Genomic DNA, 57,671 nt, shown 5'->3' on the forward strand with positions numbered 1-57,671 from the left:
GGATGATTATGTCGGTGCGTATCATCGGCTCTTCATTTGCTTCTTCACCGCTCGAGGTGGTGGTACTGAAAACGCTGCATATGTTTGAAATACCTTTCCTGATTGTGGGCTGTTTCAAATACATCACGTCGGTGTTTGAGGTGCGTTTCTCGGCAACGATTTATCTGGTCACCTTCTGCTTCTTCAAGCAGCTGGCAATCATGTTTATGTCCGTCTTTGCCGGGAACATGTATGACCGTATCGGTTTCCACGGAACGTATCTGATCCTTGGGTTGATCGCACTGACCTTCACGATAATCTCAGCCTTCACGCTGAGTGGTCGCGGGCCACTGCAGGCCTTTAAATCTCCTGAACCGCTGAAAAACAACCATGCAAATTCCTAATTTTACTGAAGTCTTTCCCGCAGGGTTGGCACTTCAACGCATTGTTAGTTACCCTTAAAAGCTTGAGGAGTCCATCCGCTGGTTTTTTCAGCGTGGTTTTTCTGGTTACCCGCGTGGGTACTTTTAGGGGTGTTTCGAATGGAAGATTTGAACGTTGTAGGCAGCATTAACAATGCTGGAAATTGGCTAGTGCGCAATCAGGAATTATTGCTGCACTATGCCGTGAATATTGTCGCCGCGATCTTTATCCTGATTGTCGGTTTAATTATCGCTCGCGTGCTGTCAGGTGCAGTGAGCCGTGTGATGAAACTGCGTGGCATTGATCTGACGGTGTCAGACTTCCTTGCTGCGCTGGTGCGTTACGCCATCATCGCCTTCACGCTGATTGCCGTGCTGGGCCGTATTGGCGTGCAAACCACCTCCGTCATCGCGGTTATCGGTGCCGCCGGTTTAGCCGTAGGTTTGGCGCTGCAAGGCTCGCTGTCGAACTTCGCTGCGGGCGTGCTGCTGGTTATCTTCCGTCCCTTCCGCGCCGGTGAGTATGTCGATTTAGGCGGCGTTGCGGGTACCGTGACGCAGGTGCAGATCTTCTCCACCACGCTGCGTACCGTTGACGACAAAGTGATTGTGGTGCCGAACGGCAAAATTATCGCGGGTAACATCATCAACACCTCTCGCGAGCCAAACCGCCGTACCGAGATCATCGTTGGCGTCGGTTATGACTCCGATATCGACACGGTGAAGAAGGTGCTGGGCGACATTATTGCGGCCGACAAGCGCATTCAACACGACAAAGGCGTAACCGTTCGTCTGAACGAAATGGCGGCTTCCACGCTGAATTTCGTAGTGCGCGTATGGACCACTAACGGCGATGCGCAGGAAGTGAACTGGGATCTGCTGGAAGCTTTCAAGCGCGCGCTGGACAAAAACAACATCAATATTGCTTACCCGCAGATGGATGTTCATCTCTATCACGTGGCCGATGCCGCGGCGAGCCAGCAGGAAGAACAGCGTTCAATCGAGCAAAAAGGCGTGGCGGAATAAGCCTCCTTCAGCTCGAATCCAACAGGCGCCTGCGGGCGCCTTTTTTATGCCTGTGACTCAGGCAACTAGGTAATTAGCGGAGCTTATGAAGGATTAGAATTATCAATTTCCGCTAATGACCAAGCTCGCATAAACTGCGCGTCATTCCACTTTGGATTTTTAAGGATTTCGACGTGCTGGCAATATTCTTTCAAGGGTTAGCGATGAGCGCGGCCATGATCTTACCCATCGGGCCGCAAAACGCTTTTGTAATGAATCAGGGGATCCGTAAGCAATATCACCTGATGATCGCCTCGCTCTGCGCCATCAGCGACGCCCTGCTGATTTGCGCCGGCATCTTCGGCGGCAGCGCGCTGCTCAGCCAGTCACCGACTATTCTGGCGCTGGTGAGCTGGGGCGGGGTGGCCTTCCTGCTGTGGTACGGCTGGGGCGCGTTTCGCACCGCCTTTGCCAAAAATCCTGAACTCGCACAGGCGGAAGTGGCGAAGCAGAGCCGCTGGAAAATCGTGGTCAGCATGCTGGCCGTCACCTGGCTCAATCCGCACGTCTATCTCGATACCTTCGTGGTGCTGGGCAGCCTCGGCGGCAGCCTGAGCAGCGACGAGCGCTCGTGGTTTGCGCTGGGTGCCGTGATGGCGTCGGGTATCTGGTTCTTCGGCTTGGCCATACTGGCCGCGATGCTCTCCCCTTGGCTCAACAGTGGCAAAGTGCAGCGAGTGATTAACTTCGTGGTCGGCGCGATCATGTGGGGAATTGCCGTTCAACTGGCTCGTCAAACGCTGCACATGTAAACTTTCCCGCCGGGCATTTTTAAGATTTTGTCCCTAATCTTCCCCTGTTAATTGCTCTACTATGCTAGGGTTTTGAGGTTAGTGAACGAGTTTAATGCCAAATCTGGAATGATTAATGGAGGCACTGTGAAATTAAAAGCATTGGCGATGGCTGCAATGTTGGGATTAGGGACGTTACCTGCTGCACTTCAGGCTGCTGAGGTACCTGCGGGTCCCCACGTAGTAACGTCAGGGACTGCCAGCGTGGACGCAACGCCGGATATTGCGACACTGGCGATTGAAGTCAATGTATCGGCCAAGGACGCCGCGTCAGCGAAGAAACAGGCTGACCAGCGCGTGGCAGAGTATTTTGCATTCCTACAGAAGAACGGTATTGAGAAGAAAGATATCAACGCCGCTAACCTGAGCACACAACCCGAATATAACTACCTGAAAGATGGCGGCACAGAGCTGAAAGGCTATCGCGCCGTGCGTCAGGTTCAGGTGACTTTGCGTCAATTGGATAAGCTGAATGACCTGCTGGACGGTGCGCTAAGCTCCGGCCTAAATGAGATTCGCTCGGTAGAGCTTGGGGTGGCGAACCCAGCAAGCTTCCGCGATCAGGCTCGTCAGAAAGCGATTGATAACGCAACAGAGCAGGCTAAATCATTGGCCGAAGGCTTCCACGCCAAGCTCGGCCCGGTTTACAGCATTCGCTACCACGTCGCCAACTACCAGCCAATGCCGGTAGCGCGTATGTATAAAGCGGCTGAAGCCTCTGCCCAGAGCGACGCGGCGCAAACGTACGAGCAGCAAAGCATCCACTTTGACGATCAGGTCGACGTGGTATTTGAGCTGCAACGCTAAGTCGTTGATTGCTTGAGCTGATTGTTTAAGTTTAATGCTTAAAAAGAAAAACCCGCCTCGGCGGGTTTTTTATTGGCTAGAATGCCAATCAATCCTGACGCAGCACCTGACGGCCGTGGGCCAGCAGGGCGTCAGTGACTTTACGCATCATGCGGCTTTCTGGCGCGAAACGGTGCCAGAACAGCATCCGGCGCTGGAACAGGCCCGGCGTCAGGTCGATCAGTTCGCCGCTTTCCAGCTCTTTCTCGATTTGCAGATGTGGGATCATACAGCAGGTGGTTCCCTGACGAGCCAACTGCACAAAGGCTTCTGACGAGTTAACGATGTGGCACGGCACGCTGCCCGGCGATAAATCGAAGTTCTGCTGCAAGAAGGCTTGATGCATATCGTCGAGATGGTCAAAGGCCACGGCCGGAGCTTTGAGCAGCGCCGAGCGGGTCACGCCGTTGGGGAAATAGCGATCGGCAAAGGGCTTGGAGGCGACAAACAGATAGTCCAGCGCGCCCAGTTGGTCTACCAGACAGCTCGGTAAAGGCTGCGGTTGAATACTCACTGCGCCCACCACTTCGCCGCGACGCAGGCGCTCTTGGGTGCGGGTTTCGTCTTCCACCTGCAAGTTCAGGCGAATGGGCGAGTCGACCAGCACGGATTTCAGCGCGGGCAGCAGCCAGGTCGCCAGACTGTCGGCGTTGACCGCCAGCGACAGCAGCAGCGGCGTGTCATTGCTGTCGGTGCCGCTGTCATTGCCCAGCCACTCCTCCTCCAGCAGTTCCACCTGATGTAACAGCGCCAGCAATTTTTGCCCTTGCTCAGTTGGGCGCGGCGGTACGGTTCTCACCAGCAGAGGCTGGCCGAACAAATTCTCGAGCTGCTTGATACGTTGAGATACCGCCGATTGAGTGATGCAAAGCTTCTGCGCGGCGCGCTCAAAACCGCGCTCGCGGATCACAGCGTCCAGCGCCTGAAGCGTTCTATAGTCTGGGCGTTTCATCGGAGTTCTGTCCCTTGGATTTAATTTATTCAAACACTATGCCACAGATTTAGCGCATTTGGGGTGGACTAAAACGGCACTCCCCGCAAGTTATTGCCAGCCGACGCTGCGCCATAACTTGACCTGCCGACTTATATAAGTGTGATCTGGCTCGGAAGGCGACTGCCCAATTTGCGGGGACATGCTTTATAATCATTGGCGTCGTTCCCCGTATGCAAAACAGCAGAGAAGCCATGATGACTCAGGAAGAATTAAAAAAAGCAGTTGGTTGGGCCGCGCTTGATTACGTGACTCCAGGCACCATTGTTGGCGTTGGCACCGGCTCTACCGCCGCCCATTTTATTGACGCATTAGGCTCCATCAAACATCAAATCGAAGGTGCGGTTTCCAGCTCAGACGCCTCCACCGCCAAACTCAAAAGCTTGGGTATCCACGTTTTCGATAGCAACGAAGTGGATGAACTGGCGGTGTACGTTGACGGTGCCGATGAAATTAACCACCAGATGCAGATGATCAAAGGCGGCGGCGCGGCACTGACGCGTGAAAAGATTATCGCAGCGATCAGTAAGAAGTTTGTTTGTATCGTTGACGCGTCCAAACAGGTCGACGTGTTGGGCAAATTCCCACTGCCGGTCGAAGTGATCCCGATGGCGCGTTCTTACGTGGCGCGCGAATTGGTCAAGCTGGGCGGCCTGCCTGAGTATCGCCAAAATGTGATCACTGATAATGGCAATGTGATTCTGGACGTGCACAACTTGTCGATTCTCGATGCCATCGCGCTGGAAAATAAGATCAACAGCATCGCGGGCGTGGTTACCGTCGGTCTGTTTGCTAACCGCGGCGCAGATATCGCGCTAGTCGGCACCGCAGACGGGGTCAAAACCGTCACGCTAAAATGATCTGACTGCCTGAGCGATAAGTAGAAGATCTGGCTGCGCGAGTTTCGTCGCAGCCAGTCATGCTGCGGTCATAATGCAATGTTATGAAGATGATAATTTACCGCCTGAATCATCTTTTCTTCGCAAGGCCGAATTTGGTGACTTATGTCACATTCCTGCCCCATACCTCGGTAACATCCGGCTGCAAATTTCTTCCTCAGCATTAAATTCTGTAAAGCCCTCGGCTGACTGAGGCTTCTGCTAGCCACGAGGCAATCGTTTGTATTGATGATGGCGAATTTTTTGTTATGTTGGCTATGTTGCTGCCTCACGGCCGCCACGTCAGCTTTAAAAACACCATCGGTTGCACACGTCGTCAGTCAGAATAATCAGTCAGAACAAATAGGGTCGGGAAATGGCAAAAGTATCACTTGAGAAAGACAAGATTAAATTTTTGTTAGTGGAAGGCGTCCACCAAAGTGCGGTTGATACACTCCGCGCCGCGGGTTACACCAATATTGAATTTCACAAAGGTGCTTTAGATAACGAATCGCTGAAAGAGTCGATCCGTGATGCGCACTTTGTTGGACTCCGATCGCGTACTCAACTGACTGAAGAAGTATTCGCCGCCGCTGAAAAGCTGGTTGCCGTAGGCTGTTTCTGCATCGGGACCAACCAGGTTGACCTGAATGCAGCCACTAAGCGCGGTATTCCGGTCTTCAACGCGCCGTTCTCTAACACTCGCTCAGTGGCTGAAATGGTGCTGGGCGAAATGCTGCTGATGATGCGCGGTATTCCAGCTGCCAACGCCAAAGCACACCGCGGCGTGTGGCACAAACTGGCCGTCGGATCGTTTGAAGCGCGCGGTAAGCGTCTGGGTATCATTGGTTACGGCCATATCGGTACACAGCTGGGTATTCTGGCCGAAGGGCTGGGGATGCGCGTCTTCTTCTACGATATCGAAAGCAAACTGCCACTGGGCAATGCGCAACAGATCGCCAGCCTGAACGAACTGCTGCAAACCAGCGACGTCGTCACGCTGCACGTACCAGAAACCCTGAACACCAAAGATATGATCGGTGCCGATCAACTGGCACAGATGAAGCCGGGCGCACTGCTGATTAACGCCTCGCGCGGCACGGTGATTGACATTCCGGCGCTGTGCGACGCTCTGCGCAGCAAGCATCTGTCCGGCGCGGCTATCGACGTTTTCCCGGAAGAACCAGCCACCAACAGCGACCCGTTCGAGTCTCCGCTGTGCGAGTTTGATAACGTGATCCTGACTCCGCACATCGGTGGTTCAACCATGGAAGCGCAGGAAGGTATCGGCCTGGAAGTGGCGGGCAAACTGGCGAAATACTCTGACAATGGTTCCACCCTGTCAGCCGTTAACTTCCCAGAAGCCTCTCTGCCAGCACATGGCGCAAACGTCAGCCGTTTGCTGCATATCCATGAAAACCGTCCGGGCGTGCTGACCAGCATCAACCAGATCTTCGCCGAGCAGGGTATCAACATTGCCGCGCAGTACTTGCAGACCAGCCCACAGATTGGCTACGTGGTTATCGATGTTGAAACCGATACCGCGACGCTATCGACTGCGCTTCAGCTGATGAAGGCCATTCCAGGCACCATTCGCGCGCGTCTTTTGTACTGATTTGATTGGCTGAAATGAATAACAAAGCCGCCGCAAGGCGGTTTTTTTATGTCTAAAATTTGGCGAGTTTTGGGTTTGGAGAGAGGGGAATTGCGGGAAAAGCGAAAGCTGAGTATTAGAGCACTTCGAACTGCATCAGGAAGGAGAGGGTGATTAGACCGCAGAGGATCAAAGAACTGAGTGTGATTTCAAAAAGGTAGCGGCGCAGCATCATTATCAGCCCCTCAAGATAGTAAACCAGAGAAAAAAACACCCGGCGAACCGGGTGTTGAATAATCAGTCTTACTAACAGTGAGTGAATACTCTCACCAAGACTTCTTACTTATTTAGCTGCTGGAGCAGCTTTTTTAGCATGTTTCACGTGTTTTTTAGCAGCCTGAGCTTTCTGTGCTGGAGCAGCTTTTTTAGCGTGTTTTACGTGCTTTTTAGCAGCCTGGGCTTTCTGCGCTGGTGCGGCTTTCTTCGCTTTTTTGTGTTTCTTAGCAGCCTGGGCTTTCTGGGCAGCTTTCTTGTGTGCTTTCTTATGCTTAACAGCATGCTTAGTTGGTGCTTTTGCAGCTGGAGCAGCAGCCGCTGGAGCAGCGGTAGTTGCAGCTGGCGCAGCAGCAGGAGCTGGTGCAGCAGTAGTGTCAGCAGCGAAAGCTACAGAAGACAGACCCATTGCAGCGGCAACAACCAGAGCTAATACTTTTTTCATGTTTAATTCCTCAAGAATTTCGGTTTAAGTGTCTACCCCACTGCGGGGCCGATGGAAGAATAATAGGCGTGTCGAACCGCGTTGTCCGTGAGTGATTGGTTTCGGCGTGTAACGCTCTGTACAAGTCTAAAAAAACATTAATATCAATAAATTAAAGTTTTCATGTGACTTCGGTAATGTACAAAATACTAGCTTAGTTACAACATACTGAACTTATTGCATACATAAGGAGAACATAAAGGGTTAGAACCAGGGGGAGGGGGCGAAAAGATGAAGGTTAAACCGCGGGATTAGACGAGGCTTACCACTGCCACACTTTGCCAGGGGTGATCACTTCAGGCAGAGGCACGTCCCAATGCTCTACCGGCAGGTTGTCGACCTGCTGGCAATCGTGCGCCAGCCCGATGGGATAGGGACCGCCGTCCTGCCAGTTTTCCAACGTGCGGTCGTAGAAGCCGCCGCCCATGCCTAAACGCTGCCCGTGGCTATCAAAGGCGACCAGCGGCGTAAGGATAATGTCCAATTCGGATAAAGGCACAATCTGCGTGGCGTCGAGGGCCGGCTCGAGGATCTTCAGCTTATTGCGTACCAGAGTGGTGTCGGGGTCATAGCGCAGAAAAAGTAAGTTGCCGGGTGTGAAAGGGTGCAGCACCGGCAGGCAGAGCTGTTTGCCATCTGCCCACAGTCGCTGAATCAGCGGCGCGGTATCCAATTCGCCATCAAAAGAGAGAAACACCGAAATCGTACTGGCACCTTGAATACGCGAATGTGTCACCACGCGATCTGCGGCTTGAAGCGCAAAAAGACTTTGCTGTTCGGACGTGAGATTGTTTCTGCGTTGACGGACTTCAGTGCGAATTTGTTGGCGGATTGATGCGTGCTGGGGAGTGTTCGACATAGATACAACAACCAAAATGGGGTGTACCGGCTAGAAAGGGGAATCTCCGAGATGCCGTCGCAGGCTGTAACCCTTGAACCCATGGTTCAAGGTGAACGTGCTGTCGCAATCTTTAGGCTTCTCGGACGGACCGAGCATGCGCACCGATTACGGATCATCACATTCTGTTGGTACTAATTATCGGCTCAGGGGACGGGCCCGCTGGCGAACATCTCAGAGAAATTTTTTTACTCATTGCTGACTGCCTGTGACGAGCAAATCAACAACTTAGTATGAGTCATCGAACTTATTCGAAAGGAGCCCCTTCGCGTTCCGATATCTTACCTTGTTCGAGCAAAGCTTGCTCGATGGTTTGTTGCAGCATCCGAATACGTTGTTCCATATTGGAGGCATAGTCACGGGTTTTCAACCGTTCTTGAGCAAGTTCGTGACACACATTCAGTGCCGCGATGAAAACTAACTGCTCTGTATTGGTGACTCTAGTGCGAACTTTAAGATCTTGCAACCGCTGATTAAGATCCTCAGCAGCCATGTTCAATGCTTCTTGTTGTTCTGGCGGACAATTCACTCTTAACGAGCGGCCAAAAATTTGAATATCTACCGGTTGTGCAGACATGCCACCTTCCTGCCTTCTTTGAACGCCGCGCCAACACAAGCACTGTAACTCGTACAGGTCGTTGGAAGCGGCCTCACTATAACTATCTCAATACCAGGTTACAACCCCATGACGAACTGATTGCTGGATGTTTGTCCAGTGCATTTGCCGGCCAAAGAGAGGCTCAACAACTGCCATTCGCTGGTCTGCTAATCTGGTACTACGACTGACCTTGGTGGTAGCATAACACGAACTTAACCGACCAACGATGGCGAATACGCATGTCTATTGAGAATACTTATCCTACTTATGATTCGTTGGATCACGCGCTGAAACAGCAATCTGTCGCGCTGACCGCGGCGGAAATGCACGGACTTATCAGCGGCCTGCTGTGCGGCGGTAATCGTGACGGCAGCTGGCTGACGCTGGTGCATGACCTGACCAATGAAGGCATGGCTTTCCCCCACACGCTAGCGGACCTGCTGCAACAGCTGCGCAAAGCCACGGCTGACACGCTGGAAGATGACAGTTTTGAATTCAACATGTTAATGCCGGACGACGAAAAGCACATTTTCGAACGCGCTGACGCCTTAGCTGGTTGGGTAAATCACTTCTTGCTGGGTCTGGGCATGATGCAGCCGAAGCTCGCCAAAGTGAAAGGCGAAGTGGGCGAAGCCATTGACGACCTGCGCAGCATAGCCCAGCTCGGTTATGAAGAAGATGAAGACCAAGAGCAGCTGGCTTCTTCTTTGGAAGAGGTGGTCGAATACGTTCGCGTGGCGGCTATCTTATGCTTCGGCGAATTTGGTCACAGCCACCCGCTGGCACCGGAAAGCCCGCGCACGCTGCACTAATTAGTCATATAACAATAAATTAAAACCGTTTCGGGAGATGAAGTGATGACTCAGCAGGAATTCGAAAATCGCCGTCAGGCTCTGTTAGCCAAGATGGCACCGGGCAGCGCGGCAATTATCTTCGCTGCCCCAGAAGCATTGCGCAGTGCTGACAGTGATTATCCTTTCCGTCAAAACAGTGACTTCTGGTATCTCACCGGGTTTAACGAGCCGGAAGCCGCGCTGGTGCTGGTGAAAAGCGATGAGAATCACAACCACAGCGTGCTGTTTAACCGCGTGCGTGATTTGACTGCTGAGATCTGGTTCGGTCGCCGTCTGGGTCAGGACGCGGCACCCGCTAAGTTGGGCATCGACCGCGCACTGCCGTTTGATGACATCAACACGCAACTTCATCTTCTCTTTAACGGTCTTGACGCGCTGTATCACGCGCAGGGCGAATATGCCTATGCTGACGAGATCGTCAATCGCGCTATGGACAAGCTGCGCAAAGGCTCACGCCAGAGCCTGAGTGCGCCGGATACCGTCATCGACTGGCGTCCTATCGTGCATGAAATGCGCCTGTTCAAATCGCCGGAAGAGATTGCCGTGATGCGCCGCGCCGGTGAAATCACCGCCATGGCCCATACTCGCGCCATGGAAAAATGCCGCGCTGGCCTGTTTGAATACCACCTTGAGGGCGAAATTCATCACGAATTTAACCGCCACGGCGCGCGTTTCCCTTCCTATAACACTATCGTTGGCAGCGGCGAAAACGGCTGCATCCTGCACTACACCGAAAATGAATCCCAGCTGCGCGACGGCGACTTAGTGCTGATTGACGCGGGCTGTGAGTTCCAAGGCTACGCAGGTGATATCACCCGCACCTTCCCGGTTAGCGGCAAGTTCAGCGAAGCGCAGCGCGAAATCTATGACATCGTGCTGGCTTCAGAATACAAAGCGCTGGAAGTGTTACGTCCGGGCAGCAGCATCCAAGAAGCCAACGAAGCCGCCGTCCGTGTGATGCTGGAAGGTTTGGTCAAGCTCGGCATCCTGCACGGCGACGTCGACACCCTTTATAGCGAGCAGGCGCACCGCCCGTTCTTTATGCACGGCCTGTCCCACTGGCTGGGGCTGGATGTGCATGACGTCGGCAACTACGGTAGTCCTGAGCGCACCCGTACTCTTGAGCCGGGCATGGTGCTGACCGTCGAGCCGGGTCTGTATATCGCGCCAGATGCCGATGTGCCCGAGCAGTATCGCGGCATTGGTATCCGCATTGAAGATGACATCCTGATCACCGCCGACGGCATTGAAATCTTTACCGGCGACGTGGTGAAAGAGGCCGATGAGATAGAAGCCCTGATGGCGGCGGCCCGTAAATAATATGAGCATTATTATTGTTGGCGGCGGAATGACCGGCGCCACGCTGGCACTGGCTATCTCCTCGCTGACCCAAGGCCAACTGCCGGTGCATCTGATTGAGGCTTCTTCGCTGGGTGGCAGTGGCCATCCGGGGTTCGACGCCCGATCTATCGCGCTGGCCCAAGGTACTTGCCAGCAACTGGCGCGCATCGGTTTATGGTCTGCTTTAGCGGATATCGCTACGCCGATCAGCGACATTCATGTTAGTGATCGCGGCCATGCAGCCTTTGTGAATCTCAATGCCGGACATTACGGCGTGGAAGCGCTGGGGCAGGTGGTTGAGCTGCACGGCGTGGGCCAACGGCTGTTTGCCCGGCTGAAAGAGGCACCCGGCGTCACGCTGCACTGCCCGGCGAAAGTCACCGACGTGCAGCGCACGGCTGACGGTGCCAGCGTCACGCTCAACAACGGCGACGTGCTCGACGGCAAGCTGCTGGTGGCGGCGGACGGCTCTCATTCTATGCTCGGTAAAGCTTGCAATATTCGCTGGCAGCGCGAGGATTACGGCCAGATCGCGGTGATCGCTAACGTGGTCACCAGCGAACCTCATCGCGGCCGGGCTTTTGAGCGTTTTACCGAGCACGGCCCGCTGGCTCTGCTCCCAATGTCGAAAGGGCGCAGCTCTTTGGTCTGGTGCCATCCGCGCGAGGCGCAGGCTGATATTGATAGCTGGAGTGAAGAGAAATTCCTCGCCGAGCTGCAAAAAGCCTTTGGCTGGCGCTTGGGGAAAATGCAGCAGGCGGGCACGCGATTCAGCTATCCGCTGCAATTGCAGACCGCCAGCAGCCACATTAGCCATCGGCTGGCGCTGGTCGGCAACGCCTCGCAAACCCTGCATCCGATAGCCGGTCAGGGCTTTAACCTTGGCCTGCGTGACGTCATGACCTTGGCCGAAACCGTGGCGACGGCGCATTTGGCCGGTAATGACATTGGCAGCTACCGCGTGTTAAGTGGCTATCAGCAGCGTCGCCAGCCGGACCAGCAGGCGACGGTCGGCGTGACCGACGGCCTGATCCACCTTTTCGCCAATCGCTATGTTCCCTTGATGGTCGGGCGTAATCTCGGCCTGATGGCGATGGAAGGCATTTCCCCCCTGCGTGATGCCTTTACACGCCGGACGCTAGGTTGGGCGAGCCGCTGAACCTCTTCCCACAGGAAAATTTATGCAATCTTTTGATGTAGTTATCGCCGGTGGCGGCATGGTTGGACTCGCGCTGGCCTGTGGGTTACAGGGCAGTGGCCTGCGCGTTGCCGTGGTGGACAGCCACCAACCCGACCTCGACTCTCCTCTGCCAGCAGCGCCGGGTCTGCGCGTTTCGGCCATTAATGCCGCCAGTGAGCGCCTGCTGCAATATATCGGCGTGTGGGACAACATCACCGCCCAGCGCGTCAATGCTTATCAAGGCATGGAAGTGTGGGACCGCGACAGCTTCGGCAAAATCGCTTTCCGTGGTGAAGAGTACGGTTTCAGCCACTTGGGTCACATCATCGAAAACGAGGTGATCCTGCGCGCGCTGTGGCAAAAGGCCGAACAATCTTCTGACATCACTTTGCTCTGCCCGGCGACCTTGAAAAACGTGGCTTGGGGCGAAAACGACGCCTTTATTACCTTGAACGATGACCGCCAGCTCAGCGCCCGCCTAGTGGTTGGCGCGGACGGCGCGCAGTCCTGGCTGCGCCAGCATGCGGATATCCCGCTGACCTTCTGGGACTACCGCCACCATGCGCTGGTCGCCACTATTCGCACCGCCGAGCCTCACCAGTCGGTGGCGCGGCAGGTGTTTCATGGCGAAGGCATTCTGGCATTCCTGCCGCTGGCTGACCCGCACTTGTGTTCCATCGTGTGGTCGGTTTCTCCGGAAGAGGCCCAGCGTCTGTCGGCGTTGTCCAAGGAAGCCTTTAATAAAGTGCTCGCCAGCACTTTCGACCTGCGTCTGGGGCTGTGTTCCGTTGAAAGCGAACGTTTGACCTTCCCACTGACCGGCCGCTACGCGCGCAGCTTTGCCGCCCAGCGTCTGGCGCTGGTGGGCGACGCTGCGCACACCGTACATCCGCTGGCCGGGCAGGGGGTGAACCTTGGCTTTATGGACGCCGCCGAATTGGCATCTGAAATCAGACGCTTGCAGCGCGCGGGCAAAGACTTCGGCCAGCATATGTATCTGCGCCGCTACGAGCGCCGCCGCAAACACAGCGCCGCGCTGATGCTGGCGGGTATGCAGGGCTTCCGTGAACTGTTCAATGGCGATAACCCGGCGAAAAAATTGCTGCGCGACATCGGCCTGACGCTGGCGGACTCCCTGCCTGGCGTGAAGCCAAAACTGGTGCGTCAGGCAATGGGATTGAATGATTTACCCGAATGGCTGGAGCAGGATCCCGTTCGATTGAAATAATCTAATTTCAGCGCCTTTTTCCCATTACTTTTTATAATGCGAGGCCGGATATCTCATTCTGCAAATGGTGAGATATCCGGCCTCTTCGTTATATAACATCGAGATTTTTGTGGTTCATTTGTAGATTTTGCGCCATAAACCCCATTTTTCTAGTCAGAAACTCTGCACAATACTCCTCGCTTATCCCTGATGTTTCTCCAGATACTGATATTTTAACTTATGGTTAGCAGGGGGATTCGGTGATAAGTTCGACCTATAGGATAACGTTTGCGTCACCCTGTGATCCTTCACGCTATTTTGGCGTTGGCTGCTCTTATACGGCCCAGTCACATACTTGAGTAAGCTTCTAAGACTCGCTCAGTTGCCGCCTTGATACAGCGCGAATGATTTAGGGGAAACGAGAGCAATTTATATTCCGATATTCCGACTTCGTTTTTGCATTCGCAGGTTAATGAGGATCAAGATGGTTAAGCAGACTCAGCTTTATGAACAACACGTGGCGTGCGGTGCGCGCATGGTGGATTTCCACGGTTGGATGATGCCGTTGCACTACGGCTCACAGCTTGATGAGCACCACGCGGTGCGTCAGGACGCTGGCATGTTCGACGTCTCCCACATGACGATTGTTGATCTGCACGGCGCCCGCACTCGTGAATTCTTGCGCTATCTGGTGGCCAACGACGTCGCCAAACTGACCGTCCCCGGCAAAGCGCTTTATACCGGCATGCTTAACGCCTCCGGCGGCGTGATTGACGACCTGATTATCTACTTCTTCACTGAAGACTATTTCCGCCTGGTGGTGAACTCTGCCACGCGCGACAAAGATCTGGCATGGATTTCGCAGCATGCAGAAGCCTATGGCGTTGAAGTCACCGTGCGCGATGACTTGGCGCTGATCGCCGTCCAAGGCCCGCAGGCCAAAGAACGCGCTGGCACGCTGTTCACTGAAGAGCAAAAACAAGCCGTCGCTGGAATGAAACCTTTCTTTGGCGTGCAAGCCGGTGACCTGTTTATCGCCACCACCGGCTACACCGGCGAAGCGGGCTACGAAATTGCCGTGAAGCAAGAACAAGCCGCCGACCTGTGGCAGAAACTGCTCAAGGCTGGCGTCAAACCTGCCGGGCTGGGGGCGCGCGACACCCTGCGTCTGGAAGCAGGCATGAACTTATACGGTCAGGAGATGGATGAGGGCGTTTCTCCATTGGCGGCCAACATGGGCTGGACCATAGCCTGGGCGCCGGAAGATCGCGATTTCATCGGCCGCGCCGCGTTGGAAAAACAGCGTGAGCAGGGGACCGAAGAACTGGTCGGATTGATCATGACCGAAAAAGGCGTATTACGTAATGAGCTGCCGGTGCGTTTCACCGACGCTGCGGGCAACCAGCAGGAAGGCGTTATCACCAGCGGCTCATTCTCACCGACTTTGGGTTACAGCATCGCGCTGGCTCGCGTTCCGGCTGGCATCGGCGAAAACGCCATCGTGCAGATCCGTAACCGCGAAATGCCAGTAAAAGTAACCAAACCTGGTTTTGTTCGTAACGGTAAGCCGTTGGTTTAATAACGAATTCATTAATATCTGAAAATTTTTGGAGATTCTTTCATGAGCAATGTTCCATCAGAATTGAAATACGCCGCGTCGCACGAATGGGTTCGTTCAGAGGGTAACGGCGTTTACACCGTAGGCATTACCGAACACGCGCAAGAATTGCTGGGCGACATGGTTTTCGTCGACCTGCCAGAAGTGGGCCGCGAAGTGACGGCCGGTGAAGACTGCGCAGTTGCCGAGTCGGTTAAGGCGGCGTCTGACATCTATTCCCCAATCAGCGGCGAAATTATTGCCATTAACTCTGAGCTGGAAGGCTCACCTGAACTGGTGAATAGCGCGCCCTACGGCGACGGTTTCCTGTTCCAGATTAAAGCCTCTGACGAAAGCGAAATCGCTAAGTTACTCAGCGCTGACGCCTATCTTTCAGGTATCGACGAGTAATGATGTGCTGCCCCGTAAGCCGTTTACGGGGCAGGTTTAGTCCCCGCTTGCCCGTTATCGGTTGTCCTTCGACACCACCATGCAGATTCAGGAATGCGTAGCAAATGACTCAGACTCTCAGCCAACTTGAACACAGTGAATCCTTTATCGGCCGTCACATTGGCCCGTCTTCCCAGCAGCAACAACAGATGCTGGAGACGGTCGGTGCCGACTCGTTAAATGCCCTGGTCCAGCAAATCGTGCCGGTGGACATCCAATTGCCGGGCCCGCCAGCCGTGGGTGATTCCGTTACCGAACATCAGGCACTGGCTGAGCTGAAAGCTATCGCCAGCCAGAATCAGCGCTACAAATCTTACATTGGTATGGGCTACAGCGCGGTGCTCACCCCGCCGGTTATCCTGCGCAACATGCTGGAAAATCCGGGCTGGTACACGGCGTATACCCCTTATCAACCAGAAGTTTCTCAGGGCCGTCTTGAAGCCTTGCTGAACTTCCAACAGTTGACCCTCGACCTGACGGGTCTGGACCTCGCGTCTGCTTCTCTGCTTGACGAAGCGACCGCCGCTGCCGAAGCCATGGCTCTTGCCAAACGCGCCAGCAAACTGAAGAACGCCAATCGCTTCTTCGTGGCTGACGACGTGCATCCGCAAACGCTGGACGTGGTTCGCACCCGCGCTGAAACCTTTGGTTTCGACATCATCGTGGATAAAGCCGAGAAAGTGCTCGAGCTGGAAGGCGTGTTCGGCGTGCTGCTGCAACAGGTGGGCACCACCGGGCAGGTTCACGACTATCGCGCACTGCTGGCAGAGCTGAAATCACGCAAAATCATCACCAGCGTTGCCGCCGACATTATGGCGTTAGTGCTGCTGGCCGCGCCGGGCGCGCAGGGCGCGGACGTGGTGTTCGGTTCCGCCCAGCGCTTCGGCGTGCCAATGGGCTACGGCGGCCCGCACGCGGCATTCTTTGCCTGCGTTGACGAATTCAAACGCTCCATGCCGGGCCGTATTATCGGCGTATCGCGCGACGCCGCGGGCAACACCGCGCTACGCATGGCGATGCAGACCCGCGAGCAGCATATTCGCCGCGAGAAAGCCAACTCCAACATCTGTACTTCGCAGGTTCTGTTGGCGAACATTGCCAGCCTGTACGCGGTATTCCACGGCCCGGTTGGCCTGAAACGTATTGCCAGCCGTATTCACCGTCTGACCGACATTCTGGCCGCTGGCCTGAAAAAAGGTGGCCTGACGCTGCGCCATGACACCTGGTTTGACACCTTAACGGTTGAAGTGAAAGACAAAGCCGCGACGCTGGAACGCGCCCTGAGCTTCGGCCTGAACCTGCGCACCGACATCCACGGCGCCGTGGGCATCACGCTGGACGAAGCTACTTCACGTGAAGATGTGCAAGTGCTGTTCGCCGCCCTGCTGGGTGACGATAACGGCCTGGACATCGATCAGCTTGATAAAGCCGTGAGCAGCGATAATGCCTCGATCCCTGCCGCTATGCAGCGCGTAGAGCCGATCCTGACTCACCCGGTGTTCAACCAATACCACAGCGAAACCGAGATGATGCGCTACATGCACCGTCTGGAGAAAAAGGATCTGGCGCTGAATCAGGCGATGATCCCGCTGGGTTCTTGCACCATGAAACTCAACGCCGCTGCCGAGATGATCCCAATCACCTGGCCTGAATTCTCCGAGCTGCACCCGTTCTGCCCGGTTGAACAAGCTGCGGGCTACCAGCAGATGATCGGTCAGCTCTCTCAGTGGCTGGTGCAGCTGACGGGCTACGACGCGGTTTGTATCCAACCAAACTCCGGCGCGCAGGGCGAATATGCGGGCCTGCTGGCTATCCGCCGTTACCACGAAAGCCGTAACGAAGTCGGCCGCCACATCTGTCTGATCCCAAGTTCTGCTCACGGCACCAACCCGGCATCGGCGCAAATGGCCAGCATGAGCGTGGTAGTGGTAGCTTGTGACAAGCAGGGCAACATTGATTTAAGCGACCTGCGCGAGAAAGCCGCTCAGGCCGGCGATGAGCTGTCGTGTATCATGGTGACCTACCCGTCAACCCACGGCGTGTATGAAGAAACCATCCGCGAAGTGTGCCAGATTGTTCACCAGTACGGCGGTCAGGTCTACCTCGACGGCGCGAACATGAACGCACAGGTGGGGATCACCACGCCGGGCTACATCGGCGCGGACGTGTCGCACCTCAACTTGCACAAAACCTTCTGTATCCCACACGGCGGTGGCGGTCCGGGCATGGGCCCAATCGGCGTGAAATCGCACCTGGCTCCGTTCGTTCCGGGTCACAGCGTGGTGCAGATTGACGGCGTACTGACTCAGAATGGCGCGGTTTCTGCGGCTCCGTTCGGTAGCGCTTCTATCCTGCCAATCAGCTGGATGTACATCCGCATGATGGGTGCGCAGGGGCTGAAGCAGGCAAGTCAGGTAGCGATTCTGAATGCCAACTACATCGCCACTCGCCTTAAAGATGCTTACCCAGTGCTGTACACCGGCCGCGACGGTCGCGTGGCGCACGAATGCATTCTGGATATCCGCCCGCTGAAAGAAAGCGTCGGTATCAGTGAAATGGATATTGCTAAGCGCTTGATTGACTTCGGTTTCCACGCGCCAACCATGTCATTCCCAGTGGCGGGTACGCTGATGGTTGAGCCAACCGAGTCTGAAAGCAAAGTGGAAATCGACCGTTTTGTTGATGCTCTGCTGGCGATCCGCGCTGAAATCGACCGCGTAGCTAAAGGCGAATGGCCGCTGGAAGACAACCCGCTGGTCAACGCGCCACACGTACAAGCCGAGCTGGTCAGCGAGTGGTCCCACCCGTACAGCCGCGAGCTGGCGGTATTCCCGGCGGGCAGCGACAACAAATACTGGCCGAGCGTGAAGCGTCTTGATGACGTTTACGGCGACAGAAACCTGTTCTGCTCCTGTGTACCGATGAGTGAATATGAGTAATTAGCCAAAAGCCGTTTTGCTCCTCTCCGGATAAAGGGGGGGAGCAAAAAAGCAATCAAAACAACGCCCTTCAACCCCGCAGCAAAGCATCCCTAAACGACAAAATATGCGCCTCGGCGGCAGCTGCGGCGGCGGCGGGATCTTGCGTTTCCAGCGCGGAAATAATGGCGCGATGCTCCTCGATAACCTCAATCATATGCCCCTCTTTCGACAGCGAACTGGCCCAGAAGCGTTGCGCTCTGGCGTGTAGCACGCTGAGGATATCCTTGAGCATCAGGTTTCCGGCGATCTCGGCCAGAAGCTGGTGAAAATGGTGGTCCAGCGACACCATGCGGTTGCGATCTCGCGCCTGCACGGCGATATTCATCTCTTCATTCACCGCCGTTAACGCCGCAATGTCCTGCTGGGAAACGTGCTTACAGGCCAACTTCATGCACAGCATCTCATTCGCGAGACGCACTTCGATCAGCTCCAGCGCATCATCAATCGACAGAGGGGAAACCATCACCCCTTTGCGCGGGATTATCTGCAATAAACCTTCATTGGCCAGCCGGTGGATCGCCTGATTAATCGGCGTGCGGCCCATTTCAAGCTCCGCCATCACCTGCGCGGTATTCAAATATTCACCCGGCTTATAGCTCAGAGTGACCAGCGCCTGCTTAAAACGACGATAAGCCAGCTCATTTTGCGATAAACCCGCGTCATCCAACGCCGGCTGTGGGCGGCTTTCTGCTGCAACAGATTTCACGCATAACTCCTGCGATGGAAATTTTTAGACATTCTACACAAAATCATGGCACGGAAATCGCTTATTTAATAACTGAAGCTATAGTGAAATTTCACTGTGCTTTCTAATAAAACAGTTAATAAGCGAGCCTTAAAAGATGAAATTAACCTTTACTTTACCTGCAAACACTGGCGAAACCTCACTAAACGTTCAGATTGATCAACTGGTGATCGCTGGCTGGACCGGGCGCGATCACGATGCCATCTTGCACCATATCAGTGAACTTGAGGCGCTGGGCGTGCCCCGTCCGAGTGCAGTTCCCCTGTTTTATCGCGTCGCGACTAATCAGCTCACGCAAAGCGAAACTATCGAAGTGGTGGGCAGCGCCACGTCTGGCGAAGCCGAACCTTTTATTTTCACTCACCAGGGCGAGCAGTTTGTTTCGCTGGCCTCCGACCACACCGATCGCGAGCTTGAAGCCCATAGCGTGGCGCTTTCCAAACAGATTTGCGTCAAGCCCGTCGCCCGCCAGGCATGGAAAATGGCCGATGTCGCCGATCACTGGGATCAACTGATCCTGCGCTCGTGGATCAAAGAAGAGGGCGAATTCCGCCTGTACCAAGAAGGCCGCTTGTCTAGCCTGCGTAAGCCCGATGACCTGCTGGGCCGCTATCTCGACGGCAGCGCCCAGCCGGAAAATGGGCTGGCGATGACCTGTGGCACGGTGGCGGCGATAGGTGGCATCCGTCCTGCAACGGAATTCCGCATGGAGCTGGTGGATGAAGTGCTGGGCCGCACCATCAGCCATGCCTATCAAAGTGCTGAATTGCCGGTGGTGGCGTAATGACTAAGGAGTTGACGATGAAACAGCTCATCCTGAGTCAGGCGCTGCAACAGCTGGCGGCGCAGGAGACTTCCTCGCTGGCTCTGACCGAGGCGGCGTTAGCGCGCAGTGAAGACCCGCAGGGGGAAGGCGCGAAGGTCTTCACCCACGTTTATCATCAGCAAGCCTTGCAGCAGGCGGCGGCGTCCGACGCGCGTCGCAAAGCGGGCAAGCCGCTGTCCGCGCTGGATGGCATTCCCGTCTCTATTAAAGACCTGTTCGACGTCGCGGGTGAAAGCACTACGGCGGGCTCGAAAGTGCTGCGCGATGCCCCGGCAGCCAAAACGCATTCGGCAGTAGTCCAGAAGCTATTGGACGCGGGCGTGGTGATCATCGGCAAAACCAATATGACCGAATTCGCCTACTCGGGGCTGGGCATCAACCCGCACTACGGCACCCCGGCTAACCCCTTTGATCGCGCGACGCGCCGCATTCCCGGCGGATCTTCTTCCGGCGCGGCGGTGTCGGTCAGCGACGGCATGTCGCTGGGGGCGATTGGCAGCGACACCGGCGGCTCGGTACGTATTCCGGCGGCCTTCTGCGGTTTGACCGGCTACAAGCCGACGGCGCGACGCATCTCGCAACAAGGCGTGCTGCCGCTGTCGGCGGCGTTGGACTCTATTGGCGTCATCGCCCATGACCTCGCCTCCTGCCTGGCGCTGGATGGCGTGATTGCCAACTCGCCGGTGAAAACCAGTGAAAAATCTCTGGCGCGGGGGCGTTTTGCGATCCCACAAACGCTGGTATTAGACGGCGTCGACGCCGACGTGCAGCGCGCTTTTACCCGCGCGGTTGAGAAGCTAAAGCAGGCGGGGGCGCAGGTTGAGGAGATCCCCTGCCATGAGTTCGCCGAGCTGGCGGAGATCAACGCCACCGGCGGCTTTACCGCGCTGGAGTCATGGGCGTGGCATCAGAAATATATCGAACAGCAGGGCGAGCAGTATGACCCGCGCGTGGTGTCGCGCATTCGCCGCGGCGCGGCGCTGGGGCTGGCGGACAGAGAGCGTCTGGAGCAGCAGCGCGCCGACTGGCAGCAGCGGGTGGCAAAAACCATCGGCCAGTTTGATGCCCTGCTGATGCCCACCGTGCCGATGATCGCCCCGAGCATCGCCGAACTGGCCGCCGACGATGAGACCTATTTCAAAGCTAACGGCGCGGCGCTGCGCAACCCTTCGGTGATCAACTTCCTCGATGGCTGCGCGGTTTCACTGCCTTGCCATCAGGCGGGAGAGGCGCCGGTAGGACTGATGGTGGCCGCGCTGTCCCAGCAGGATGACGCCTTGCTGAGCTGGTCACTGCAAATCGAACGCTGCCTCAAAGCCCAATAACAGGAGAAAAATCATGAGCACTTTACCTAATGGCATGCTGTTTGTGGCGACCAACGTCGCCGAGCAAGACGAAGCGGATTTCAACCAGTGGTATGACCGCGAGCACGTGGAAGAGCGCGTACGCATTGACGGTTTTTTGTCCGGCACGCGATATCAATTGATCGGTACTGCGGGACAAGGGCGCAAGTATCTGGGGCTGTATCAGACTGAATCTCTCAACAGCTTCTCAACCGACGCTTATCGCGCGGCTTTCACCCGCCAGACGCCTTGGTCCGTCGCCAGTCTGGATAAAATGGTTAACCCGATGCGCCGAGTTTGCGCCGTCGAAGCGGTGACTGGTTTTGGCAGCGGCCGCCATCTGGCGATCATCCCGCTGGCGTCTCATGTCGCGGGAGAAGCCCTAACGGCGCGCATTGCCCATCTGGGCGAAACCCTGTTTGCTCAGCCCGGTTTTATCCGCTCACGGCTGTTAACGCCGGATGTTTCACTCAGTTCCCCTTTACCCAAAGAGTCCGCAGAAGACCGCCCGATGATCCCCATGATGTTGATTGACAGCAGCAGCGCCGAGTCCTGCCAGAAACTGACTGAACTGGCATGTCAGGCTTTGCATATTCCCAATACTGAGGCGCTGCACTTCGGTCTCAGCTGGCAACTTACCGCGCAGGAGTTGAAATCATGAGCCTTTCCACCACTGAAAATGCAGGAATCAAGGGCAGCACGCATCAGGCCGATACCACTCACAGCCCGCCGAAAACCGGACGTTTGGCGGCTGCCAGCTCAATCGGCACCGCCCTGGAGTGGTATGACTTCACGGTCTACAACATCATGGCGGCGCTGATTTTCAACCACGTCTTCTTCCCGTCGTTTGACCCGCTGGTCGGCACGATTTTGGCGTTTTCCACCTATGCCGTGGGCTATGTGTCGCGGCCGATTGGCGGCATGGTGTTCGGCCATCTCGGCGATGTGCTTGGACGGCGTTTCGTGCTGGTTACCACTCTGGTCATTATGGGCGTGACTACCGCGCTGATGGGCCTATTGCCGGGCTATGCGAGCTGGGGGATTTGGAGCCCGCTGCTGCTGGTGACGCTGCGTTTTGTGCAGGGTATTGCGCTCGGCGGCGAGTGGGCAGGGGCAGTATTGCTGTCGATGGAGCACGGCAAGCCGCACCAGCGCGGGCGCAACGCCTCTTTCGCGCAGGTCGGTCCCTCTTGCGGCACCTTAATCGGCACCGGGGTAATTACCCTGATCACCGTGCTGCTCTCTGCCGATGATTTCCAGAGCTGGGGCTGGCGTATTCCTTTCCTGCTGAGTCTGGTGCTGGTGTTCTTCGGCCTGTGGCTGCGTCGCGGTATTGGCGAAACGCCGGCATTTCTCAAGCTGGAGCAGAGTAAAAACACCACCCATACGCCGCTGAAAGAGGTGTTCACCCAGCATCCGCGTGCTCTGCTGATTGCCGGTGGTTCGCGCATTGGTTCTGACGTGCTTTACGCGCTGGTGGTGGTGTTTACCCTGACCTACGTCACCACGGTTCTGCATTTACCTCGCCCGCTAGCGTTGACCGCGACCATGCTCGGTGCGCTGGGGAATGCCGTGACGGTGCCGATGTTTGGCGCGCTGTCTGACCGTTTCGGCCGTCGCCCGGTGTATATCTTCGGCGCCGTGGCGGCGATGATCTGGGCGTTTGTGTTCTTCGTATTGCTCGACAGCACCCAGCCAGTATTGATCTGTCTGGCGGTCATTGGCGGATTGTTGATTCACGCCATCATGTATGGCCCGCAGGCGGCGTTCGTGACTGAACAGTTCCCAACCCGCGTGCGCTACGCCGGTTCCTCTTTAGCCTACACGCTGGCAGGTATTCTCGGCGGCGGCTTTGCTCCACTTATCATCACCACGTTGTTTAAAGAGTACAACAGCACGTTGGCAATCTCGCTCTACGTCGCGCTGGCTCTGCTCATCACGCTGGTTTCAGTTTTCGCCGCCAAAGAGACGGCACACAAACCGCTATAAAATGAAAACACATCAATTGATCGACAGAACGGGGAAGGATCCCCGCACTGCTTTTTGCTCCTTCTTCTAAGACTTCCCCAAAGACGCTGCGTCACCGACACCCTTTTGTTAGCCATACCCTCCCCAAAACGGTCATCCCCACACAAACGGTCACACTCGGTCATTTTTTATCACGAGGATTTGTGACCGTTTGCTGAAATCTTTTTGTCCGTTTGCAAACCCAAACGCGATTTATTGCCGTGAGCGCCACAGATCTGAAATTTAACATTTCATCTTTTCATCGATTTTTTTGACAACTATCACATGGTCAGCGCAGCGCAAAGAGTGCGCGGCCGCTTTTGAGGAAGCCCGCATTCCACATGCCGTGGTCTGCGTATCCTATTGAACATCGGGAAGAGGAAAAAACCATGCTGCCTGTAGAACGTCACCGCTTTATTACCGAAGTCCTTGCGCAGCGAGGGCGCGTGCTGGTTCAGGAAGTGGCTGAGCTTTGTCATATCTCGCTGGAAACCGCGCGTCGTGATTTGGCTCTGTTGGAAAAGCGTGGGTTATTGGTTCGCAGTCACGGCGGCGCGGTGTTTGTTGAACACCCTCATGGCGAGAAGCAGTACGTTCCGTCGCAGATTGAGCAAGGTGAGTCATTCCGCGACCGCAGTAATCAGGCTCCAGATAGCAAAACGCGGATCGCCAAACGCGCCTTGCAGTTCATCAATCCGGGGGACTGTTTGCTGCTCGACAGTAGCTCGACCAGCTGGTTTTTGGCGCGCCAACTGCCGGATATTCCGCTGGTGGTGCTGACCAACTCGCTGCACATCATTCAGGCGCTGGCGGCGAAAGCCAACGTCAGAACCATCGGCTTAGGCGGCGAATACTCGGCCAAGTATGAAGATTTTATTGGTGTTTACGCCGAACAGATGTTGAAAGAGTTCGTGATTAACAAATTGTTTTTCTCCTGTCACAGCGTCAGCCATGACGGGGGGATCAGGGAAAGTAATGAGCACCATGCGCGATTAAAACAGCAAATGCTGCTCTCCTCAGAACACAAAATTTTGCTGGCGGATGCCAGCAAATTCGGCCGCAGCTCGTTTGCGCGGATATGCCACTACCGGGAAATAGACACACTGATCACCGACCATCTGGATGATGAAGAGTTTCGGCAGGAGCTGGCCTGGAGCAACGTCAATGTCATTGAAGTCGCCCCTTTACCCCTACAAAAGAAAACCAAAAAACAACCGTAGCGACTGGGCATGTTGCTCAACGACTGCGGCATAAATTGAACATCTGTGGAGAAACATCATGAAAAAGTCTGTACTGGCCTGTTTGTTTGCTTCAGCTCTGTTATCCGTTTCAGCCGCGCACGCTGCGGACAAAATTCGCATGGGCGTGGTGGTCAAAGTGGGCGGCAACGCCTGGTTCAACGCCATGGAAGTGGGTATCAAAAACGAAGCTGCTAAAGAGGGTATCGACGCATGGCAGGTCGGCCCAACCAGCGATGACCCGGCGTTGCAGGTGCGTGCGATTGAAGACCTGATCGCGCAGAAGGTGGACATCATCGGCGTGGTGCCAAATGACGCCAAAGTGCTGGAGCCGGTACTGAAACGCGCCCGCGATGCCGGTATTAAAGTCATCACCCACGAGTCACCAGATCAGAAATACGCTAACTGGGACTTCGAAATGGTCGATGCCACCCAGCTCGGCGTGAGCCACATGGTGGCGCTGGCGAAATGCATGAAAGAGACCGGCGATTACGCGGTTTACGTCGGCAGCCTGACCGTGCCTCTGCACCAGAAATGGGCCGATGCGGCGGTCAATTACCAGAAAGAGCACTATCCGAATATGCATCAGGTCGGCGACAAGTTTGGCGTCGGCGAATCCCTCGATGACACCATCCGCACCACCAATGACCTGATGTCCAAAGACCAGAACCTGAAAGGCATTCTGGCGATTGGCTCCCAAGGTCCAATCGGTGCCGGACGCGCGGTGCAAAACCGTGGCAAAAACGGCGACATCTGCGTCTTCGGCCCGTTCAGCCCAGGTCAGGGTGCATCACTGGTTAAAAGCGGTGCCATTAACGGCGGCTACATCTGGAACCCAATGGTGGCCGGTGAAGTCTTCGTGCGCGTCGCGGGCATGATCTCCAAAGGCACGCCGATCACTGACGGCATGGAAATCGACGGCATGGGCAAAGTGAAGGTAGATGAAGCCACTCACACCATCCTCGGCAACAAAACCGAAAGTCTCGACAAGGCGAACCTGCCAAAACTGGTGAAAATGGGGCTGTAATTATGGCGATCTCCGAGACATTTGATACCCAAACGATGCCGCTGATTGATGTGCAGAATCTGTCGGTGACCTTTGGCGGTCAGCGCGCATTGAATGATATTTCTCTACAGCTGATGCCCGGCGAAGTTCACTGTCTGGCGGGTACCAATGGCTGTGGCAAAAGCACGTTGATCAAGATTATCTCGGGGGTCTACCAGCCGGACAACGGTTGCAGCATTACCCTCGCGGATAAAAATTTTAACCCGCAAACCTTCAGCCGCCTTAGCCCGGAGCAGGCGCGCAGCTTCGGGGTTCAGGTGATTTACCAGGACCTGTCGCTGTTTCCCAATCTGAGCGTGGCCGAGAACATTGCCTTCGACCACAACCTGCACGGGCTGATGGGCTGGTATCGCCCGTCACGCCTGCGCGACACCGCCAAGCGCATTCTCAGCGAGCTGAATTATCAGCTGGATGTCGATGCTAAAGTGGCGTCGCTGCCGATTGCCCAGCGCCAGCAGGTGGCTATCTGCCGCGCGCTGGTGGCCGATGCGCGGCTGGTGATTATGGATGAGCCGACGGCGTCTTTGACGCGCACCGAGGTCAACCAGCTGCTGCGCACCGTGCATTACCTGAAAAGTAAAGGCATCAGCGTGGTGTTCGTCAGCCACCGATTGGACGAAGTGCTGGAGATTTCCGACAGCGTGACGGTCATTCGCGACGGCAAGCGCGTCGGCACTTACCCGGCATCTGAAGTCAGCAGCGAACGCCTGACCGAACTGATGACCGGCCTCAAACTCGACTATCGCCTGAAGGCCGCTAACCAGAATGACCAGCGCATCATGCTCGAGCTGGATAAGCTGAGCCGCGAAGGCCAGTACCACGACGTCAGCCTCAAGCTGCACGCCGGGGAAGTGCTCGGCCTGTGCGGGCTGCTTGGCTCCGGGCGTACCGAGCTGGCGTTAAGCCTGTTTGGCATGACCAAGCCGGACAGCGGCAAAATCTATCTCGACAGCAAACCGGTGCGTTTTCGCGGCCATGAAGATGCCATTAAATCCGGCATCGGTTATGTCTCGGAAGACCGCCTGACGCTGGGGCTGATTCAGCAGCAGTCGGTGGGGGACAACACCGTGCTGGCGATCATGGATCAGCTGCGCAGCCGTTTTCATCTGATCGACGAATACCGCAAAAACAAAATCATCCAACAGTGGATCGAAAAGCTGGGGGTCAAGGTCGCCAGTCCGGATCAGGCCATTTCCACGCTGTCAGGCGGCAACCAGCAAAAGATCGTTCTGGCGAAATGGGTGCTGACTCAGCCGAAGATCCTGATCCTCGATTCGCCCACCGTTGGCGTCGATGTCGGGGCCAAAGCCAGCATCTATCAGTTGATCCACCAACTGGCGGAAGAGGGGATCTCTATCCTGCTGATTTCCGACGAAGTGCCGGAAGTCTATTTCAACTGTGACCGGGTGCTGCACTTCAGCGAAGGCACGGTGAAAGGCGAGTACCTGCCCGCCAATATCAGCCAACAACAACTTGCGGAGGCGGTGAATGCTTAATCTCAACCGTTTACGCCCGTCCACCAACGAAGGCTATCTGGCCTGGGTGCTGGTCGTGGTGATCGTCACCTTCTCGCTGCTGACTAACCAGTTTTTGACCCTGCAAAACCTGCTGGACCTGTCTGAAAGCTACGCCGTCAGCGGCATTTTCGCCCTCGGGCTGTTTGTGGTGCTGGTTACCGGCGGTATCGACATCTCCTTCGCCGCCGTGGCCTCGGTGGTGCAATACGCTATCGCCACGCTGGCGATCCACTACGGCCTCGCCAGCCCAACCGGCACGATTTTGCTGGCGATCGCCATCGGCTCCGTCTTCGGCATGATCAACGCCATTCTGATCTACTGCCTACGCATCGTGTCGATCATCGTCACCATCAGCATGCAGTCGCTGCTGTTCGGCATGCTGATGTGGCTGACCAATGGCACCAGCCTGTATGACCTGCCGGACTGGCTGGTGACGCCGCTCAAGGTGCTGCCGTTCAGCGTCGGCACGCAACACTATCAGATTGGTTTGCCGCTGGTAGTGATGCTGGCGGTCGCGGCGCTGACTTGGGTGCTGCTGAATAAAACCCATCTTGGTCGCCAGCTGTTTGCCGTCGGCGGCGATCAGGAATCTGCGCGGCGCATTGGTATTCGCGTCGGTGTACTGCACCTGTTCGCTTACGGCTATCTCGGCGCAATGGCGGCGATTGGCGGACTGGTTCAGGTTTATCGCGTGGGGGAAGTGGTGCCTAACGCGCTGGTCGGCGGCGAGCTGGACGTTTTGGCGGCGGCCGTTCTTGGCGGAGCCAGCCTGAATGGCGGCAAAGGCAGCGTGGTCGGAACCTTGATGGGCGTGTTCCTGATTGGAATTCTAAAGAACGGCCTGAATCTGATTGGCGTCTCCAACTACTTCATGAACATCGTTATCGGCGTGGTGATCGTGGTGGCTATCACCGTCACTCACTACAAAAAACGCAAAGAAACCGATGTCGGCTTCGCGTAAGGAATCTGCAATGTTAACCAAAACCAAGAGCCTAAAAATGAAGTCCGGCGGCGCGGGCCCGCGCTTCAAATTTGATAACACCACGCTGGGCCTGAGCCTGCTGCTGGTGGTGGTGATTGTCGGTTTCAGTCTGGCGATGCCCGGCCGTTTTTTCAGCAACTCTACCTTTATGAGTGTGGCTTTCCAGTTGCCGGAGCTGGGCCTGCTGACGCTGGCGATGTTCATCCCAATCCTCAGCGGCGGCCTTAATCTGTGCATTATCGCCACTTCCAACCTGACCAGCTTACTGATGGCGTGGGTGTTTCTGACCTACCTGCCGCCGGACGCTAGCCTCGGCCTGCAAGCCGTCTGGCTGACGCTGGCGCTGGTCGGCGCGATGGTGCTGGCGATCGCCATCGGCATGTTGACCGGCGCGCTGGTGGCCTATGTTGGCGCGCACCCGATTTTAGTGACGCTGGCGACCATGACCATGGTTAACGGCATTGGCATCTATCTGTCACGCGGCGCGGCGATCAGCGGCATGCCGGACATCGTGCGCTACATCGGCGCGGATACCCTGCTGGGCATTCCGGTGCCGCTGATCATCTTCTTAGTCACGGCGGTGCTGATCGCGGTGTTTCTCGAACGCACTCGTCTGGGCAAATACATCTACATGAGCGGCAGTAACATCAACGCCACCCACTTCAGCGGCGTCAATACCCACCGCGTGCTGATCGCCATCTACGTGCTGTCGAGCATGCTCTGCGTGATTGCCGGGTTAGTGATGATGGCGCGCTTCAACTCGGCGCGCATGGGCTACGGCGACTCCTACCTGCTGCTCACCGTGCTGGCGATTATTTTGGGTGGCACCGACCCCTTCGGCGGCTTCGGGCGAGTGACCGGCGTGGTGCTGTCACTGGTTGTGCTACAGGTGATTTCCACCGGCCTCAATCTGTTGAACGTCAGCCCGCACTTCAGTCTGGCGATGTGGGGCGCGGTGCTGATTGTGGTGCTCGGCCTGAAGTTCTTCCGCAATCGCTATATGCAGAAAAGAGCAGGGCGGATGAGCGCCGCGAAGGCCCGAGCCGCCGCGCCTTAGACCTTATTTTTAATGACTTAACGACACGCATTTTCAATCTCTCTGAACCCAGGAACAGACTATGGAATACAAAATCTCCCCGTCGCTGATGTGCATGAGCCTGATCGACATTAAGCAGCAACTGGCGGTGCTGAACCGCCGCGCTGACATGCTGCACATCGACATCATGGATGGTCACTATGTGAAAAATATCACCCTGTCGCCGTTCTTTATCGAGCAGATCCGCCCGCACACGCCGCTGGTGCTCGACGTACACATGATGGTGGAAAACCCGACCGATTTTATTGAGCCGATTGCTAAAGCCGGAGCGGATTACATCTGCCCGCATGCCGAAACCATCAACCGCGACGCCTTCCGGGTGATCAATCAGATTCGCTCGCTGGGTAAAAAAGTGGGCGTGGTGCTTAACCCGGCCACCCCGGTGGAGTTTATCCAGCACTATATTCACCTGCTGGACAAAATCACCGTAATGACCGTGGATCCGGGCTATGCGGGCCAGCCGTTCATCCCTGAAATGCTGCATAAAATTGCTCAACTGCGCGATCTCAAGCAGCAGAAGAACTACCGCTATCTGATCGAAATCGACGGATCTTGCAATGTGAATACCTATCAGGATCTGATGGGCGCGGGGGCGGAAGTGCTGATCGTCGGCAGCTCCGGTCTGTTCAATCTGGATAAGGATTTGGACAGTGCGTGGGACAAAATGCTCGACCAGATGCGTCAGGCGCGTCAAGCGGCCTAAGGGCGGGAGAGGCTATGGAGCATTTTCTCGGCGTAGACATTGGCGGCACCAACACGCGGCTAATGCTGATGAACGACCAACAGGTTTTTCAGGGATATCAGAAAGTGCCGACCCGCTCTTGGGCCGAACTGGCTGACCCACTCGGCGGGCTTGAGCAACTGCTTGCCGCGTACCTGCAAGGCACTGCTGCACAGGTGTCTGGGGTGATGCTCGGATTGCCGGGGATTTTGTCCCGCGACCGCAATACCGTGTTATCGCTGCCTTTTATTCCGGCGCTCGATAACCAGCCGGTGGCGAAGCAGCTTTCGGCGCGTCTCGGCCTGCCGGTGAGTATGGATAAAGACGTTAACCACTTGATGTGGTGGGACTTAACCCGTCTCGATGTGCTGCCCGACGTCGCCGTTGGAGTCTACCTCGGTACCGGGTTTGGCAACAGCCTGTGGCTGAATAATGACTTTTATCACGGGGCCCACGGCGGCGCGGGGGAGATTGGTCATATCCCCTTAAAAGACAACCATTTGCTGTGCCCTTGCGGTAAGACGGGCTGTGTCGAAACCCTGACTTCCGGCAACTGGCTTAGCGGTTGGGCCAGACATCACGCGCCGCAAACCGCGATGTCAGACTTGTTCGTCAAACACGGCGAACACCCGGATTTGCTGGAGTTTATTGAGCGTCTGGCGCGTACCGTCGCCAGCGAAATGAACATCCTCGATCCGCAATATTTGGTGCTGGGCGGCGGCGTGCTGTCGATGACGGCTTTTCCCATTGAGAAGCTACAGCAGCTGATTCGCTCACATTTGCGCAGTCCGCATCCGGCCAACGGCTTAACTATCGCTATCAGCGGCGTCTCGGACGAAACGGGCTGTCGCGGAGCCTGTCTGGCGGCGCAGCGGCGTTTTGAGCAACAGCGGCCATCACCGCGACATTTTTCACTCAGGAGAGAGGCATGAACAGAGGCAAGGTATGTGTATTTGGATCATTCAACCTCGACATTGTCGCCGGAATGACCCGTTTTCCTCAGCCGGGTGAGTCGCTGATTGCCCGCAACAGCATGATGGGCGCGGGCGGCAAAGGGGCCAATCAGGCCGTCGCCGCGCTGCGCGCCGGTGCGCGAGTTCACTACATTGGTAAAGTCGGGCGAGATGACTTTGGCACCTTTGCGCGTCGCCATCTCGACAGCGCCGGGTTTGATGCCGTGACCCTGTTTTCCACCGCCGAATGTCCCACCGGCAACGCGCTGATTTACGTGGCAGGGGCCGATGCGGAGAACATGATTGCCGTCGACCCCGGTGCGAATCTCACCGTGACCGATGACGAAGTGGAACAGTGCCGCCCGGCCATTGCCGCCGCCGACATTCTGCTGACCCAGCTGGAAAACAACCTGTCGGCGATTGAGAAGCTGATTGGCATCGCCAAAGATAACGGCACCTTTATCATTCTTAACCCCGCGCCTTTCCAGCCAGTACCTGACAGCCTGCTGTCGCAGGTCGATTTACTGACGCCGAATGCCACCGAATGCACTTTGCTGACTGGCATTGAAGTGCACGACGTGGCCTCCGCCAAAGTGGCCGCAAAAGCATTGCACGCCAAAGGTATTAAGGCGCTGATCATCACCCTCGGCACCCAAGGTGCGCTGCTCTCGGTGGCGGGGAAAACGGACTTGGTTGCCGCGTTTCCTGCTGTTCCGGTCGACACCACGGGTGCAGGCGACGCCTTCAACGGCGCGCTCGCCTCCCAACTCGCCGCCGGAGCCGACCTCGCCGACGCCGCACAATTCGCCTCAGCCTACGCCTCAGTCTGTGTCGAACGAGCCGGCGCCGCCTCATCAATGCCAACTTACGCCGAAGCCAAAGAGCGGCAGATGGTGGTGGTTTGAGTTAACTGCCGGTTTCCTGATTTGTCGCCTTTGGGGCGACAGATTAGGGAAGTTTAACACTTAGGTTTCCCCCACTTCGTTCAGTAACATTCGCTCGATTTTCATACAAAAAAGTATCATCTGACTGACACATGGCTGAAACACAGAAAGCTTAGCGTAACGGCTTATTTGACTGCCCGGTAATGAGAAATGCGCCGTTCGCTGTTCCCCTGGTTGGTGCTGATGCCCACCTTGATCTTCCTGTTTTTATTCACCTATTTCCCTTTATTCCGTTCTGCGGCCGACAGTCTGTATGACAGCCGGATGAACTCCGATAACCCGCCGTTTGTTGGTTTGCAGAACTATGTTCGCCTGCTGCAAGACGACGTGTTCTGGCGCGCGCTGCTTAATAACCTGTCTTACATTCTGATGACGGTGATCCCCGGTATCGTGCTGGCGCTGCTGCTGGCGGTGGCGCTATGGGAAAACACCGTGCTCAATCGCTGGCTGCGCACGGCCTTTTTCTTCCCGATGATTATCCCGCTGGTTAGCGCCGCCACCCTGTGGCTGTTTATCTTTATGCCGGGGCTGGGGCTTATCGACTATTACCTGGCGAAGTTTTTCGGGCCGATGAACAACAACTACCTCGGCGCGAGCGACAGCGCGCTGATTGCGCTGAGCGTGATTGGCGTGTGGAAATTCGCGGGTTACTACATGCTGTTTTTCCTCGCCGGATTGCAGTCGATTCCCGCTTCGGCGCGCGAAGCGGCGATGATGGAAGGGGCATCTCGCATCCAAACCTTCTTCTATGTCACCTTGCCACTGCTGCGCCCGACCATCAGTTTTGTGGTCACCATCGCGCTGATTTACGCCATCACCCAAATCGATCACGTGCCGGTGATGACGCAGGGCGGGCCGAATAACGCCACCACCGTGATGCTCTATTACATCCAAAGTTTAGCTAACGACACCCACGATTTAGGCAAAGCTTCGGCCGCGACCTTCCTGACGCTGATTTTACTGTTTGGTTTCTCGGTGATGAACCTGCGAGTGCTGGAGAGAGGGGCGCACTATGAGCGTTGAAACGTCTGACAACCTGCTGGTGACCAGCGCGAAGAGCCGCAGCCGCCAGCCTTCCCTGCTACTGCGCGGCGCGCGCCGTTCTACGCTGCCGCTTCTGCTGGTGTGCGGCGCGCTGCTGTGGGTCGCGCCCTTTATCTGGATGCTGTCGGCCTCCTTTAGCGAAAGCAGTTTCGGGCCGGGGATGGCGTCGCTGCTGCCGCGCTTCCCGCTGACGCTGCAAAACTTCCGCGACGCGTGGGACAGTGCCGACTGGCTGCGGCTCTACGCCAACACCATCTTCTTCTCCTTCGGCACCTTCTTGGTCCAGCTGGTGACCATCACCACGGCGGGCTACGTCTTCGCCTACCACGAGTTTCGTGGCAAACAGACGCTGTTCTACCTGCTGCTGATCCAACTGATGATCATGCCGGTGGTGATGATGGTGCCGAACATGATGATCCTCAAACAGTTCGGCCTGCTCAATACATTGACCGGCGTGATGATGCCGTACTTCGCTTCGGCGTTCGGCGTGTTCTTGATGCGTCAGGCGTTTCTGAGCATTCCGCGCGAAATCGAAGAGGCGGCGCTGATGGAAGGCTGCCGCTGGTGGCAAGTGGTGTTCCGCGTGCTGATCCCGATGTCGTGGCCAGCCATTTTGGCCTTCGCCACTGTCAGCATCACCTATCACTGGAATGAATACCTGTGGCCGCTGATGGTGCTCAACGACCCGGATAAACAGGTGCTCACCGTCGGGCTGGTCTCCTTTGCCATGGGCGCGGAGTCGGGCGGGCAGTGGGGGCTTATCACCGCAGGCACGCTGATGGTGTGCTTGCCGCTAATGCTGGCATTCGTGCTGTTCCAGAAACAATTTCTTAAAAGCTTTGGCTTTTCAGGCATTAAATAAACTGCCGTTAAATAAAGGGGTTACCGATGTTTCTCGCTCAAATTTCCGATATGCATTTCCGTAGTCAGGGCCGCAAGCTGTATGACTTTATCGACGTCAACGCCTGCAATGCCGAGGTGGTAAACCAGCTAAATGCGCTGGAAGAGCGCCCTGACGCGGTAGTGATCACCGGTGACATCGTCAACTGTGGACTGCCCGCCGAGTATCTGGTGGCGCGCCGCACGCTGCAAAACCTGCATTACCCGCTGTACATCATACCGGGCAATCATGACGACAAAGCGCAGTTCCTCGAAGCACTGCACCCGCTGTGCCCTGAACTGGGCCACGACCCGCAAAACATGCGCTACGCGGTGGACGATTTCGACATGCGTTTGCTGTTTATCGACAGCAGCCTGGCGGGCGAGTCCAAAGGCTTTTTGACACCAGAAACCCTGTCATGGCTGGAAGAGCAGTTGAAAGCAGGCGGCGACAAGCCAACGGCGGTGTTTATGCATCATCCGCCAGTTAAGGTCGGTTCGGCGCAGATGGACTCTATTTCTTGCGAGAACGGCGACGAACTGCTGGCGCTGATTGACCGTTTTCCGTCGCTGTGTCGTGTATTCTGCGGTCACACGCACCGCCTGATTTTCACTCAGTATCGCCAGGCCATCATCACCACTATTCCGGGTACCGTGCATCAAGTGCCTTACTATCACCACAACCCAGCGCCTTTCTATAACCTCGAACCTGCGGCCTGCGTGATGCACCGTCTGGTGGAGAAAACTGGCTTAGTCAGCTACTTGCACCCACTTTCGCAATATCCGGGGCCGTACCTGTATGACGCTACCATCAGCTGCCCGGTGGATGACGAATAATGTCGCGAATTCGTCTTGAGAATATCTGCAAGCAGTTTGAAGGCAGCATGGCGGTGAACAACCTGTCGCTGGAGATCGCCGACGGCGAGTTTCTGGTGCTGGTGGGGCCGTCCGGCTGTGGCAAAAGCACCTTGCTGCGCCTGTTGGCGGGGCTGGAAAACGTCAGTAGTGGGCGAATTTTGCAGGATGGCGAAGACATTACCGCGCGGGAGCCGCGCGAGCGCAACTTCTCGATGATTTTCCAGAACTACGCGCTGTTCCCGCATATGACCGTTGAGCAGAACATCACCTTTGGCATGCGGATGCGCAATGAGCCGAAGTCGCAGCATCGAGCGCGCGTCGATCGCGTGGCTGCGCTGTTGCAGCTTGAGCCGCTGCTGGATCGCAAACCGGGGAAACTTTCCGGCGGCCAGCGCCAGCGCGTGGCAATGGCGCGCGCGATTGTGCGCGATCCCAAGCTGTTTTTGATGGATGAGCCGCTGTCGAACCTTGATGCGCGTCTGCGTACCGAGGTCCGAGATGGCATCATGGCGCTGCATAAGCAGTTGAAAACTAGCACAGTTTACGTGACTCATGACCAGATGGAAGCCATGACCATGGCCGACCGCATTGCAGTGTTGGACAAAGGCCACTTGCAGCAAATCGGCGCGCCGGAAACCCTTTATGCCCAGCCCGCCAATCTGTTTGTTGCCGGATTTATCGGCACGCCGTCGATGAACATCTTCAAACTGCCTTGCCAGCAGGGCGTGGTGCAGTTTGGCGATCACGCTATTGCCTTACCAGAGAGCGAGCACGCGCATGGCTTGAACGAAGTCTATTTGGGCATTCGCCCTGAGCACTTGAGCGACCAGCCGAATGAAGAACGCACTTTAGCCCTTAGCGTCACGCTGAATCATCGTGAGTTGCTGGGTGCTGAGTACCTGTGCCATGCCGACACGGGCTATGGACACATTCGTTATTTATTGAAAAATCAGAATGTTAAAAATCTGCGGCGTATTCAGGCCGAGGGAGAATCCACTTTGGTTATCCCACAACCGGGCGACCGCGTGACCTTGTACTTCTCTTTGCACGACCTTCATCTTTTTTCGGGCCAAAACCAGCAAAATCTTCACCAGGAGATCCAACATGCGTTGCACTATGCCTAAACTCCACGCGCTGACACTCGCCATCGGGCTGCTGTCGGCTGGCGCGGCGTCAGCAAAACAAAATATTGATTTCATGTTCCCGGCGCCGGTAGACGGCAAGCTGACCATGGAAATGACCCGTGTAATCAAAGAGTTCAACGATTCTCAAACCGATGTCGAAGTGCGCGGTATCTTCACTGGCAACTACGACACCACCAAAGTGAAAGCGGAAGCGGCGGCTAAATCAGGCCAGCCTCCGGCGCTGGTGATTATGTCTGCCAACTTCACGGCGGATTTAGCCATCAAAAATGAAATTCTGCCGATGGACGACCTGTTCAAATACGGCAACCAAAAAGCCACGCCTTTCCTGACTGAAAACTTCTGGCCCGCCATGCGCCAAAACGCGCAGGTTAACGGCGTGACTTATGCGATCCCATTCCACAACTCGACGCCAATTCTCTATTACAACAAAGACTTGTTCGCTAAAGCGGGCATTTCTGCGCCGCCGAAGAACTGGGATGAACTGCTGGAAGATGCCAAAAAGCTGACGGATAAAGCCAAAGGGCAGTGGGGCATTATGTTGCCATCGACCAACGATGACTACGGCGGCTGGATCCTCTCTGCGCTGACCCGGGCCAACGGCGGCCAATACTTCAACGCCGATTATCCGGGCGAGGTGTATTACAACACTGCCTCGACCGTGGGTGCATTACAGTTCTGGCAGAACCTGATTTATCGCGACAACGTGATGCCATCCGGCGTGTTGAACTCCAAGCAGATCAGCGCGGCGTTCTTCTCCGGCAAGCTGGGGATGACCATGCTGAGTACCGGCGCGCTGGGCTTTATGCGGGAAAACACCAAAGATTTCGAGCTGGGCGTGGCGATGATGCCGCAGAAGGTGCGTAATGGCGTAAGCATCGGCGGGGCAAGTCTGGTGAGCTTTAAAGGCATCACTGACGACCAGAAAAAGGCGGCTTATACCTTCCTGCAATATCTGGTTAGCCCGAAAGTGAATGGCGCGTGGAGCCGTTTCACCGGCTATTTCTCGCCGCGTATTGCCTCTTATGATTTGCCGGAAATGAAGGATTATTTGGCGAAAGACCCGCGTGCCGAAATTGCTCTGCAACAGTTGAAATACGCCTATCCGTGGTATTCAACTTATGAGACGGTAGCCGTGCGTCAGGCGATGGAAAACCAGCTCGGGGCCTTGGTCAATGACCAGAAAGTCACGCCACAGGCTGCTGCTGCCGCTGCGCAGGAAAAAGCGGATGCCATCATGAAGCCGTATGTAGACCAGACGGCGCTCAGCGTGCCGAAATAAGTGCTAAACACGCCTCCCTCTTCGCTAGGGAGGCGTAAACATTACTTCAACCAGCCCTGGGCATGAGCATGGTCCAGATGGCCGCGAATGTGTTGCCACAGCTCTGGATTGATGTCGCCAATGAAAGAATTGCGCGCCAGAACCTGCTCCAGACGGATATTGTTCTCCACCCAGCTTTGACCTTTATTGTTCAGGTTCATCACCACCGGCAGAATACGGTCAATCACCAGCGCAAAGCGCGCTTCCGGGGTTTCACCAGCTTCGTACTCATTCCACAAATCAAGGAACTGCTGATCGAGTGGCGCAGGCAGCATGCCGAACAGGCGTTTAGCCGCCAACACTTCTTGGTCATGCACGGCTTCGCGGGCGGCAAGGTCATACACCAGCACGTCGCCGGCGTCGATCTCCACGATGTCGTGTACCAGAGCCATGCGGATCACTTTCTGAATATCGACATCTTTAGGCGCGTAGGGCGCGAGGGACATAGCCGCCACAGCGAAATGCCAGCTGTGCTCTGCTGAGTTTTCCTGACGCTGAGTGCCAAGCACCTTAGTGCGGCGTTGTACGCTTTTCAGTTTGTCGATTTCCATCAGGAACTGAAAAACGTCGGTCATTGAGCCGAAATTCAGCGCGGGAGAAGCTACAGACATAATCAAACCTCAGTCATTGGCAGGGAATTCCCCCTACGATAATCCGATGAGGCCAAAAAATCATGTCTTTACATAAATCAGCCGAGATTTTTCTCGAATGATAATTCACCGGAATTATTAATAACTTGAACGATTAGAAGGGCTTCAGACTCGGGTTGTTCCGAAATGCTTACCAAGCTAAGAGTATGTTACAACAGTTAATACTAATTTTTGGCTTACACGTGTACACTGGAATTATTCTCAGTTACCCTACTGAGTAGGTAAATTTTTGACCAATTTTTCTTCTCAATCTTTTATCAAAATTACCTCGAGGGTTAGTAATTTATGACTAAATCGTTGCCTCAGGCTTATCCCTGGGCCGAAGAGATAGCCAACAGCCTGAGCCATGGCGTCGGGTTAGTGTTGGGTATCGTAGGACTGGTTTTACTTCTTGTTCAAGCTATGGCGACCAATGCTGGCGTGATAGCAATCACTAGCTATAGCCTCTACGGCGGCAGCATGATCCTGCTGTTTTTGGCTTCCACGCTGTACCATGCCATTCCGCATGAAAAAGCCAAATACTGGCTGAAAAAGCTCGATCACTGCGCCATTTATATCTTAATCGCCGGCACCTATACGCCATTCCTGCTGGTGGGGTTGAACTCGCCGCTGGCAAGAGGCCTGATGGCGGTCATTTGGGGACTGGCGCTGTTTGGCGTGATTTTTAAAATGGCCTTTGCACATCGGTTTGAAGTGTTGTCGCTGATCACTTATCTCACCATGGGCTGGCTGTCACTGATTGTTATTTATCAGCTGGCGGTACGTCTTTCTGCGGGCGGCGTAGCGCTGCTGGCTATCGGCGGGTTGCTATATACGCTGGGGGTGATTTTCTACGCCTCTAAGCGAATTCGCTTCGGGCATGCTATCTGGCACGGCTTTGTGCTGGGCGGGTGCGCCTGCCATTTCTTCGCCGTCTACTTCTATATCTGATTTACCGTCATCCTTCGCACTGTCTCAGCGTTGGCTGCGGGGACTCACCCTGGTCACTTACCAGTGTAAGCTCTCAGGGATTCATCCCCTTGCCGCCTTGATACAGTGCGAATGATTTAGGTAAATCCAGCGTCTGCTATTGGTGGAGAGAGATCTTTTTCAATTACGTCATCCTTCGCACTGTCTCTGCGTTGGCTTCGGGGACTCACCCTGGTCACTTACCAGTGTAAGCTCTCAGGGATTCATCCCCTTGCCGCCTTGATACAGTGCAAATGATTTAGGTAAATCCAGCGTCTGCTATTGGTGGAGAGAGATCTTTTTCAATTACGTCATCCTTCGCACTGTCTCTGCGTTGGCTTCGGGGACTCACTCTGGTCACTAACCAGTGTAAGCTCTCAGGGATTCATCCCCTTGCCGCCTTGATACAGTGCGAATGATTTAGGTAAATCCAGCGTCTGCTATTGAGGGAGAGAAATCCTTTTCAATTACGTCATCCTTCGCACTGTCTCTGCGTTGGCTTCGGGGACTCACTCTGGTTACTAACCAGTGTAAGCTCTCAGGGATTCATCCCCTTGCCGCCTTGATACAGTGCGAATGATTTAGGTAAATCCAGCGTCTGCTATTGAGGGAGAGAAATCCTTTTCAATTACTTCATCCTTCGCACTGTCTCAGCGTTGGCTGCGGGGACTCACCCAGGTCACTTACCAGTGTAAGCTCTCAGGGATTCATCCCCTTGCCGCCTTGATACAGTGCGAATGATATAGGTAAATTCAGCGTCTGCTATTGAGGGAGGAAAATATCTTTCCTCCATTATTTCAATTACTTCTCTTCCACCAACGAATACGGCAGCGGCTGGATGCTCAGCTGGCTTGCGGCGTCGTCGCGTACGCGCAGGTTGGCGTCGGCGTCGAGGTCATTGTTGAGCACGGCTTGTACCCACAGTGAACCGTCGTTGAGCTGGCTGGCGGCCAGAATGGTGCCGGTACGACGCCAGTTCTCACCCAGTTGTAACTCTAAATCATCCCCGGCAGCTGGAACCTTGCTGGCTTTACCCGCTAGCCAGTACAACGCGCGTTTATTGGCTCCGCGGTATTTGGCGCGCGCCACCATCTCCTGACCGGCGTAGCAGCCTTTACTGAAGCTGATGCCGTCCAGCGCCTGAATATTGGTGGCCTGCGGGATGAACTGCACGGTGTTGACGGTATCAATAACCGGATAGCCAGCTTCAATATCCAGCGCCAGCCACTGTTGGCTGTCATTCAACTGGGCCTGATCGCCAATCTCCGTTACCACTTGTTCCGCCTTTTCAGGGCTGGTGACAATCAGATAGCGCTCGGCCGGCAGCGGCAGGTACAGCAGGGTGCTTTCATCTTGCTGAACCACCGGCTGTTCGGCAGTAGGCAAGCTGGAGAATACGCCTTTCAGCGCGGCGTTGGCCTGGAAACCGGCCACGCCCAGCAGCACCACGTCGTCGTCTTCAGTGAACGTCACTTTCGAGAACACGGCGTACTTTTTCATTTCGGTCATCTGCTGGTTTCGCAGGTTGCGGCGCTCGATGAAAGCCATGCCGTCACCGCGCTTGAACAGACGCATATTGCTCCACATTTTGCCTTTCGCATCGCAGTGAGCACACAGGATGTGTTGGTCTGGAGAGAGCGCCTCGACGTCGGCCGTGACCTGACCTTGCAAATATTTCACTGTATCTGCGCCGGTCATGGTGACCATCGCCCAGTCTTCCAGTGAAATTAAAGTCAGCGGCAGATGTGATGAAGCTGAAGGTTTTTGCGGTGGAAACGGAAACTTGTACGCCATGATGCAATCCTAGGCTGAGGTAAATGGACAATAACTTCATGGTAAAAGAGCTAGCCTGCTTTGCAAACTCAATTTATGCCATTTCCAAGACACCTCGCAGGAGAATGGCGCGTTACATCACCGTTGCTTGTCTTTATGCGAGGCGTGATGGAGATATGAACATTGAGGCATGTAAAGGTTACGCCTGAGGTGTGCAGGCTGGTAGAATCTTCCCAGACCGATAAAATAATCATTAATGTACTCCAATAAAGAGCCAGCCTATGGAAAGCAAAGCCCCACTGGATATTCATAACAAGTCCCGCATTCACTGGGCTTGTCGTCGCGGTATGCGCGAGCTTGATATCTCCATCATGCCTTTTTTTGAATATGAGTATGACAGCCTTGATGATACCGATAAGGCGCTATTTGCCCGTCTGTTGACCTGTGATGACCCTGATTTATTCAACTGGTTGATGAATCACGGCGAACCAAAAGATGCCGAGTTACAACGGATGGTGGCCCTCATTCAGACGCGAAATAAAGACCGTGGCCCTGTGGCAATGTGATTTACGGGTTTCATGGCGCTCGCAGCTCATCTCACTGGGGATCCACGGTGCGATAATGCTGCTTATTCTGCTGGCGCCTTGGTCTGCGGGCTATTGGCCAGTGTGGATGACGCTACTGCTGGTGGTCATTTTCGAATGTATTCGCAGCCAGCGGCGCATTACGTCGCGTCACGGTGAGATAAGCCTGCTCGATAACCAGCGGGTTATTTGGCAGCAGCAAGAGTGGGTTATCATCAAACCGGCGTGGATGCTGAAAAGCGGCATGCTTTTGTCATTGCAGCGCGAAAAGCGCAAAGGTGGCTTAAGGCAGGCGATGAAGAGTTCACGGCAGAAGCTGTGGCTTTCATCAGACAGCATGAGTCAGGAAGAGTGGCGGCGTTTGCGCCAGCTATTGCTGAGTGCTCAGCAGCCGGAAAACGGCCAGCAGTAACCCGCTTCGGATGTGCGCAAAGGGTATAGCCCAAGAGACTCGAGTGCTGAGCCTCCTGTGGCGGGCGGCATTAGCCGAGTAGCGCGTCCATCTCGATCAGGATTTGGTCACACCAGTCTTGCAGGCGTTCTTCGCTCAGGTCGTACTGGTTGACTTCATCAAGCGCCAGGCCGACGAAGTGCTTGCCGTCGGCACTCAGCGGTTTTGGACTGGTGAATTCAAAACCGTCAATCGGCCAGAAGCCAATAAACTGCACGCCCAGTGGCAGTAAGCGATCATAAAGCATGCCGAGTGCGTCGAGGAACCATTCCCCGTAGCCCAGCTGGTCTCCCATGCCGTACATGGCGATAATTTTTCCGTTGAGATCCAGCGTCGGAAGTTTGTCCCAAATGGCTTCCCAATCTTCCTGTATTTCGCCGAAATCCCACGTCGGAATGCCGAGGATCAGAATGTCATACTCTTCCATTTTGACCGGATCGACATCTTTCAAATTGTGCAAATCGACCAGCTCTTCACCCAGAATTTCGCGAATTTTCTCCGCGGCCATTTCGGTGTAACAGGTGCTTGAGCCGTAAAAAAGACCAATCTTCATGCTTGTTGCCGTAACGTCATAAGAATGTGAATGGCAGATAGTGTAACAGATTTGCTCAGCACTCCGTCACAATGGCAGGCATAATGAGGGCTAATCGCCGGACGCTGAAACCCTCGTTGAGGGCGCAGCCGAATGAAATTAAGGAGTCAACGTGCCGAATGCTGACCATGATCAGGCTCTTTGCGAGCAGTTTTTGGATACGCTATGGATAGAGCGTAATCTCGCGGAAAATACGCTGGCGTCTTATCGTCTGGATTTGAAATCCCTGCTCGGCTGGCTGAGTCACCATGAAACCGACCTGACGAACGTGCAGGCTGCCGATCTCCAGGCTTTTCTGGCTGAACGCGTCGAGGGCGGCTATAAGGCCACCAGTTCGGCTCGCCTGCTCAGCGCGATGCGTCGCCTGTTTCAATATATGAACCGCGAATCGCTGCGCTACGATGACCCGACGGCGCTGCTCTCCTCGCCAAAACTGCCTCAGCGTTTGCCAAAGGATCTTAGCGAGGCGCAGGTCGACGCGCTGCTGGCCGCCCCCAACGTTGATATTCCATTGGAGCTGCGCGACAAGGCAATGCTGGAGTTGCTCTATGCCACCGGCCTGCGCGTCTCGGAGCTGGTCGGTTTAACGCTCAGCGATATCAGCCTGCGCCAAGGCGTGGTGCGTGTCATCGGTAAAGGCGACAAAGAGCGGCTGGTGCCGATGGGCGAAGAGGCGGTGTATTGGATTGAAAACTACTTCGAACATGGTCGCCCGTGGATGCTCAACGGGGCTTCGGTAGATGTGGTATTCCCGAGCAACCGCGCGCAGAAAATGACCCGCCAGACTTTCTGGCATCGCATCAAACACTATGCGATCCTTGCGGGTATTGATGCCGAGCGGCTCTCTCCGCACGTCTTACGTCACGCTTTTGCCACCCATTTACTGAACCACGGGGCTGACTTGCGTGTCGTACAAATGCTATTAGGTCACAGCGATCTGTCGACCACTCAAATTTATACCCATGTAGCGACTGAACGACTTAAACAGCTACATCAACAACATCACCCTCGCGGCTAACGCGCGAGGAGATAAAGGACGAAATGATGAAAAAAGGTTTAATGCTGTTAACGTTACTGGCTGCCTGTATTACTGGCGCGGCCCAGGCTGACGATGCGGCAGTCCAGGGAACCCTGAACAAGCTCGGAATGAAAAACGTTGAAGTTCAGCCCTCGCCGGTCGCCGGTTTGAGAGCGGTAACGACTGACAGCGGCGTGATTTATGTCACCGAAGACGGTAAACACGTTCTGCAAGGCCCGATGTTTGATGTCAGTGGCACCCAGCCTGTGAACGTTACTAACCAGATGCTTATCAAAAAGTTAGATTCGCTGAAAAGCGAAATGATCATCTATAAAGCGGCGAAAGAAAAACATGTGATCACGGTGTTTACCGACATTACCTGCGGCTATTGCCACAAGCTGCACCAGCAGATGCAGGACTATAACGATCTCGGCATTACCGTGCGTTATCTGGCTTTCCCTCGTCAGGGTCTGAATTCCAAAGCGGAAAAAGACATGCAGTCCATCTGGTGCACCGGCAACCGCAAACAGTCCTTTGATGCGGCGATGCGTGGCGACGATATTTCTCCAGCGAGCTGTAAAACCGACATCTCCAAACATTTCCAATTGGGCGTTCAGTTCGGCGTATCGGGAACTCCGGCGATTGTGCTTGAAAACGGCATGATGATCCCAGGTTACCAGCCGCCAAAAGAGATGGCCGCCATGCTCGACGCGCAGGAACCTTCACAAAAAACCGGTGGTTGATTTTAAGTGACTTTGCAGACCCAACTTCGTCGTCGTCAGGCAGCTGACGGCGCTAATCTCCCTGCCGAGCTTTCACCTTTACTGCGCCGCTTATACAGTGCGCGCGGTATTAAAGGTGCGCAGGAGCTTGAGCGCAGTGTTAAAGGATTGCTGGGATATCAGCAACTTGATGGCATTGATGCTGCCGTAGAATTATTGCAGAAAGCCCTGCGCGACCGCCTGCGCATTATGGTGGTGGGCGACTTCGACGCCGATGGCGCGACCAGCACCGCGCTAACCGTACTCTCGCTGCGCAGCATGGGATGCAGTGAGATAAAGTATCTGGTGCCTAACCGTTTTGAAGATGGTTACGGGCTTAGCCCTGAGGTGGTTGAACAAGCCGCCGCGCGGGGGGCCGAACTGATTCTGACAGTTGATAACGGCATTTCATCTCACGCGGGCGTCGACTTAGCCCACGAGAAAGGCATTCAAGTGCTGGTCACCGATCACCACTTGCCGGGCGACACCCTGCCTGCCGCTGAAGCCATTATTAACCCCAATCTGCACGGTTGCGAATTCCCCTCCAAATCCTTGGCGGGCGTTGGCGTAGCCTTCTACTTGATGCTGGCCCTTCGCGCCGCGCTCAATAAAAGCGGCTGGTTCGAAGAGCAGGGCCTTACCGCGCCAAATCTTGCCGAATGGTTAGATTTAGTGGCGTTAGGCACCGTGGCTGACGTGGTACCTCTTGATGCCAATAACCGAATTTTGGTTTATCAGGGGCTGAACCGCATTCGCGCAGGTAAGTGCCGTCCAGGCATTCGAGCCTTGTTAGAAGTGGCAAATCGCGAAGCGCGCACGCTGGCGGCCAGTGACCTCGGCTTTGCCCTCGGCCCGCGTTTAAATGCGGCGGGGCGCTTAGATGATATGTCGGTGGGCGTGGCGTTGCTGCTCAGTGATGACATTGCGCAGGCGCGGGCGCTGGCCAGTGATTTAGACGCTTTGAACCAAACCCGTCGAGAAATCGAGCAGGGGATGCAAGTCGAGGCGCTGGCGCTGTGCGACAAGCTGGAAAGCAGCAGCGACGCGCTGCCCTATGGTCTGGCAATGTATCACCCAGAGTGGCATCAGGGCGTGGTGGGCATTTTGGCTTCACGCCTCAAAGAGCGTTTCAATCGGCCGGTCATTGCTTTTGCTCCGGCTGGCGACGGCGTATTGAAAGGCTCCGGCCGTTCCATTGCCGGTTTACATATGCGCGACGCTCTCGAGCGTATTGATACCTTGCATCCGGGTCTCATGATGAAGTTTGGCGGGCACGCAATGGCGGCAGGCTTGTCGCTGGAAGAAGCCAAATTTGATGAGTTCCGCGATCGGTTTGCAGAATTGGTCGGCGAATGGCTGGATCCCTCGCATCTGGAAGGCGTGATTTGGTCTGACGGCGAGCTGGCGGGTCAGGAGCTGACCATTGATACCGCCGAGCTGTTGCGCGACGGCGGCCCTTGGGGGCAGTCCTTCCCCGAGCCAACCTTCGACGGGCGTTTCCGCATCTTGCAACAAAAGCTGCTGAAAGAGCGCCACCTAAAACTGATGATTGAGCCTATTGGCGGCGGGCCGCTGCTCGACGGCATTGCGTTCAACATCGATCCGACTTTTTGGCCGGACAGCAGCGTGCGAGAAGTTGAACTGGCCTATCGGCTGGATATTAATGAATATCGCGGAAATCGCAGCGTTCAGCTGATTATTCAGCATTTGTGGCCGAAATAAGCCTTTTCCACCCTCTCGGATAGCCTTGGCGTCGTCTTACAGACGGCGCTAAAAAAACAGCAACTTGCTATAAAAGAGCCGCTAATTCCGCTAGAATCAGCGGTTCGAATGGCATTGGGCCAACTCCGAATCAACGTAAGACGCGAAAATCATGTTTGAAATTAATCCGGTAAAAAACCGAATTCAGGACCTGTCCGAGCGGACAAACGTCCTTAGGGGGTATCTTTGACTATGATGCCAAGAAAGAGCGCCTAGAAGAAGTTAACGCCGAGCTGGAACAGCCGGACGTTTGGAACGAGCCAGAACGCGCACAGGCGCTGGGCAAAGAGCGTTCCGCACTGGAAGCTATCGTTGAAACCATCGACCAGTTAACTCAGGGCCGTGACGATGTGTCAGGCTTGCTGGAACTGGCGGTTGAGGCTGACGACGAAGAGACTTTCCACGAAGCCGTTGAAGAACTCGACCAACTGACCGCGAAGCTGGAGCAGTTGGAATTCCGACGCATGTTCTCCGGTGAATACGACAGCGCAAGCTGCTATCTGGATATCCAAGCCGGTTCCGGCGGTACAGAAGCTCAGGACTGGGCCAGCATGCTGGTGCGTATGTACCTGCGCTGGGCCGAAGCCAAAGGCTTTAAAACTGAGATGATTGAAGAGTCCGACGGCGACGTCGCGGGCCTGAAATCAGCCACCATCAAGATCACCGGTGACTACGCTTTCGGCTGGCTGCGCACTGAAACCGGCGTTCATCGTCTGGTTCGTAAAAGCCCGTTCGATTCCGGCGGCCGTCGTCATACCTCCTTCAGCTCGGCCTTCGTTTACCCAGAAGTGGATGACGATATCGAGATTGAAATTAACCCTGCCGACCTGCGTATCGACGTATACCGCGCGTCAGGTGCGGGTGGTCAGCACGTTAACAAAACGGAATCTGCGGTACGTATTACCCACCTTCCGACCAACATTGTGACCCAATGCCAGAACGACCGTTCTCAGCATAAGAACAAAGATCAGGCCATGAAGCAGATGAAAGCCAAGCTTTATGAGTTTGAGATGCAAAAGAAAAATGCTGATAAACAGCAGATGGAAGACAACAAGTCAGACATCGGCTGGGGCAGCCAGATTCGTTCTTACGTGCTCGATGATGCACGTATCAAAGATCTGCGCACTGGCGTTGAGACACGAAACACGCAGGCCGTTTTGGATGGCGACCTGGATAAATTCATTGAAGCAAGTTTGAAAGCCGGGTTATGAGGAACCAAAATGTCTGAGCAACAACCGTCCGCTGAACAGCAATCAAAAGCGCAGGGCGCTGAGCAAGTACCAGATCTGAACAACGAGCTGAAGGCGCGTCGTGAGAAGCTGGCTGCACTGCGTGAAACCGGCATCGCTTTCCCGAACGATTTCCGTCGTGACAGCATTTCTGACGAAATCCACGCTAAATACGACAGCAAAGAGAACGAAGAGCTGGAAGATTTAGGCGTTGAAGTGACCGTCGCTGGCCGCATGATGACGCGTCGTATTATGGGTAAAGCCTCTTTCGTTACCTTGCAGGACGTGGGCGGTCGTATTCAGCTTTACGTTGCTCGCGATGATCTGGCTGAAGGCATTTATAACGAACAATTCAAGAAGTGGGACTTGGGCGATATCCTGGGTGCTCGCGGTAAGTTGTTCAAAACTAAGACCGGTGAGTTGTCTATCCACTGTTCTGAACTGCGTCTGTTGACCAAAGCGCTGCGTCCGTTGCCGGACAAGTTCCACGGTCTGGCGGATCAGGAAACGCGTTACCGTCAGCGTTACCTCGACCTGATTGCTAATGACGAATCGCGCAAAACCTTCAAAGTGCGTTCACAAATCATGGCTGCGATCCGTACCTTTATGGTCAATCAGGGCTTTATGGAAGTAGAAACGCCTATGATGCAAGTGATCCCTGGCGGCGCTGCGGCTCGTCCGTTCATCACTCACCATAACGCGCTTGATATCGACATGTACCTGCGTATCGCGCCGGAACTGTACCTGAAGCGTTTAGTGGTTGGCGGCTTTGATCGCGTATTTGAGATCAACCGTAACTTCCGTAACGAAGGCGTTTCTCCGCGTCATAACCCAGAGTTCACTATGATGGAACTCTATATGGCGTACGCGGATTACAAAGACCTGATCATCCTGACCGAGAGCCTGTTCCGTACGCTGGCTGAGCAAGTCAACGACGGCAACCCGCAGATCGTTTATGGCGACCAGACCTTCGACTTCGGCAAGCCTTTTGCCAAGCTGACGATGAAAGAAGCCATCTGCAAATACCGTCCTGAAACCAACGTGGCTGATCTCGACGATATGGCGAAAGCCACGGCGATCGCTGAATCCATCGGTATCAAGATTGAGAAGAACTGGGGCCTTGGCCGCATCGTGACTGAGATCTTCGAAGAAACTGCCGAAGCGCAGCTGATCCAGCCGACCTTCATCACTGAATACCCGGCAGAGGTTTCTCCGCTGGCGCGCCGTAACGACGAGAACCCAGAAGTGACAGATCGCTTCGAGTTCTTCATCGGCGGTCGTGAAATCGGTAACGGCTTCTCCGAGCTGAACGATGCAGAAGATCAGGCACAGCGTTTCGCCGATCAGGTTGCAGCGAAAGACGCAGGCGACGATGAAGCGATGTTTTACGACGAAGACTACGTCACCGCGCTGGAGCACGGTCTGCCGCCGACGGCTGGCTTGGGTATCGGTATCGACCGTATGGTTATGCTGTTCACCAACAGCCATACCATCCGCGACGTTATTCTGTTCCCGGCGCTGCGCCCAACGAAATAAGTTCGCAACGGCGAGTGTGATAAAAGGGAGCTTCGGCTCCCTTTTTCATGCCCGAAGCAGTCCGCAAGGCTAATTGCTTAAATCTCAAGCGCATATCGCAAAACACGCCTTGCTCGCCGCACGTAACGGGTTATAATGCCCACGCACACCAAAGCGGGTGTAGTTCAATGGTAGAACGGTAGCTTCCCAAGCTGCATACGAGGGTTCGATTCCCTTCACCCGCTCCAAGTACTCTCTTTTATCCCTCTCGCCTTTCACAACGTTCGATAAAGCGTATGGCAATGTGTCCATCTCTTTTTGTACTCCATCGTGGGTTTACCGAGATTCACGCGCATCGCTTTTTGCGCAGTCTGCGCCACAGTCTTGGCCTCTTGGATATTCAGCCACATGAGTATGCTGCCCAGACTGAGGTGTTTGTATTTAGGATCCAGCCCGCCATTCACAACATCAAAATATAACCATTCGGGGGAGTCGGTTTTAACAATATAATCAATGGCGCACGGCTGGTTATCAATCAGCAGGACGTGTCCAAAAAGCATTTTCTGAAATCTATTTGAAAATAATTTGAGAGAGTTAAAATAATCATCTCTAAAGCTTTTCCCCCATCGCATAGCGAAGAGTTTCTTATAAATATGACAGATTTCATCGGGTGTGAAATCTTTTATGGAGCGAATTTCCCCGCCACTACGTTGAAAACTATGTATTTCATTTCTTCTGTTCTTTTGCGTCTTTGAACAGAATTTATCTTTTACCAGGCAAACGCTGCGTTTATTAAAAACGTTAGGCAGCAAATTGATAATATTTTCTTTATTAACGTCAGAGATGATTTTCGATTTGAAAGGTAAGATAAACCGCGAACTCGGTTTGGCAGGAAAAATCGTCTCATCGAAGTTAACATGCTGGTGTGATGACGCGGTTGGCGGCTGGCACAGGTCCATGTTGTCGTTAGTAAAGATGGCAGCGACCTTCTCGCCGTGTTCCTGTTTAGCAAAATAGCGCAGTTTATGGCGGTTTTCCGAATTAATGAAATCAATAATCTCTGGATGAGTATTACTACTACCACCATAGAGCATATAGATATTGGCATAATCAGAAGCTGTACATTCTTTCCATCCACAAACGGATAATAATGATTCCCTGAGCATATATTCATTCCTTGAATAATGATTTTTAATATTATTTATATTTTATATGTATTTTGATGGCTATGATTTTATCTATTCGTCGAGTACTCCTTGCGCTAAAAGGTTGGGTTATTCCTAATTGGTTATAGAGTGAGAGAGTATAATTCTGCGAAACTAAATTAAAGGTAAATGAAATAGCGAGTATTTATCTCAGATGAATAAAGGGTAAATAAATCATTGGTATGAGTTTTTTTGTTTTTTTTGGTTTTACTTAATCGTTTAGTTATTAAAACTAAAAGTTATTTAGCGATTCTCTTACTTAAAGAGGGGAGATATCCATTTATCTAGTATTCAGCACTTCACTTTCCCAATCGCAAAAAAGAACGCTATAGCCGTTTACGCTTTAGCGCGGGGCGAAGGCCAAACTTTCTTTTCATAAAAATGATGGAGTTACTCTTTAGGTGCTGCAAAAGTTATCCAATGGAGAACTTTAGGCCTATTCTTACAGCGTATGCGGTAAAACGGGTTCATGCTGTTATCAGGTTGAAATAAACGTATCTGTCCAATGAGGGAATATTATGAAAAAGGCAATTATTGCTCTGTCCGCGATTTTACTGGCTTCACCTGTGTTTGCTGCCGATACCGTCAGCCACGCAACTGATGAGACTGTCGCTGAAGCGCACAAAGGTGCAGATACCGCTAAAGAAAAACTGCACAAAGAGCAGAATAAAGGCGAAGAGCAAAAGCAGAAAGCTAAGCACGCCGCTGAAGGTAAGCGCGACTCTACCACCAGCAAAGTGTCAGAAGGCACTAAAAAAGGCTGGGATAAAACCAAAGAAGGTTCGGAAAAAGCCTGGGACAAAACCAAGCAGGGTAGCGAAGACCTGAAGAATAAAGTCACTAACTAATCGACTTATTCTCCACACTGAAGGCCGGTTATCCGGCCTTTTTTATGGGCGTGGCGCTTGAATTTTCTTGCTGCAGACCATAAAAAAGCCCGCCATGTTCGGCGGGCTTTTTGCATTTCAGCTTCTCGCTAACGAGCTTATTTCACAACGCACTTGGCGCACTGGTTGATGCGGATTTGCTCGAAGAAGTCGTTACCTTTGTCATCCACCAGAATGAACGCCGGGAAGTTTTCCACTTCGATTTTCCAGATAGCTTCCATCCCCAGTTCAGGGTACTCGACGCATTCGAGGCTCTTAATGCTTTGCTGAGCCAGCACTGCCGCCGGGCCGCCGATACTGCCGAGGTAGAAACCACCGTGCTTGTGGCAGGCGTCGGTCACTTGCTGGCTACGGTTGCCTTTCGCCAGCATGATCATGCTACCGCCGTTGGATTGCAGCAGGTCCACGTAGGAGTCCATGCGGCCTGCGGTGGTTGGGCCGAGGGAGCCGGAAGCATAACCTTCAGGGGTTTTGGCCGGACCCGCGTAGTAAATCGGGTGATCCTTCACATACTGTGGCAGGCCTTCGCCGTTATCCAGACGCTCTTTCAGCTTGGCGTGCGCAATGTCGCGGCCAACGATGATGGTGCCGCTCAGAGAGAGGCGAGTTGAGACCGGATACTCAGACAACTGCGCGAGGATCTCTTTCATCGGACGGTTCAGGTCAACTTCAACCACCCCGGTTTCACCCTGCTGGCGCAAGGCTTCAGGGATGTATTTGCCCGGATTGTCTTCCAGTTTCTCAATCCAGATACCGTCACGGTTGATTTTAGCTTTGATGTTACGGTCGGCGGAGCAGGAAACGCCCATGCCGACTGGGCAAGATGCGCCGTGGCGTGGCAGACGAACAACGCGGATATCGTGCGCGAAATATTTGCCGCCGAACTGTGCGCCGAGGCCGAGATTATTGGCTTCCACCAGCAGCTCTTTTTCCAGCTGTACGTCGCGGAACGCCTGACCGTGCTCATTACCTTCGGTCGGTAGACCGTCGTAATAGTGGGTAGAGGCCAGTTTAACGGTTTTCAGCGTGGCTTCTGCTGACGTCCCGCCAATCACGAAGGCGATATGGTACGGCGGGCAGGCAGCCGTTCCCAAAGTACGCATTTTATCGACCAGATAATCTTTCAGCTTGGCCGGAGTGATCAGCGCCTTAGTTTCTTGATACAGATAGGTTTTGTTCGCCGAGCCGCCGCCTTTGGCGACGCAGAGGAATTTGTATTCGTCGCCATCTACGCTGTAGAGGTCGATCTGCGCTGGCAGGTTGGTGCCAGTGTTCACCTCTTTATACATATCCAACGGGGCGTTTTGCGAGTAGCGCAGGTTATCTTCGATAAAGGTGTTGTACACGCCTTTGGAAAGCGCGGCTTCGTCGCCACCGCCGGTCCAGACGCGTTGACCTTTTTTACCCATGATGATCGCCGTGCCGGTGTCCTGACAGGTTGGCAACACGCCTTTGGCGGCGATTTCGGAGTTTCTGAGGAATTGCAGCGCGACGTAACGGTCGTTCTCGCTGGCTTCCGGGTCATCAAGAATGGCCGCCACTTGTTTCTGGTGAGCCGGGCGCAGCATGAAAGAGGCGTCGTGGAAGGCTTGCTGTGCCAGCAAAGTCAGACCTTCTGGCGCGACTTTCAGCACTTCTTCGCCATCAAACTGGCTAACGGAAACGTGGTCACGGGTTAACAGATAATATTCGGTGTCCTCTTTGGCGAGAGGGAATGGATCTTGATAATGGAAAGTTTTATTCGACATTGTTTTCTCACTTAATCCGTTATTGCCGCCATGGGTACAGCGATTTCCTGGAGTGATCTTCGGGTAGATCGGGGGCGACGTTTTTATTCGTGTGTATGTTGCCAGCCAAGGTGATTGGCTGGCAACAGGCTGGGGATGTTTTATTTGAGTAAAAGCTCTGTTAATGGCTTGAGTGTCAAATTAATCCTCCTTTAGAACAGCATGGCCATCCAAGGGTAGCCGATAAACAGCAGGGCGGCTAAGAACAGTGCGCCGAAGATGGTGCCTAGGCGCCAGTAGTCTTTGGTTGGCAGATAACCGCTGCCGTAGTAAATCGGGCTTGGGCCAGTACCGTATGGAGTAATGATCCCCATCACACCCAGAGACGTCACCATCAGCAGGCAGAAGACTTGCAGGTTGATGCCTGGAATAGCGGCACCGATGGTCAGCATCGCAGGCAGCAGCGCCGTGGTGTGCGCGGTGGTGCTGGCAAACAGGTAGTGCAGCAGGTAGAACGCCAGCAGCAGCACGATGGTCGCTGTTCCCGGAGAGATGCCGCCCATCATCACCGCGCCTTCTTTACCTAACCAAGAGATGAAGCCGGTGCGAGATAAGCCGTCGGCCAGAGCCACCAATGTGGCGAACCACGCGAAGGTGTTCCACGCCGGTTTGTTGCTGGTGATGTCGTTCCAGTTCAATACGCCGGTCCACAGCATCAGCACCACTACCAACAGGGCAGCCATCGCAGGTTCAATGAAGCTGGCGGCGAAAATCCACATCATCAGGGCGCAGCATACAAAGACCAGCAGCAGGATTTCATGACGGGACATTTTGCCCAGTTTGGCCAGCTCGGCGGTGGCCCAGCGCGGCACTTCATCATTCACTTTGACTTCCGGCGGGTAGAGCCAGTAAGCCAGCAGCGGCATGGTCAGCAGTAACAACAGACCCACTGGCAGGAAGGCGAAGAACCACATTCCCCAAGAGATATTGATGCCGGTGATGCTGTTAACGATGCCCAGTGCCAGCAAGTTAGGTGCCAGCGCGGAGAGGAACATGGAGCTGGTGATACAGGCTGCGGTGATAGCGACCCACATCAGATAAGAGCCGATTTTACGCGCACTTGGGTCATTCGGTTTTGAACCGTACAGCGGCGGTAAGTTAGCAATGATTGGGTAAATAGTCCCGCCGCTGCGCGCCGTGTTTGACGGAGTGAAAGGCGCCAGAAGCAGATCCGCGAAGGCGATGGCGTAACCCAGCGTCAGGCTGCGGCGGCCAAGATATTTCACCAGAATCAGTGCCAGACGGCGACCGAACTGGGTTTTATCGTAGCCCGCGGCAAACATGAATGCGCCGAAGATAAGCCACACGGTGGAGTTGCCGAAGCCGCTCACTGCCCATTTAAAGGACTGCGCCGCCATTTTGAATTTCGGGTCAGCCAGCTCAGCCGGGCTAAACAGCAGCCACTGGCTGAACAGCGCAATCACCACCACGCCGGTCAGGCCAATCACCGCGCCAGGCAGAGGCTCAAAAATCAGACCTACAATGACACCGACGAACACGGCGAAGAAGTGCCATGCGTGAGGCTGCAAGCCTTCAGGGACTGGGATAAACAACAGAATTACGGTTACCAGAATGGGCATAAGCATCATCATCAGGCGGTTTTTTTTACCGCCTGAAACTTTGCTAACCGGAGGTGTCACCATCGTTTTAGAGATATCAGTCATAGGTTTGACCTAACAAGTAGTTGAGAATTCTGAGTACCCAAGATCTCGCGAGCGGCAGGGAGGTCACTGCGGGCTCTTAACGGCTCTGTTGGGTTGATGTGCGTAATAAAGTCAGCGTATTTTTGATTTTTTTAGTTACTTAACTTTCTTAAGCTATTTAATGGCGGCATTTACGTTGCTCCATTATTGATATTCATTATTTGGTAGGGTTATCCCCCTTAATGGGGAGAAGTTATTTATATAATGCGATTTTCCTGTTTATTACTTTTGATCTGGATCAAGAAAAGCTATTTATATTTTTCTTTTTAATCATGCACAAAAATAAAGGTTAATTTTGGTGGGAGTGATACTAAGTGAAATTAAGATAGGAATTTTAGTATGAAATGCTTGCTCCCGTAATCATTGGTCATACTCTGGGGAAGGGTGGTTGATTTTAGTTTTATGATTTTAAAGGGTTATTTTAATTGATGGCTTGTGTCGGGTTATTGCGTCTCATTCTTGATAAAGCATTTTTTCCTAATTAAATATAAAGCTGGTGAGTGTTTGATTAAATGTGATCATTCTATTTGTCATTTAACAATGCATTAATAAATGCAGCGGGATATTAATAGGTAAATAGTTAAATAACTAAGGTTAGAGATTATGAAACTAAAGAAAGTAATATATTAATACTATGAGAACGGAGACTAACTAAAAAGAATTAATTAATCCGATACCGAATTCACAAAATATTAAACACTTTAGGTTGGAGTTAATTATTATGAAAAATCGCGATCGGTTATTGAGTCCTATTACTCTGCCAAACGGCACCGCGTTGAAAAACCGTTTGCTGATGGCACCGATGACCACCTGCACCGGCTTTTACGACGGCTCAGTCAACAGCGAGCTGGTGGAATACTACCGCGCCCGTGCTGGTAGCATCGGCACGGTTATCGTCGAGTGCTGCTTTATCGACGACAAAGGTCTGGCCTTCCCCGGCGCCATTGGTATCGACACCGACAGCAAAGTGCCGGGGCTGGCTAAAATTGCGCAAGCAATCAAAGAGAAAGGCTCAAAAGCCGTATTGCAGATTTATCACGGCGGCCGCATGACCGAGCCAAAACTGATTGGCGGCCAGTCTCCGGTCGCGCCAAGTGCATTGGCCGCGCCGCGTGAAGGTGCCGCAACGCCGATTGCGCTGACCAGCGAAGAAGTGGACGGCATGATTGCTAAGTTTGGCGAAGGCGTGCGTCGCGCCATTGAAGCCGGTTTCGACGGCGTGGAGATCCACGGCGCCAACACCTACCTGATTCAGCAGTTCTTCTCACCAAACTCCAACCAGCGCACCGACCAATGGGGCGGCAGCCGCGAAAACCGCGCCAAATTCCCGCTAGCGGTGCTGGAAATCACCCACCAGATGGCGCAGCAATACGCCGATCCTTCTTTCATTATCGGCTACCGCTTCTCACCAGAAGAGATTGAAGAGCCGGGCATTCGCTTCGCTGACACCATGTACCTGCTGGAAAAGTTGGCGGCGCGCGGTGTGGATTACCTGCACTTCTCCGTCGGTTACACCCTGCGTCCGTCGATTGTTGATAGCCAAGATCCAACGCCGCTTATCGACAAATATGTCGCGATGCGCTCTGAGACGCTGGCTAAAGTGCCGGTGATGGGCGTCGGTGGCGTGGTGAATATGGAAGATGCCGAGCTGGCGCTGGAGCACGGTTATGACATGGTGGCGGTCGGCAAAGCCTGCATCGCTTATCCAGATTGGGCGGATCGCATCACCCAAGATAAGAAACTCGAGCTATTTATCGACAGCACCCAGCGCGAAGCTTTGACCATCCCCGAGCCGCTGTGGCGCTTCTCGCTGGTCGACGCGATGATCCGCGACATGAGCATGACGTCGAAAAAATTCAAAGCCGGCGTCTTTAATGAAAAAGTGCAGGACGATACCCATCAGCTGGCGATTAACGTCAGTCTGGAAACCGACCGCATTGCTGATATCGAGCTGGATGCCGAGTCAGAGTTAGACGTAGCTTTCACCACCAGCTTCGACATCATTCGTAGCCGCATTCTGGATGCTAACAGCCCGCACGTGGACGCCGTCACTGGCGCGACCACGCAAAGCGAAGCCGTGAAGAAAGCCGTTTCAAAAGCTATTGCTAAATCCTGCAAAGCCCAGCTGCTGGAAGAGGGCGGCAGCCTGTCAGCGCCGCAAAGCTATGACGTGGTGGTGGTCGGCAGCGGCGGTGCGGGTTTGGCCGCGGCGATCCAAGCCTGTGATGAAGGGGCGAAAGTGCTGGTGGTGGAGAAAATGTCCACCATCGGCGGCAACACCATCAAAGCCTCTGTCGGCATGAACGCGGCAGAAACGCGCTTCCAGAAACTCAAAGGCATTGAAGACAGCAAAGAGCTGTTCTACCAAGAGAGCCTGAAGGGCGGCCAGTTCAAGAACAATCAGGTCTTGCTGAGAGAGTTCGTCGAGCGCGCGCCGCAGGCCGTGGAGTGGCTAGCCGAGCACGACATCGAGCTGAGTGATATCACCATCACCGGCGGGATGAGCATCGACCGTACTCACCGCCCGGCGGACCGCAGCGCGGTGGGTGGCTTCCTGATTAGCGGCCTGGTGAAGAACCTCAATAAACGCAATATTGACGTGATGCTCGATACCTCGGTGACCCAGATTCGTTATGAGCAGGGCGCAGTGCAAGGCGTCGAGCTGTTAAACGATGAAAACGAAGTGCTGACTATCAATGCTAAAAGCGTAATTGTGGCTACCGGCGGTTTTAGCGCCAACCGCGACATGGTGGTGAAATATCGCCCTGAGCTGGACGGCTTCGTCACCACCAACCACAAAGGCGCAACCGGCGGCGGCATCGCAATTTTGCAGAACATCGGCGCGGATACCGTGGATATGGGCGAAATTCAAATCCACCCGACGGTTGAGCAAACCACCTCTTACCTGATTTCCGAAGCCATTCGCGGCGGCGGGGCGATTCTGGTTAATCAGGCTGGCAAACGCTTCTTTAATGAGATGGAAACCCGCGACAAGGTGTCGGCGCAAATCATCGCCCAGCCGGAAAAATACGCCTACGTGGTGTTTGATGAGCAAGTTCGACTGAACAACAAGGCCGCCGATGAGTATATCGCGCGCGGTTTTGTGATTAGCGCCGAGTCTCCGCGCGAGCTGGCGAACAAGCTGGAGATGGATTTCCACGCCTTCCTCGCCACCCTCGAGACTTACAATGTCGCAGTGGATAAGCAGCACGACGCGGAATTCGGTCGCACCACGGCGATGCGCCATCCGATTAATCAGGGGCCGTTCTACGCCATTCGCATCGCGCCGGGGGTTCACCACACCATGGGCGGCGTGACCATTAACACCGAAACCTGCGTGCTGGACAGCCAGAAACAGACCCTGAACGGCGCATTCGCCGCCGGTGAAGTGGTCGGCGGCATCCACGGCGGCAACCGAATTGGCGGTAATGCCGTTGCGGATATCATCATCTTCGGTATTCTTGCAGGACGCAACGCCGCTCGTTTCTCGATGAAATAACGGCGAATAGCCTGCGTCACCTCCCCGGCGCGCAGGCTTTATCCACTTGATTGACGAGATAAATCTATGACGCCAGACGATCGAATTTATGCTTACTCCGCCGTGCTGATGGGCTCTCCCATTCTGCTCAAGCTGTTTGAACATAATGAGAGTCTGGCGTCACGCGTTTTCCGGCTGATCAAACAGCAAGAGAACAT

52 protein-coding genes, 1 tRNA gene and 1 other RNA gene (1 of these 54 running past the window's edge) are annotated in these 57,671 nt (G+C 54.5%); 42 read left to right on the plus strand and 12 right to left on the minus strand.

Going from position 1 to position 57,671, the window contains the following annotated elements; translation table 11 throughout:
- The 4 genes from ACT3RT_RS18790 to ACT3RT_RS18805 form a co-directional block, all read left to right on the plus strand.
- Positions 1 to 383 (plus strand): MFS transporter (locus ACT3RT_RS18790; protein WP_496203561.1); only part of this gene is annotated, 383 nt, incomplete at its 5' end.
- Between the two features lie 138 nt (positions 384 to 521).
- Positions 522 to 1,427: a small-conductance mechanosensitive channel MscS gene (mscS, locus tag ACT3RT_RS18795; protein ID WP_496203562.1), complete on the plus strand. Its 906-nt coding sequence runs from the start codon at positions 522 to 524 to the stop codon at positions 1,425 to 1,427.
- Between the two features lie 173 nt (positions 1,428 to 1,600).
- Positions 1,601 to 2,218, plus strand: a complete 618-nt coding sequence (gene argO, locus ACT3RT_RS18800) for an arginine exporter ArgO (RefSeq protein ID WP_353503347.1) — start codon at positions 1,601 to 1,603, stop codon at positions 2,216 to 2,218.
- Positions 2,219 to 2,344: 126 nt separating this feature from the next.
- Positions 2,345 to 3,064: an oxidative stress defense protein gene (locus ACT3RT_RS18805; RefSeq protein WP_072009911.1), complete on the plus strand. Its 720-nt coding sequence runs from the start codon at positions 2,345 to 2,347 to the stop codon at positions 3,062 to 3,064.
- A gap of 88 nt (positions 3,065 to 3,152) precedes the next feature.
- On the opposite strand, the gene ACT3RT_RS18810 is transcribed toward ACT3RT_RS18805, so the two are convergent.
- Positions 3,153 to 4,055, minus strand: a complete 903-nt coding sequence (locus ACT3RT_RS18810; protein ID WP_034793031.1) for a LysR family transcriptional regulator ArgP — start codon at positions 4,053 to 4,055, stop codon at positions 3,153 to 3,155.
- Between the two features lie 236 nt (positions 4,056 to 4,291).
- Here ACT3RT_RS18810 and rpiA point away from each other — a divergent pair, with 236 nt between their 5' ends.
- Positions 4,292 to 4,954 carry a ribose-5-phosphate isomerase RpiA gene (gene rpiA, locus ACT3RT_RS18815; RefSeq protein WP_278881272.1) on the plus strand — a complete coding sequence of 221 codons (663 nt, stop codon included), beginning with the start codon at positions 4,292 to 4,294 and terminating at the stop codon, positions 4,952 to 4,954.
- Between the two features lie 394 nt (positions 4,955 to 5,348).
- Positions 5,349 to 6,587 carry a phosphoglycerate dehydrogenase gene (gene serA, locus ACT3RT_RS18820; protein WP_353503346.1) on the plus strand — a complete coding sequence of 413 codons (1,239 nt, stop codon included), beginning with the start codon at positions 5,349 to 5,351 and terminating at the stop codon, positions 6,585 to 6,587.
- Positions 6,588 to 6,909: 322 nt separating this feature from the next.
- Here serA and asr read toward each other — a convergent pair whose 3' ends face one another.
- The 4 genes from asr to zapA all read right to left on the minus strand — a co-directional run bounded on the left by asr (position 6,910) and on the right by zapA (position 8,798).
- The gene (asr, locus tag ACT3RT_RS18825; protein WP_278881235.1) at positions 6,910 to 7,284 is read right to left on the minus strand and encodes an acid resistance repetitive basic protein Asr; all 375 of its coding nucleotides are present in this window, start codon (positions 7,282 to 7,284) and stop codon (positions 6,910 to 6,912) included.
- Between the two features lie 301 nt (positions 7,285 to 7,585).
- Positions 7,586 to 8,182 (minus strand): 5-formyltetrahydrofolate cyclo-ligase, encoded by a 597-nt coding sequence (locus tag ACT3RT_RS18830; RefSeq protein ID WP_353503345.1) that lies wholly within the window; start codon positions 8,180 to 8,182, stop codon positions 7,586 to 7,588.
- Positions 8,183 to 8,221: 39 nt separating this feature from the next.
- Positions 8,222 to 8,405: non-coding RNA, 6S RNA (gene ssrS, locus ACT3RT_RS18835), on the minus strand.
- Between the two features lie 63 nt (positions 8,406 to 8,468).
- On the minus strand, positions 8,469 to 8,798 hold the full coding sequence (gene zapA, locus ACT3RT_RS18840; RefSeq protein WP_034793021.1) for a cell division protein ZapA: 330 nt from the start codon (positions 8,796 to 8,798) through the stop codon (positions 8,469 to 8,471).
- 260 nt (positions 8,799 to 9,058) lie between these two features.
- Here zapA and ACT3RT_RS18845 point away from each other — a divergent pair, with 260 nt between their 5' ends.
- The 7 genes from ACT3RT_RS18845 to gcvP all read left to right on the plus strand — a co-directional run bounded on the left by ACT3RT_RS18845 (position 9,059) and on the right by gcvP (position 18,387).
- Positions 9,059 to 9,631 (plus strand): YecA/YgfB family protein, encoded by a 573-nt coding sequence (locus ACT3RT_RS18845; protein ID WP_034793019.1) that lies wholly within the window; start codon positions 9,059 to 9,061, stop codon positions 9,629 to 9,631.
- 45 nt (positions 9,632 to 9,676) lie between these two features.
- Positions 9,677 to 10,993: a Xaa-Pro aminopeptidase gene (gene pepP / locus ACT3RT_RS18850; RefSeq protein ID WP_496203563.1), complete on the plus strand. Its 1,317-nt coding sequence runs from the start codon at positions 9,677 to 9,679 to the stop codon at positions 10,991 to 10,993.
- Between the two features lies 1 nt (position 10,994).
- Entirely contained in the window at positions 10,995 to 12,173 is a 1,179-nt protein-coding gene (gene ubiH / locus ACT3RT_RS18855) for a 2-octaprenyl-6-methoxyphenyl hydroxylase (RefSeq protein WP_496203564.1), read from the plus strand.
- A gap of 22 nt (positions 12,174 to 12,195) precedes the next feature.
- Positions 12,196 to 13,422, plus strand: coding sequence for an FAD-dependent 2-octaprenylphenol hydroxylase (ubiI, locus tag ACT3RT_RS18860; protein WP_496203565.1), 1,227 nt, complete (start codon positions 12,196 to 12,198; stop codon positions 13,420 to 13,422).
- Between the two features lie 463 nt (positions 13,423 to 13,885).
- Positions 13,886 to 14,980, plus strand: a complete 1,095-nt coding sequence (gcvT, locus tag ACT3RT_RS18865) for a glycine cleavage system aminomethyltransferase GcvT (RefSeq protein ID WP_185689255.1) — start codon at positions 13,886 to 13,888, stop codon at positions 14,978 to 14,980.
- A gap of 42 nt (positions 14,981 to 15,022) precedes the next feature.
- The gene (gene gcvH / locus ACT3RT_RS18870) at positions 15,023 to 15,409 is read left to right on the plus strand and encodes a glycine cleavage system protein GcvH (RefSeq protein ID WP_485902566.1); all 387 of its coding nucleotides are present in this window, start codon (positions 15,023 to 15,025) and stop codon (positions 15,407 to 15,409) included.
- 104 nt (positions 15,410 to 15,513) lie between these two features.
- Positions 15,514 to 18,387, plus strand: coding sequence for an aminomethyl-transferring glycine dehydrogenase (gcvP, locus tag ACT3RT_RS18875; RefSeq protein WP_496203566.1), 2,874 nt, complete (start codon positions 15,514 to 15,516; stop codon positions 18,385 to 18,387).
- Between the two features lie 70 nt (positions 18,388 to 18,457).
- Here gcvP and ACT3RT_RS18880 read toward each other — a convergent pair whose 3' ends face one another.
- The gene (locus ACT3RT_RS18880) at positions 18,458 to 19,135 is read right to left on the minus strand and encodes a GntR family transcriptional regulator (protein WP_353503340.1); all 678 of its coding nucleotides are present in this window, start codon (positions 19,133 to 19,135) and stop codon (positions 18,458 to 18,460) included.
- A gap of 136 nt (positions 19,136 to 19,271) precedes the next feature.
- Here ACT3RT_RS18880 and ACT3RT_RS18885 point away from each other — a divergent pair, with 136 nt between their 5' ends.
- From ACT3RT_RS18885 to ACT3RT_RS18965, 17 genes are all read left to right on the plus strand, one after another.
- A complete protein-coding gene (locus ACT3RT_RS18885; protein ID WP_496200143.1) occupies positions 19,272 to 19,958 on the plus strand; it encodes a DUF2848 domain-containing protein in 687 nt (228 codons plus the stop codon).
- A gap of 17 nt (positions 19,959 to 19,975) precedes the next feature.
- Positions 19,976 to 21,325 (plus strand): amidase, encoded by a 1,350-nt coding sequence (locus ACT3RT_RS18890; RefSeq protein WP_496203567.1) that lies wholly within the window; start codon positions 19,976 to 19,978, stop codon positions 21,323 to 21,325.
- A 13-nt stretch (positions 21,326 to 21,338) separates the two neighbouring features.
- A complete protein-coding gene (locus ACT3RT_RS18895) occupies positions 21,339 to 22,004 on the plus strand; it encodes a hypothetical protein (RefSeq protein ID WP_496203568.1) in 666 nt (221 codons plus the stop codon).
- Positions 22,001 to 23,332, plus strand: coding sequence for an MFS transporter (locus ACT3RT_RS18900; RefSeq protein WP_496203569.1), 1,332 nt, complete (start codon positions 22,001 to 22,003; stop codon positions 23,330 to 23,332). The genes ACT3RT_RS18895 and ACT3RT_RS18900 overlap by 4 nt, the downstream gene beginning before the upstream one ends.
- A 407-nt stretch (positions 23,333 to 23,739) precedes the next feature.
- On the plus strand, positions 23,740 to 24,570 hold the full coding sequence (locus ACT3RT_RS18905; protein ID WP_496203570.1) for a DeoR/GlpR family DNA-binding transcription regulator: 831 nt from the start codon (positions 23,740 to 23,742) through the stop codon (positions 24,568 to 24,570).
- A gap of 58 nt (positions 24,571 to 24,628) precedes the next feature.
- Complete coding sequence (locus tag ACT3RT_RS18910; protein WP_185689259.1) at positions 24,629 to 25,615, plus strand: substrate-binding domain-containing protein; 987 nt, start codon at positions 24,629 to 24,631, stop codon at positions 25,613 to 25,615.
- 2 nt (positions 25,616 to 25,617) lie between these two features.
- Positions 25,618 to 27,150 (plus strand): sugar ABC transporter ATP-binding protein, encoded by a 1,533-nt coding sequence (locus ACT3RT_RS18915; protein ID WP_034792984.1) that lies wholly within the window; start codon positions 25,618 to 25,620, stop codon positions 27,148 to 27,150.
- The gene (locus ACT3RT_RS18920) at positions 27,143 to 28,132 is read left to right on the plus strand and encodes an ABC transporter permease (protein WP_496203571.1); all 990 of its coding nucleotides are present in this window, start codon (positions 27,143 to 27,145) and stop codon (positions 28,130 to 28,132) included. The genes ACT3RT_RS18915 and ACT3RT_RS18920 overlap by 8 nt, the downstream gene beginning before the upstream one ends.
- A gap of 37 nt (positions 28,133 to 28,169) precedes the next feature.
- The gene (locus ACT3RT_RS18925; protein WP_485902612.1) at positions 28,170 to 29,210 is read left to right on the plus strand and encodes an ABC transporter permease; all 1,041 of its coding nucleotides are present in this window, start codon (positions 28,170 to 28,172) and stop codon (positions 29,208 to 29,210) included.
- 61 nt (positions 29,211 to 29,271) lie between these two features.
- Positions 29,272 to 29,952, plus strand: a complete 681-nt coding sequence (gene alsE / locus ACT3RT_RS18930; RefSeq protein WP_100936917.1) for a D-allulose 6-phosphate 3-epimerase — start codon at positions 29,272 to 29,274, stop codon at positions 29,950 to 29,952.
- A gap of 14 nt (positions 29,953 to 29,966) precedes the next feature.
- On the plus strand, positions 29,967 to 30,902 hold the full coding sequence (gene alsK / locus ACT3RT_RS18935; RefSeq protein WP_496203572.1) for an allose kinase: 936 nt from the start codon (positions 29,967 to 29,969) through the stop codon (positions 30,900 to 30,902).
- Entirely contained in the window at positions 30,899 to 31,828 is a 930-nt protein-coding gene (gene rbsK, locus ACT3RT_RS18940) for a ribokinase (protein ID WP_485902584.1), read from the plus strand. Before alsK ends, rbsK begins: the two co-directional genes overlap by 4 nt.
- 189 nt (positions 31,829 to 32,017) lie before the next feature.
- Positions 32,018 to 32,890, plus strand: coding sequence for a carbohydrate ABC transporter permease (locus ACT3RT_RS18945; RefSeq protein ID WP_353503330.1), 873 nt, complete (start codon positions 32,018 to 32,020; stop codon positions 32,888 to 32,890).
- Positions 32,880 to 33,773, plus strand: a complete 894-nt coding sequence (locus tag ACT3RT_RS18950; RefSeq protein ID WP_496200148.1) for a carbohydrate ABC transporter permease — start codon at positions 32,880 to 32,882, stop codon at positions 33,771 to 33,773. The genes ACT3RT_RS18945 and ACT3RT_RS18950 overlap by 11 nt, the downstream gene beginning before the upstream one ends.
- Positions 33,774 to 33,799: 26 nt before the next feature.
- Positions 33,800 to 34,627 (plus strand): phosphodiesterase, encoded by an 828-nt coding sequence (locus ACT3RT_RS18955; RefSeq protein ID WP_034792970.1) that lies wholly within the window; start codon positions 33,800 to 33,802, stop codon positions 34,625 to 34,627.
- Positions 34,627 to 35,772 (plus strand): ABC transporter ATP-binding protein, encoded by a 1,146-nt coding sequence (locus ACT3RT_RS18960; RefSeq protein ID WP_496203573.1) that lies wholly within the window; start codon positions 34,627 to 34,629, stop codon positions 35,770 to 35,772. The genes ACT3RT_RS18955 and ACT3RT_RS18960 overlap by 1 nt, the downstream gene beginning before the upstream one ends.
- The gene (locus tag ACT3RT_RS18965; protein WP_353504027.1) at positions 35,765 to 37,072 is read left to right on the plus strand and encodes an ABC transporter substrate-binding protein; all 1,308 of its coding nucleotides are present in this window, start codon (positions 35,765 to 35,767) and stop codon (positions 37,070 to 37,072) included. The genes ACT3RT_RS18960 and ACT3RT_RS18965 overlap by 8 nt, the downstream gene beginning before the upstream one ends.
- 41 nt (positions 37,073 to 37,113) lie before the next feature.
- On the opposite strand, the gene ACT3RT_RS18970 is transcribed toward ACT3RT_RS18965, so the two are convergent.
- The gene (locus ACT3RT_RS18970; protein WP_485902591.1) at positions 37,114 to 37,722 is read right to left on the minus strand and encodes an HD domain-containing protein; all 609 of its coding nucleotides are present in this window, start codon (positions 37,720 to 37,722) and stop codon (positions 37,114 to 37,116) included.
- Positions 37,723 to 38,046: 324 nt separating this feature from the next.
- Between ACT3RT_RS18970 and trhA the strand changes: the two genes are divergently transcribed.
- Complete coding sequence (trhA, locus tag ACT3RT_RS18975) at positions 38,047 to 38,691, plus strand: PAQR family membrane homeostasis protein TrhA (RefSeq protein ID WP_353503326.1); 645 nt, start codon at positions 38,047 to 38,049, stop codon at positions 38,689 to 38,691.
- A gap of 819 nt (positions 38,692 to 39,510) precedes the next feature.
- Here the strand turns inward: trhA and ygfZ are convergent.
- Entirely contained in the window at positions 39,511 to 40,503 is a 993-nt protein-coding gene (gene ygfZ / locus ACT3RT_RS18980) for a tRNA-modifying protein YgfZ (protein ID WP_353503325.1), read from the minus strand.
- A gap of 278 nt (positions 40,504 to 40,781) precedes the next feature.
- On the opposite strand from ygfZ, the gene sdhE reads away from it, so the two are divergent.
- Positions 40,782 to 41,048: an FAD assembly factor SdhE gene (gene sdhE, locus ACT3RT_RS18985; protein WP_034793525.1), complete on the plus strand. Its 267-nt coding sequence runs from the start codon at positions 40,782 to 40,784 to the stop codon at positions 41,046 to 41,048.
- A complete protein-coding gene (locus ACT3RT_RS18990; protein WP_496203574.1) occupies positions 41,029 to 41,478 on the plus strand; it encodes a protein YgfX in 450 nt (149 codons plus the stop codon). Before sdhE ends, ACT3RT_RS18990 begins: the two co-directional genes overlap by 20 nt.
- Positions 41,479 to 41,548: 70 nt before the next feature.
- On the opposite strand, the gene fldB is transcribed toward ACT3RT_RS18990, so the two are convergent.
- Positions 41,549 to 42,070: a flavodoxin FldB gene (gene fldB, locus ACT3RT_RS18995; RefSeq protein ID WP_353503323.1), complete on the minus strand. Its 522-nt coding sequence runs from the start codon at positions 42,068 to 42,070 to the stop codon at positions 41,549 to 41,551.
- A gap of 151 nt (positions 42,071 to 42,221) precedes the next feature.
- On the opposite strand from fldB, the gene xerD reads away from it, so the two are divergent.
- The 6 genes from xerD to ACT3RT_RS19025 all read left to right on the plus strand — a co-directional run bounded on the left by xerD (position 42,222) and on the right by ACT3RT_RS19025 (position 48,641).
- Positions 42,222 to 43,127 (plus strand): site-specific tyrosine recombinase XerD, encoded by a 906-nt coding sequence (gene xerD / locus ACT3RT_RS19000; RefSeq protein WP_485903953.1) that lies wholly within the window; start codon positions 42,222 to 42,224, stop codon positions 43,125 to 43,127.
- Between the two features lie 26 nt (positions 43,128 to 43,153).
- Positions 43,154 to 43,870, plus strand: coding sequence for a bifunctional protein-disulfide isomerase/oxidoreductase DsbC (gene dsbC, locus ACT3RT_RS19005; RefSeq protein WP_353504026.1), 717 nt, complete (start codon positions 43,154 to 43,156; stop codon positions 43,868 to 43,870).
- 6 nt (positions 43,871 to 43,876) lie between these two features.
- Positions 43,877 to 45,610, plus strand: a complete 1,734-nt coding sequence (gene recJ, locus ACT3RT_RS19010) for a single-stranded-DNA-specific exonuclease RecJ (protein WP_485903955.1) — start codon at positions 43,877 to 43,879, stop codon at positions 45,608 to 45,610.
- Between the two features lie 151 nt (positions 45,611 to 45,761).
- Positions 45,762 to 46,860, plus strand: a protein-coding gene (prfB, locus tag ACT3RT_RS19015; RefSeq protein ID WP_100936909.1) for a peptide chain release factor 2 whose coding sequence is annotated in 2 segments (ribosomal slippage) — positions 45,762 to 45,836 and positions 45,838 to 46,860 — 1,098 coding nt in all. Because the reading frame shifts where the segments join, the coding sequence is not laid out codon by codon here.
- Between the two features lie 9 nt (positions 46,861 to 46,869).
- Positions 46,870 to 48,414: a lysine--tRNA ligase gene (lysS, locus tag ACT3RT_RS19020; protein WP_353503321.1), complete on the plus strand. Its 1,545-nt coding sequence runs from the start codon at positions 46,870 to 46,872 to the stop codon at positions 48,412 to 48,414.
- A 153-nt stretch (positions 48,415 to 48,567) separates the two neighbouring features.
- Positions 48,568 to 48,641 (plus strand) — tRNA-Gly (locus ACT3RT_RS19025).
- Positions 48,642 to 48,668: 27 nt separating this feature from the next.
- Here the strand turns inward: ACT3RT_RS19025 and ACT3RT_RS19030 are convergent.
- Positions 48,669 to 49,559 (minus strand): GNAT family protein, encoded by an 891-nt coding sequence (locus ACT3RT_RS19030; protein WP_485903957.1) that lies wholly within the window; start codon positions 49,557 to 49,559, stop codon positions 48,669 to 48,671.
- Between the two features lie 557 nt (positions 49,560 to 50,116).
- On the opposite strand from ACT3RT_RS19030, the gene ACT3RT_RS19035 reads away from it, so the two are divergent.
- Complete coding sequence (locus ACT3RT_RS19035) at positions 50,117 to 50,446, plus strand: KPN_00521 family repetitive protein (RefSeq protein WP_034792948.1); 330 nt, start codon at positions 50,117 to 50,119, stop codon at positions 50,444 to 50,446.
- A gap of 137 nt (positions 50,447 to 50,583) precedes the next feature.
- Here the strand turns inward: ACT3RT_RS19035 and fumA are convergent, their stop codons facing one another.
- Together fumA and ACT3RT_RS19045 are read right to left on the minus strand one after the other, a co-directional pair.
- Complete coding sequence (fumA, locus tag ACT3RT_RS19040) at positions 50,584 to 52,233, minus strand: class I fumarate hydratase FumA (RefSeq protein ID WP_353503319.1); 1,650 nt, start codon at positions 52,231 to 52,233, stop codon at positions 50,584 to 50,586.
- Between the two features lie 191 nt (positions 52,234 to 52,424).
- On the minus strand, positions 52,425 to 53,936 hold the full coding sequence (locus ACT3RT_RS19045; RefSeq protein WP_496200153.1) for an anion permease: 1,512 nt from the start codon (positions 53,934 to 53,936) through the stop codon (positions 52,425 to 52,427).
- A gap of 760 nt (positions 53,937 to 54,696) precedes the next feature.
- Here ACT3RT_RS19045 and ACT3RT_RS19050 point away from each other — a divergent pair.
- The gene (locus ACT3RT_RS19050; protein WP_496203575.1) at positions 54,697 to 57,474 is read left to right on the plus strand and encodes a flavocytochrome c; all 2,778 of its coding nucleotides are present in this window, start codon (positions 54,697 to 54,699) and stop codon (positions 57,472 to 57,474) included.
- A gap of 66 nt (positions 57,475 to 57,540) precedes the next feature.
- Positions 57,541 to 57,671: the start of an FAD:protein FMN transferase gene (locus ACT3RT_RS19055; protein WP_496203576.1), read on the plus strand. The gene runs 829 nt beyond the window's last position; only the first 131 of its 960 coding nucleotides appear in the window; its start codon is at positions 57,541 to 57,543; its stop codon lies beyond the right edge, outside the window.

The organism is Ewingella sp. AOP9-I1-14 (assembly GCF_052375995.1).
Lineage (GTDB): Bacteria > Pseudomonadota > Gammaproteobacteria > Enterobacterales > Enterobacteriaceae > Ewingella > Ewingella allii.

Coding starts and splice junctions, on each gene's coding strand:
- mscS (WP_496203562.1), top strand. CDS start 522: ATGGAAGATTTGAACGTTGTAGGCAGCATTAACAATGCTGGAAATTGG.
- ACT3RT_RS18810 (WP_034793031.1), bottom strand. CDS start 4,055: ATGAAACGCCCAGACTATAGAACGCTTCAGGCGCTGGACGCTGTGATC.
- rpiA (WP_278881272.1), top strand. CDS start 4,292: ATGACTCAGGAAGAATTAAAAAAAGCAGTTGGTTGGGCCGCGCTTGAT.
- serA (WP_353503346.1), top strand. CDS start 5,349: ATGGCAAAAGTATCACTTGAGAAAGACAAGATTAAATTTTTGTTAGTG.
- asr (WP_278881235.1), bottom strand. CDS start 7,284: ATGAAAAAAGTATTAGCTCTGGTTGTTGCCGCTGCAATGGGTCTGTCT.
- ACT3RT_RS18830 (WP_353503345.1), bottom strand. CDS start 8,182: ATGTCGAACACTCCCCAGCACGCATCAATCCGCCAACAAATTCGCACT.
- zapA (WP_034793021.1), bottom strand. CDS start 8,798: ATGTCTGCACAACCGGTAGATATTCAAATTTTTGGCCGCTCGTTAAGA.
- ACT3RT_RS18845 (WP_034793019.1), top strand. CDS start 9,059: ATGTCTATTGAGAATACTTATCCTACTTATGATTCGTTGGATCACGCG.
- pepP (WP_496203563.1), top strand. CDS start 9,677: ATGACTCAGCAGGAATTCGAAAATCGCCGTCAGGCTCTGTTAGCCAAG.
- ubiH (WP_496203564.1), top strand. CDS start 10,995: ATGAGCATTATTATTGTTGGCGGCGGAATGACCGGCGCCACGCTGGCA.
- ubiI (WP_496203565.1), top strand. CDS start 12,196: ATGCAATCTTTTGATGTAGTTATCGCCGGTGGCGGCATGGTTGGACTC.
- gcvT (WP_185689255.1), top strand. CDS start 13,886: ATGGTTAAGCAGACTCAGCTTTATGAACAACACGTGGCGTGCGGTGCG.
- gcvH (WP_485902566.1), top strand. CDS start 15,023: ATGAGCAATGTTCCATCAGAATTGAAATACGCCGCGTCGCACGAATGG.
- gcvP (WP_496203566.1), top strand. CDS start 15,514: ATGACTCAGACTCTCAGCCAACTTGAACACAGTGAATCCTTTATCGGC.
- ACT3RT_RS18885 (WP_496200143.1), top strand. CDS start 19,272: ATGAAATTAACCTTTACTTTACCTGCAAACACTGGCGAAACCTCACTA.
- ACT3RT_RS18890 (WP_496203567.1), top strand. CDS start 19,976: ATGAAACAGCTCATCCTGAGTCAGGCGCTGCAACAGCTGGCGGCGCAG.
- ACT3RT_RS18895 (WP_496203568.1), top strand. CDS start 21,339: ATGAGCACTTTACCTAATGGCATGCTGTTTGTGGCGACCAACGTCGCC.
- ACT3RT_RS18900 (WP_496203569.1), top strand. CDS start 22,001: ATGAGCCTTTCCACCACTGAAAATGCAGGAATCAAGGGCAGCACGCAT.
- ACT3RT_RS18905 (WP_496203570.1), top strand. CDS start 23,740: ATGCTGCCTGTAGAACGTCACCGCTTTATTACCGAAGTCCTTGCGCAG.
- ACT3RT_RS18910 (WP_185689259.1), top strand. CDS start 24,629: ATGAAAAAGTCTGTACTGGCCTGTTTGTTTGCTTCAGCTCTGTTATCC.
- ACT3RT_RS18915 (WP_034792984.1), top strand. CDS start 25,618: ATGGCGATCTCCGAGACATTTGATACCCAAACGATGCCGCTGATTGAT.
- ACT3RT_RS18920 (WP_496203571.1), top strand. CDS start 27,143: ATGCTTAATCTCAACCGTTTACGCCCGTCCACCAACGAAGGCTATCTG.
- ACT3RT_RS18925 (WP_485902612.1), top strand. CDS start 28,170: ATGAAGTCCGGCGGCGCGGGCCCGCGCTTCAAATTTGATAACACCACG.
- alsE (WP_100936917.1), top strand. CDS start 29,272: ATGGAATACAAAATCTCCCCGTCGCTGATGTGCATGAGCCTGATCGAC.
- alsK (WP_496203572.1), top strand. CDS start 29,967: ATGGAGCATTTTCTCGGCGTAGACATTGGCGGCACCAACACGCGGCTA.
- rbsK (WP_485902584.1), top strand. CDS start 30,899: ATGAACAGAGGCAAGGTATGTGTATTTGGATCATTCAACCTCGACATT.
- ACT3RT_RS18945 (WP_353503330.1), top strand. CDS start 32,018: ATGCGCCGTTCGCTGTTCCCCTGGTTGGTGCTGATGCCCACCTTGATC.
- ACT3RT_RS18950 (WP_496200148.1), top strand. CDS start 32,880: ATGAGCGTTGAAACGTCTGACAACCTGCTGGTGACCAGCGCGAAGAGC.
- ACT3RT_RS18955 (WP_034792970.1), top strand. CDS start 33,800: ATGTTTCTCGCTCAAATTTCCGATATGCATTTCCGTAGTCAGGGCCGC.
- ACT3RT_RS18960 (WP_496203573.1), top strand. CDS start 34,627: ATGTCGCGAATTCGTCTTGAGAATATCTGCAAGCAGTTTGAAGGCAGC.
- ACT3RT_RS18965 (WP_353504027.1), top strand. CDS start 35,765: ATGCCTAAACTCCACGCGCTGACACTCGCCATCGGGCTGCTGTCGGCT.
- ACT3RT_RS18970 (WP_485902591.1), bottom strand. CDS start 37,722: ATGTCTGTAGCTTCTCCCGCGCTGAATTTCGGCTCAATGACCGACGTT.
- trhA (WP_353503326.1), top strand. CDS start 38,047: ATGACTAAATCGTTGCCTCAGGCTTATCCCTGGGCCGAAGAGATAGCC.
- ygfZ (WP_353503325.1), bottom strand. CDS start 40,503: ATGGCGTACAAGTTTCCGTTTCCACCGCAAAAACCTTCAGCTTCATCA.
- fldB (WP_353503323.1), bottom strand. CDS start 42,070: ATGAAGATTGGTCTTTTTTACGGCTCAAGCACCTGTTACACCGAAATG.
- dsbC (WP_353504026.1), top strand. CDS start 43,154: ATGAAAAAAGGTTTAATGCTGTTAACGTTACTGGCTGCCTGTATTACT.
- lysS (WP_353503321.1), top strand. CDS start 46,870: ATGTCTGAGCAACAACCGTCCGCTGAACAGCAATCAAAAGCGCAGGGC.
- ACT3RT_RS19030 (WP_485903957.1), bottom strand. CDS start 49,559: ATGCTCAGGGAATCATTATTATCCGTTTGTGGATGGAAAGAATGTACA.
- ACT3RT_RS19035 (WP_034792948.1), top strand. CDS start 50,117: ATGAAAAAGGCAATTATTGCTCTGTCCGCGATTTTACTGGCTTCACCT.
- fumA (WP_353503319.1), bottom strand. CDS start 52,233: ATGTCGAATAAAACTTTCCATTATCAAGATCCATTCCCTCTCGCCAAA.
- ACT3RT_RS19045 (WP_496200153.1), bottom strand. CDS start 53,936: ATGACTGATATCTCTAAAACGATGGTGACACCTCCGGTTAGCAAAGTT.
- ACT3RT_RS19050 (WP_496203575.1), top strand. CDS start 54,697: ATGAAAAATCGCGATCGGTTATTGAGTCCTATTACTCTGCCAAACGGC.